A 44,035-nucleotide genomic window follows, 5' to 3' on the forward strand; every position below is an offset into this window, starting at 1 on the left:
GCCAAAGGCGGTCTCGGCCAGCAGTTCGTCGCCGCCGGGCTCGGTCTGGGCGGCGCACATGATGCCGATCAGCCGGGCGACCAGTTCCGGCGTGCGACGAACGCCGGCCTTGGCGTTGATGCGCCGCAGCGCGTCGCGGGCGGTCTCGCGGCCGACCCCGGCGTCGGCGGCGGCGACGTCCAGGTTGGGAGCGAACAGCAGCGCCTCGGCCAGCCGGGCCTCCAGCGCGGTGAGGTCCAGGGCGCGGGCGGCGCGGCGCGCCAGCTCGGACGAGCGCGAGGGGGCGCTGACCACCACCACCAGCCGCTCGGGCCCGCCCCGCAGCGCCGCGGCGGCGTCGGGGCCCAGGGGCCAGCGGGCGGCGGCGGCGGCGGCGCCCACCCAGGCCGTGAAGGCCGCGCCGGCGGCGCCCTCCACCAGGCTCACCACGGGACCTTCGCGCAGGGCGCGTTTCAAAAGGGGACGCAGGTCCGAGGATTCGGGGAACAGCGCGCGATAGGCCGGGTCGGCGAAACAGACCTCACCGCGGGCGTTCATCACCGCGACGGCCAGGGCGCGGCGGTCGGTGATCGCGCCGGCGATGGACGGCAGGGCGTCGGAGGCGGCGCTGAAGTCCTCGCGGGCGCGGCCGATATCGGCCAGCACCGCGTCCTCCACCTCGGACCAGGAATCGAGCAGCAGCTCGACCGGCGCTCCGCGAGGAGCGCTGGCCCGGAGCAGATCGGACAGTCGAACTGAGTTGATACTCATGCGCGCGAAGGGATTACGTCCTGGGGCGGCGCCCAGTTGCAAGCGCTGCCGGAGCGGTTTCCTGCAATCCCCGCGCCACGGGCGGCGCGACACCTTGACGCCGAAGCCAGGCGGTGACCGCCCCGGCGATCGCCCGGGCGCCCCGGGGGTCGGGGTGGCGGTCGTGGGGGATGTGGAACGCCGGGTCCACGGCCACCTGCAGATAGGGCAGCCGCCGGGCGTCGAGCAAACGCCGGCGCAGGGCCGCCTCCTCCGCCGTCTCGGGGGTAAGTTGGGGGACGAGGATCAGGGGAACCGCGCCGCGCGCCCGGGCCAGGTCGACGGCCGCGGCCAGCGTCTGGGCGGTCATGGCCTCGCCGTCGGCCAGCTCGCGCGCCGAGCGATAGGGGACGAGCCGGCTGGCCAGCTGGCGCAGGCGAAGGTCCGACGCCGACGGTCGCCACGCCAGGCCGGGGACCAGATGCGGCCGGTCGGTGTCGAGGTTGCGGTGATAGAGCGCCGGCATGAACAGGAAGACCACGGCCCTGGGCTGGCGGAACCGCGGAAGCTCGGCCTTGAGCCGCAGGTATTGCTGGTCGGTGGCGTAGCCGCCCACGGCGAGGTCCGCGCCCTGCAGGCCGGTGGCCGCCTGGACCTGGGCCGGGATCGACTCCGACCAGGTCAGGCCGTGGCCGGCCATGATCGACTCGCCCAGGAACAGGATACTGGGGGCGCCATAGTCCACCGCCTCGCCGGCGCGGCGGATGCGGTGGCCGGCGGCGTCGAAGGCGTAGTCCACGGCCCGCCCGCCGAGGACACCCTGCCCGGCGTGGTTGGGCACGTAGCTCCAGCCCAGATAGGGGTCGCGGCGGCGCAGCGGCTCGCGCTGGCCCGGCGCCTGGTGGGTGAGCCGCCAGGGCAGGTGTTCCAGGATCAGCTCGCTGGCGACCAGGGCCAGGACGATGGCGGCCGCGGTGGGGGCGAGGTCGGCGGCCAGGTCGCCGAACCGCTTGCGCGCCATCAGCCGTCCGAAGCGGGGCCGCACGACCAGCAGCAGGATCGCGGCCAGGCTCCCCGCCAGGGTGCGGACGATGGCGAGGGTGCGGAGCTGGTCGGCGCGGGGCTGGAAGAATTCCGGCAAGGTGTGGCGGTAGAGCCAGGCCCGGTCGGCGAGAACGGCGAAGGCGATCAGGGCGGCGGCCAGCGCCAGGGTAAGGGCCTGGGCGGCCAGGGCGCGGATCGCGGTGGGGTCGCGGACGCGGATCTGCACCTGGCCCCGGCCTATCCGACCGCGGCGGGGGCCGGCGTCGATTGAACCGCCCGCGCCGCGCGGGGCATCAACGGCGTGGGTGGAGCGAGGTCGCGGTCTTGGTGGTGTTCGAGATAGGCGGCCACGGCGAGCGCCAAGACGCGGGCGCCGCGGGCGTCCGGGTGACGGTTGTTCGGCAGGAGCCACGCCGCCGGCATCGGCGCCGTCACATAGGGCAGCCGCGCCGCGTCCAGGACCCGATGGCGAATGGCCCGCTCCTCATTGGTCTCCGGCCCGATCTGCGGCACCAGGATCAGTGGCACGGCGCCCCGGGCGCGGGCCAGGGCGACGATCCCGCCCAGGGCCTGCTGGGTGGCGGCCACGCCCGCGTCGATATCGCGGTCGGAGCGATAGGGCGCGACACGGCCGAAGATCTCCAGCAGCCGCGGCTGGCGCCTTGGCGGGGTCCAGACCAGGCCTCGGGTCAGGTGCGGCCGGTCTGTGTCCATGTTGCGGTGGAACAGGCCGGGCATGAAGATCGTCACCACGGCGACCGGCTGGCGGAATTTCGGCAGCTCGTGCCGGACCAGCAGATAGACCTGATCGGTGGCGTAGCCGCCGACCGCGATGTTCGCGGCCTGCACCCCGGTCATGGCCGCGACCTGGGCGGGGGCGGTCTCGTCATAGTTCAGCCCGTGGCCCTGGAGGATCGACTCGCCGGCGAAGACGATGGTTGGCGCGGCCAGGTCGACCGGCCGGTCGAGCCGGCGCACCCGGTAGCCGTGGACGTCGAAGTCGTAGCGCACGCGCCGGCCGCCGGTAACGCCGTAGCCGGTGCGGTCGGGCAGCTGACGCCAGCCGAAGGTAAGGTCGCGGACGCGGCGCGGCTCATACATCGGCGGCGACTGTTCGCGAGAGCGCCAGGTCATGGAGTCCAGGATCAGCTCGGCGGCGCCCACTGCCAGCACCGCGGCCAGCAGGCTGGGGCCCACGGCGACGGCGAGGCCGCGCAGGGACTTGCGCTCGACCAGACGACCCGCCCACGGGCGGACGACCAGGATCAGCAGCAGGCCCGCCGCGGCGGCGGTGACGCGGAGCGCCGCCAGCGCCTGCAGCTGGCCGGGACGGGGATGCAGGAACTCTGGCAGGATGTGATGTTCGAACCACGCCGGGGTGGCCAGGGCGGCGCCCAGCAGGCAGGCGGCGCCCGACGCGGCTATGATAGCCTCGGCGGCGAGACGACGAAGACGGAACGGCAACTGGCGCTTCCTCCATGCGGGTAGTAGCCCTGAGCCCTTGGTGAGGCGCAAGTTGATGCTGTCTGCACTGTCGGCGGTTCATTGGCTGATCTGGCGCGACCCCAGGCGGCGGGCGGAAAACCTGCTGCGGTTCGCCGAGGTGGAGGCCGACGGCGGCCGCGACCTGGTGCGGGCGGCCGAGGTCACCCGCGACCCGGTGCTGCGCAAACTGTTCCTGAAGCACGCCCTGGACGAGCAGCGCCACGCCGACCTGTTCCGCAGCCGGGGCCTGGCGCTGATCCGCACCCTGCCCCGCGACACCGCCTCGGGCATAGCAGCCAACTGGCTGACGCCCGGCGAGCGAGGGCTGGACGACCTGCGCGTCGAGGAGGAGGGTGACGCCGCGCTGCTGGCTTTCCTGCACCTGTCGGAGGCCTCGGCGGCGCGGGAGTTCGCCAACTACATCGCCGTGCTCGGCGCCGACCCGCCGACCCGAACGGTGTTCGAGAACGTGCTGCACGACGAGACCTTCCACATGACCTACACGCGGGCGCAGCTGGATCGGGTGGCGCCAAAGGGGGCCCGGCGGCGCATCTGGATGGCGCGGCTGCGACGGTTCTGGAAGGCCTACCTGCGGCTGGCCAGCGGGCTGGCCGGCCTGATCGGGGCTATCGTCCTGACCCTGCAGTACTTCATCGTCCTGCCGCTGTTCGCCTTCCACGCGCGGCGCGCGGCCGAGAAGGAGGCGGCGGGCTGGAGTGCGGTGGCGCCCGAGCGCAACGGCCGCCTGGACCGGCAGTACTAGCCATGAAGATCCTCGGGATCTCCGCGCACTACCACGACAGCGCCGCGGCCCTGGTGGTCGACGGCCTGCCGGTCGCGGCCGTCCAGGAAGAGCGGCTGTCGCGGCGCAAGAATGACGCCGCCTTCCCGCTGCAGGCCATCGAATGGTGCCTGGAGGCCGGCGGGATCGAGGCCGAGGACCTGGACGCGGTGGTGTTCTACGAGCGGCCGATGCTGAAGTTCGACCGCATCCTGACGACGGCGCTCAGGGCCTGGCCACAGGGCCGCGGCGCGTTCACCCATGCCATGAAGAATTCGCTGGGCGAGAAGATCTGGGTGCGCGGACTGATCCAGGCGCACCTGGGGGTCAGCCGCAAGAAGATCCTGTTCACCGAGCATCACCAGAGCCATGCGGCCGCCGCCTTCCTGACCGCGCCGACGACCGAGGCGGCGATCCTGACCACCGACGGGGTCGGCGAGTGGGCGACCCTGACCGTCGGGCGCGGCCGGCGGACGCCGGGCGGGGCGACCGCCATCGAACTGCTGCGCGAGGTGCGCTGGCCGCATTCGCTGGGGATGCTCTATTCGACCTTCACCGCCTACCTCGGCTTCGCGGTGAACGAGGGCGAGTACAAGGTGATGGGCTTGGCATCCTACGGCGCGCCGCGCTTCGCCGAGCAGGTGCGCAAGACCATCCGCCGGACCGCCGACGGGGCGTTCAGCCTGGATCTCGGGTATTTCGAGTTCCACACCACGGTGGCGCGATCCTATTCGCAGACGTTCGTGGATGCCTTCGGGCCGCCGCGCGCGGCGTGGGACCCCATCGACCTGACCACCGAGGCCGGGCAGCGCTATGCCGACATCGCCGCCAGCGTGCAGCTGGTGCTGGAGGAGGTGCTGATCGACCTGACCGCGGCGCTGCATCGCGAGACCGGGCTCAGCGACCTGTGCCTGGGCGGCGGGGTGGCGCTGAACGGCGTGGCCAACGCGCGGATCCTGCGGGAAAGCGGCTTCGAACGCCTGTTCGTGCCGCCGGCGCCGGGGGATGCGGGCTGCGCCCTGGGCGCGGCGCTCTATGCGGACCGGGTGCACTTCGGCAATCCGGACCGGGCCTTCCCGGACCACCCGTTCTGGGGGCCGAGCCTGGAGGCCGGCGAACTGGCGCGGATCGCCGACGAGGACGGGCTGGCGGTCGAGACGCTGGGCGAGGCCGAGCTGATCGCGCGCACCGCGGCCGACCTGGCGGCCGGCCGGATCCTCGGCTGGATGGACGGCGCCTCGGAGCTGGGGCCGCGCGCGCTGGGCCACCGCTCGATCCTGGCCGCGCCGCATTCGGCGCAGACCCGCGACCGGCTGAACCGCGACATCAAGTACCGCGAGGAGTTCCGCCCCTTCGCCCCGGTCGTGCCGGTCGAGCAGGCGGGCGCCTATTTCGAGCTTCCGCCCGGCGGCGCGGGCCTGGCGCGGTTCATGTCCGGGGTGTTCCCGGTGAAGCCGCAGTGGCGCTCGGCGCTGGCGGCGGTGACCCATGTGGACGGGACGGCGCGGCTGCAGGCGCTGCCGCGCGAGATGGCGCCCAGGCTCTACGACCTGCTGGTCGCCTACGGGACGCTGACCGGCGTGCCGGTGCTGCTGAACACCTCGTTCAACCTGGCCGGCGAGCCGATCGTCAACCGGGTGGTCGAGGGCTATTCCACCTTCCGGCGCTGCGGGATCGACGTGCTGGTGGCGGGTAGCGAGCGGGTGGCCAAGCGGGTGTGGACGCCGGCCGAGGCGGCCGGGATGGAGATCGAGGCATGAAGAAGCGCGGCCGCATCCAGCGCCAGTTGATCGTGTTCTCCAGCATGGCCGGATCGGCGTCGGACCTGGCGCGGGGCCTGTGGAAGGGCGGCGGCTCGCGGCGCTGGATCGCGCCGCTGGCGGTGTTCCTGTGCCTGACCGGGGCGATCCTGGTGCTGGCGGCCGGCGTGGAAGCCCTGGCCCCGTTCATCTACGCGATCTTCTAGGCTGTGCGCACGCCAGCGCCCCCTCCACCCTTCAGGTCCCCGTCCCCCGTTGGCGCCGGGGAGGAACCGGATCGGCGCTGTTCCTCACACGCTTGCGGGGGAGGGGGACCCCGAAGGGGCGGAGGGGGCGCTGCACGCCCCCAAGCCTTGCCTTGAATCTCTTCTCCGAGCTCATCGCCTGCCCGGCCTGTGGCGGCGCGCTGGACGGCGTCACGTGCCAGAGCTGTGGCGAGACCTACGCCGAAGACGCCGGCGTGCTGCGGCTGCGGGCCACGGCCGACGCGCGGACCGAGACGGTGCGGGCGTTCTACGAGGTCGCGCCGTTTCCCGGCTATCCGCCGCGCGACAGCCTGGCGTGGCTGCGAGCGCGGGCCGAGCGGAGCGCGTTCGCGCAGCTGCTGGACCGGGCGATCCCGGGGGATGCACGGATCGTCGAGGTGGGCTGCGGGACGGGGCAGATGAGCCTGTACCTGGCGCGCGCGGACCGGGTGGTGGTGGGCGCCGACCTGACGATGGCCTCGCTGCGGCTGGCCGAGGCGGCGCGACGGCGGTTCGAGCTGCCCCGGGCCCGGTTCATCGAGAGCGACCTGTTCCGCCCGGGCCTGCATGAGGGGGCGTTCGACGTGGTCTATTGCTCGGGCGTACTGCACCACACTCCGGACCCCCGCGCCGCCTTCGCCCGGGTGGCGCGGCTGGCCCGACCGGGCGGGATGATCGTGCTGGGGCTCTACAATTCGGTGGCGCGGATTCCGCTGCGGCTGCGGCGGGTGGCGGCGAAGCTCAGCGGCTATCGGTGGATCCCGTTCGACCCGGTGCTGCGCGACCGGGCCAGCGAGCCCGAGCGGCGCGAGGCCTGGCTGCGCGACCAGTACCGGCACCCGGAGGAGCACCGGCATACCGTCGGCGAAGTGCTGCGCTGGTTCCGCGCCAACGACGTGGCCTTCGTCCGCGCCTATCCCTCGGCCCAGGTGCACGGCGAGGAGCCGGACGACCTGTTCGCCGCCGAGCCCGACGCCTGGGCGCCGGAGCGCTGGCTGGCGCAGATCGGCTGGATGGGCAGCCTGGGCCACGAGGGCGGGCTGTTCGTGATGGTCGGCCGGCGCCGCGCCGCGGCGGATGAACCGAACCTGCCGACGGGGGTTCAGGAAGGGTTCAGCTCGGCTGCGCTCAGATGACGGCCGAAGGGACGTTCCCGGAAGGACCCCGATGAAACACCTGCTCCATGCCGCCGTCGCCCTGGCCACCCTCGCCGCGCCGATGGCCGCCTCCGCCCAGCCCGGCGACCGGCGCGACGACCGCCACGAACTGCGCCAGGACCAGCGCGAGCTGCACGACGACCGCCGCGACGCCGGCCGCCATGTGGACGGCCGCGAAGCCCGCGAGCTGGGCCGCGACCGCGCCGAGGTGCGCGGCGACCGGCGCGAGCTGCGCTATGACCGCGGCCGGGCCGAGACCTATCGCGACCGGGCCGAATGGCGGACCTTCCGCGGCGCGCGGCCGGGCTTCTGGTACGCGCCGGGCTACGGCTACTATCCGACCCATCGCGGCCAGGCATGGCGGCGCGGCGGCTATGTGCCCTCGGCCTACCGCGGCTACTATGTCCAGGACCCCTACTACTATGGCCTGGCGCAGGCGCCGCGCGGCTACCGCTGGGTCTATGCGGACGGTAATTTCGTGCTGATGGCCCTGGCCACCGGGCTGATCGCCAACGTCATCGTCCACGGCTACTAGGCCCGGTGGGACGGCGGTCGACATGGCGTCGGCCGCGGTCGTGCGCGTCGGCGAAGCGGCGTAATAGGGCCGCATGAACGACAGGGACGTCTATCTGAAGCTGGCTGAGATCGCGGACGAGCTGTTGCGGCTCTCCGAGGCGGCGGAGACCTATGTCGGCGAGACGGCGCTGCGCACCGCCGCCACCACGGTCGCCGGCACGGCCAAGGCGGTCTACGACCACGTGATGAGCGGCGAGGGCTCGCACTAGCGGAATCCGGCTGGCGCGCTAGCTTGGCCGGATGAAGCGCCTCGTCCTGCCCGCCCTCGCCGCCGTCCTCCTCGCCACAGCCGCGAACGCCGCGCCGGCCGATCTCGTGATCTGGGGCGGGCCGGTCTACACCGGGGCCAAGGCCGGCAAGGTGGAAGCCGTGGCGGTCTCCAGGGGGCGGATCGCCTATGCCGGGTCCCGGGCCGGGGCCAGGGCGCAGGTCGGGCCGAAGACCCAGGTCATCGACCTGAAGGGCGCGGCGCTCTTCCCCGGCTTCACCGACAGCCATGCGCACCTGCGCGGCATCGGGGAGCGGGAGCTGACCCTCAACCTGGAAGGCTCGAAATCGGCGGCGGAGGCCACGGCGCGGGTGAAGGCCTATCTGGCGGCGCACAAGCCGGACGGCACAGTGATCGGGCGTGGCTGGATCGAGACCGGGTGGCCCGAGGGCCGGTTCCTGGACCGCAGCGACATCGACCCGATCGCGCCGGACCAGCCGCTGCTGCTGGTCCGCGCCGACGGCCACGCCCTGATCGCCAACACCGCTGCGCTGAAGGCGGCCGGCATCGACGAGAACACCGCGGCGCCGTCCGGCGGCGCGATCCTGAAGGGCGCCGACGGCCGGCTGACCGGGATGCTGGTGGACAACGCCATGGCCCTGGTCCGGAAGCTGGAGCGACCGCCCACCGAGGCCGACCGGCGCGCCGCCTTCGCCGCGGCGTTCAAGGTCGAGACCGCCTACGGCTGGACCGGCGTCCACGCCATGAGCGTCGACTGGGCCGACGTGGGCCTGCTGGAAGAGCTGGACAAGGCCGGTCAGGCGCCGCTGCGGGTCTATAACGCCGTAGAGGCCGACCAGGCCGGGCCGCTGTTCGCCGGCGGGCCGCGAGCCACGGCCGACGGGCGGATCACCACCCGGGCGATCAAGCTCTATGAGGATGGCGCCCTGGGCTCCCGCGGCGCGGCGCTGTTCGCGCCCTACTCGGACTCGCCGGGCACGAGCGGTCTGGTGCGGACCCCGCCGGAGGTTATGCGCGCGGCGATGCGCCAGGCCAAGGCGGCCGGCATCCAGGTCGCCACCCACGCCATCGGCGACCGCGGCAACGCCAATGTGCTGGACCTGTACGCGACCGAGGGCGGCCCCGCGTTGCGCTGGCGGATCGAGCATTCGCAGATCCTGCGGGTGGCCGACATCCCGCGGTTCGCCAAGCTCGGGGTGATCGCCTCGATGCAGCCCAGCCACGCGATCGGCGACCTGCATTTCGCCCCCTCGCGCCTGGGCGAGAACCGGCTGGCCGGGGCCTATGCCTGGAACAGCCTGCTGAACTCCGGCGCCCTGGTGGTCGGCGGCACCGATGCGCCGGTGGAGCGCGGCGACCCGCTGATCGAGTTCTACGCCGCCGTGGCGCGCAAGGACCTGCAGGGCTTCTCCGCTCCCGACTGGCATCCGGAGCAGAAGCTGTCGCGGACGGAGGCGCTGAAGCTGTTCACCTCATCGGCGGCCTATGCGCGCTTCGCGGAGAACGACCTGGGGACCATCGAGGTCGGCAAGCGCGCGGACTTCTCGGCCTTCTCGGTCGACCTGATGACCGTCCCCGAGGCGGCGATCCCCAAGGCGCACGCCGTGCTGACGGTGGTGGACGGGACGGTGGTCTACCGGGCCGTCAGATAAAGAGGCTGGCGATCGAACCTGCCAGCGCCGTCACGGTCCCGGCGATCGACGCGACGGACTTCACCTCGTCGGCAAGGTTTGCGAGGAAGCTCTTGATGGTGAGCTTGTCGGGCGCTTCGCGGGCGGCCTCCGTCGCAATCCGCTCCACGAGGGCGTCGGCGGTGACCTTGTCCGGCAGAGCCGCGCCGTGAGCTCCGAGGGCGCTGAGGACCTGCTGTAGAGTCTCCAAAACCTCGTCGCGGCCCCGACGAAGAGTTTCCGGCTGAGTCTGAGGCTCGGAATCTTCAGCCCGACGAAGGCGTCGCTGACGTGGCGATAGAGGTCGGCCAGTTCGAAGGGCTGCGGTGTCTGACTGGCCAGACCCTGCTTGCCGCGCTCCAGGTCCATCGCGAACGACCACCCGCCCAGGTCGGATCCCGCGCCCACGAACGGCAGAAAGCCCGAATAGACCACCACGTTCTCGGCGCTGGCGACGGCCGGCGCGATCGCCTGACGGTGGAACGCCTCCCGAGTGAGCTTCCGGCGCATCACCCCGTCAAGGCTAAAGGCCTCGACAGCGGCTACGACGGTGGCGACGAGCCAGCCGGCGGCGATCCAGCCGATCGGCACAACCTCGAGGCCGCCCATGCCAAGCCTTGTGGCGACCAGGACCGCCACCATCGCCGAAGGCGCGCAGATCACCAGGTCGCGGACCATCTTCGACCGCTCGGCGCGCCGGCAGTGGCCGGTGACCAAGGCCACGTCCACGCCGACCTCGGGCGCCTTCGCCCTGAAGGTCTCGCGGCTGCGGGCCAGGACTGCTGACCGAAAGGTCCTGTCCGTATAGGCCGCGCCGCAAAGGTAACGGGTGGTCTCGTGCCCAAAGTGGCTCTGGAACGGGGTGAGGGTCGCATCGCCGGCCACCGTCGCATCGCCCTGGGTGTCGACCGCCACAACCATAAGACCACCCCGCCTCGTCGTTTCAATTCAAGATAGGCCCAGCGAACTAAAGGTAAAGCCAGAAAACACCGTTCGCCATTAGGGCCCAGGCGACGACTTGATGAGCGATAACTGCGGCCCCGATCACGCCCGGACACCGCCCGCCAGATGGCGATATCCTACGACGGCATGTGGAGTGCCTCGGCGAGGCCCGCGAGATAGCGGCGGAGGGCGAACGCCACGCCGCCCAGCGCCGCGGCCCACAGCACGCCCATCAAGGCCCTCGCCACGGCGCGGTGCCGCGGCGTCGGCTCGCGTTCGTGGGTCAGCGGCTCCAGGGCGGCGGGGCGGTACTCCGGGCTCAGCCTGACCCTCTCCTGGGCCGCCCACTGCACCTCGTCCCACACCTTCGGGCCCTTGCGGTCGTGATAGCCGGTGAGGAAGCCGACGAAGTCGAACTCCCAGGGTTGCTGCCGGCCGCCGGACTTGCGGTAGCGCCAGGGGGCGAAGGGCATGCGGTCCCTGAGCGCCGCCCCAAGTTCGGAGTCCGCGCTCCAGTTGAGCTTCAGGCCGGCGCGCAGCGCGCCCACCGCCACCCAGACCAGGGTCCCGCTGGACAGCCGCGACTCGGGGCCGCCGCCGCCCACCGCGCTGTGGTTGCCGGGGAACCAGCGCTGCTGGAACGGGCGGTCGTCGTAGGAGACGTAGTCGGGCAGCGCCGGGTCGGCGACCTGTCGACCGTGGGCCGCCGCCCAGGTGGCGTTGAGGTCGTCGACGTTGCGGACCACCGTCAGGTCGAAGCTCTTGCGGTCCTCGTCCAGGGCCGCGGCCTGGCGGATCGAGAACAGCAGCGAACTGGCGTCCGGGTCGTAGAAATCGAAGCGACGGTTCACCAGCCGCGACAGGATCGGGATGGTCGGCGGGATCCCCATCGAGCCCACCGTGTCCCAGAGGCCCAGGTACATCAGCCGGTAGATGCCCAGCGGCGGCGGGTCGGGCGGCAGCCACTCGAACCCGGTCTTCGACCTGCGCGGCTTGAACTCCAGCGCCCGATCGGCCCAGGCCCGGGCGCCTTGCCAGTCCTCCTCGCCGGTGGCGATGGGCCGGCCGGTCTCCGGGTCGTGATGGCTGTACTGGGCGCGGAAATCGCGGAGCCTCGCCGGCGCCGCGGCCTTGTCCCGATAGATCGCCATGGCCTTGGGGATCAGGTGGAAACAGTCGCGCCGCAGGATGCCGCACTTGCGGATCAGGCCGCAGAGGCTGCGCGCCGTATAGGCGCCGCGGCTGAAGCCGAACACGAAGACCTCGTCACCGGGCTCATAGTTGAGGACCAGGAAGCGGTAGGCGCTCTCGATCTTGTCGTCGAGGCCGCTGCCCATCAGCCCGCCAAGCAGGCTGACCATCTGGTCCACGAACGGCGACACGCCGGTCGCGACGCCCACGCCGGTGTCGTAGAACACCACCTGCCGGCGGCCGTCCCAGCCGCGCGGCTCCACGCACTTGGCCAGCCGCGCCACATTGGTCAGGTGCGGCATGCGGGTGTCGTTCCAGGTCCCGTCGCAGAACACGGCCAAGCGCTTGCGATCGCGCGCCGTATCCGTCTTCGCAGCCGTCTTTGCCTTGGTCGGCACGAGCGCCCCGCCGCGTCCAGGGGTCACACTCTAGGTTGCCGCCCCGGCCCGTCAACACCGAGGCGGGCGGGCGCTACCTCGTATACTTCGCCAGCCAGTTGGCCAGGTCCTGAGGCGTCATGTGGCGGGCGTCGGCCAGATCGGCGACCTGGGCCTTGCTGACCAGCTGCCTGCCGGTCTGCGGATCGACGATCAGCACCGCGGGCACGCCCTCCAGGCGCTCGGTGATGCCGTAGCGCGCGGGCACCTGCAGGTTCTTGTCCATCCGGCCGACATCGACGCTGACCATCTCGTAGTGGCGGGCCATGAACGCCTTCATCTCCGGCAGCTCCAGGGTGGCCGCCAGGATCCGGCAGTCGCCGCACCAGTTGCCGCCCATGTCGATGAGCACCAGCTTGTGGGTGGCCTTGGCGCGGGCGATCGCCCGGTCGACCGCGGCGCTGGCGTCGGCCTTCTCGTCGTAGGGATAGGGCAGCGGGGTCTTCAGCTGGGCATAGTCGCCGATGCTGACCTTGGGCGGCGGCGCCGCGAAGGCGGGCGCCGCAGCCAGCCCGGCGAGGGCGGCGGCGGCCAGGACGGCGGTCAGCGGACGGGTCATCGGGGCAGCTCCCAGCTTGCAGGGAGGATTTGGGGTGGGCGGCGGTCGCGTCAAGGGCGCAGCGCGGGAACCGGCCGCGCCGGCCGGGGTTGGAGGCGTCCCACCGCATTAAAAGGACATCCCATGAGCGACAAGACCCACTCCCAGGCCGACGTGGCCCACAAGCTCTGGAAGGCCATCGAGCACCACAGGACCGGCATGCTGGGCGTCAGCGGCGACAGCCACCACTTCCAGCCGATGACCGCCTTCGGCGAACCTGAGACCCACAGGATCTGGTTCTTCACCTCGAAGGACAGCGACCTTGCCGAGTCGGCGGGCGGCGGCGCCGAGGCGATGTTCCACTTCCAGAGCCGCGAGGTCTATGCCTGCATCGACGGGCGTCTCAGCGTGGATCACGACCGCGCCCGTATCGACAAATACTGGAACGCCTCGGTGGCGGCCTGGTATCCGGGCGGCAAGGACGACCCGAACCTCACCCTGCTGCGGCTGGACAGCGCCGACGCCGCGGTCTGGCTCGTGGACGGCGGGCTGGTGAAGTACGTCCTTGAGGTCGCCAAGGCCAACGCCAGCAAGACGATCCCAGATGTGGGCGAACGCCGTGACCTGAACTTCCAGTAGGCGGCGCTGGCGAGGCGGAATCGCGGCGCCAGTAGATGTGGCGTCGCGATTCATTCTCAAAGGTTGATTCGATCCGATTCGGACCCTCAAGGATCGCTTAGCTATAGTTGGACCGAATATTCCGCGATGCCTGAAGGTCATAAGCCGCTCCCGAGTTAATCCGCCACATCAGGATTACAAGCAAATTCGCGATTCACTTGGCGCGAGTGTCGAGTACTCGACAGTTTTCTGCGGTCGACGTCGCTAACTTGAAACCTAAGCCGTGGAGCGGCGTTTCAAGTCCCCGATGCAAAGGCCTGTCCCCGCGTTGCAAAACAGCCTGCTGGAAGCGCTCCCGGCTGAGGACTATGCGCAATTCGCCGCCCATCTCACCCAGGTCGAACTGGAGCGCGGGCGGCTGCTCTACGATCCCGGCGACCCCATCGAGCAGATCTATTTCCCGCATGACGGGGTGATCTCGCTGATGACCCTGATGAAAAACGGCGCGGCGATCGAGAGCACCACCATCGGGCCAGAGGGGGCGCTGGGGCTGATGGCCGCGGTGGCGCCGCGCCAGTCGCTGAGTCGCGCCATCGTCCAGACGCCGCTCCGCGCCGCGCGGATCGGGGCCGAGCGGCTGCACAAGGCGTGGGAGAACAGCCCGCGCCTGCGCGACCTGGTCGATCGCCACACCGAGGCGCTGTACGGCCACGCGATCCAGTCGGTGGCCTGCAACGCCCTGCATTCGGTCGAGGCGCGGTTCTGCCGCTGGCTGCTGACCTGCCACGACCGCATCTCCACCGACACCGTGGCGCTGACCCAGGAGTTCCTGGCCGACATGCTGGGCGTGCAGCGGACCACGGTGACCGCGGTCGCCCGCTCGCTGCAGGAAAAGGGCGTGATCCGCTATCGCCGCGGCGTGGTCGACATCGTCGACCGCCGGGCGCTGGAGACGCTCACGTGCGAGTGCTACGGCGTGATCCGCGGCACCTACAGGCGCCTGCTGGGGACCTGATCCTCCGTTCCGCGACGACGAGCCGAGCAGAGGGAGCGAACACCGTTCGTCGCTCGGCCGTTGCGCGGGATCGAATTTCCCCGTTTGTTGGGCGCCGGCGGCGGTTTCCAGTCGGGACCGCGCACATTGCTGATCGAGAAGAGACCGATGATTTCCGAAACGCGCAAAATCCTGCTGTCGGCCGGAGCGGCTGCGGCGCTCGCCTTCGCCGGCGCGGCCCAGGCGCAGCCGGCCAGGTCCGCCCCGGCCGCCGTCCCGTTCGCCGCCGCGACGCCGGGCGGCGGCGCGGCCGTATCGCTGGTCTCGCCCAAGTACGGGACCTGGGGCTTCGACATGAGCGGCATGGATCGCAGCGTAAAACCCGGCGACGACTTCTTCAGATACGCCAATGGCAAGTGGGCCGAGCGCACCGAGATTCCCGCCGACCGGACCCGCTATGGCAATTTCGACAAGCTGGCGGTGCTGTCCGAGGATCGCCAGCATGCGATCCTGGAGGACGCGGCGGCCGGCAAGCTGACGGACCTCGACGCAGCCAAGCTCGCCGCCGGCTACAAGGCCTATATGGACGAGGCCCTGGCCGACAAGCTGGGGGCCAAGCCGATCGCGCCGGAGCTGGCGCAGATCCGCAAGGTGAAGACCAAGGACGACTTCACCGCCCTGATGGGCAAGGCCAACGAAACCGGTTACGCCTCGATCTTCCCGGTGGGGATCGACGTCGACTCCAAGGCGACCACCCGATACGCGGTGACGGCGGGCAACGGCGGGCTGGGCCTGCCCGACCGCGACTACTACCTGAAGCCGGAGTTCGCGGAGAAGAAGACCAGGTACCTGGCCTATGTGCAGCAGATGCTGACCCTGGCGGGCTGGCCGAAGCCGGCGGAGAACGCCAAGGCCATCGTCGACTTCGAGAGCAAGCTGGCCGAGGCCAGCTGGACCCGCGTCGAGCGGCGCGACCGCGACAAGACCTACAACCCGATGAGCCTGGCCGAGCTGAACGCCTTCACGCCGGGCTTCGACTGGAACCGCTACCTGGCGACCACCGAGCTGCCGAAGCTGGACCGGATCGTGGTGAGCACCAACACCGCCTTCCCGAAGGTGGCGGCGATCTACCGGGAAACCTCGCTCGACACGCTCAAGGCCTGGCAGGCCTTCCACCTGGCCGACAGCGCCGCGCCCTATCTGTCCAAGCCCTTCGTCGACGCCCACTTCGCCTTCCGCAGCCATGAGCTCAGCGGCCAGCCGGAGCAGAAGCCGCGCTGGAAGCGGGCCGTGGCCTTCATGGACGACACGATCGGGGAGTCGGTGGGCCGGGTCTATGTGGCCCGCTACTTCCCGCCGGAATCGAAGGCCAAGATGGACGCCCTGGTGAGCGACATCCGCGTGGCCCTGAAGGCCCGGATCGAGAACCTCGACTGGATGAGCCCGGAAACCAAGGGCCGCGCGCTGGAGAAGCTGGCCAAGTTCACCGTCAAGATCGGCTACACCGACCACTGGCGCGACTATGCCAAGCTGGATCTGAAGGCCAACGACCTCTACGGCGACGCCATGCGGGCCAGCGCCTTCGAGTGGCGTCGCCAGGTGGCGCAGCTGAGCGGCCCGGTGGACAAGACCGAGTGGGGCATGACCCCGCAGACCGTCAACGCCTACTACAACCCGCCCAACAACGAGATCGTGTTCCCGGCGGCGATCCTGCAGGCGCCGTTCTTCGATCCCGACGCGGACCCGGCGATCAACTACGGCGGTATCGGCGGGGTGATCGGCCACGAGATCAGCCACGGCTTCGACGACCAGGGCCGCAAGTCCGACGGCGACGGCACGCTGCGCGACTGGTGGACCGCCGCGGACACCGCCAAGTTCAACGTCCAGCGCGACCGGCTGGGCGTCCAGTACTCGGCCTTCGAGCCCCTGCCCGGCCTGCATGTGCAGGGCGCGCTGACCATGGGCGAGAACATCGGCGACATGGGCGGCTCGTCGCTCGGCCTGGACGCCTATCACGCCTCGCTGAAGGGCCAGCCGGCCCCGGTGATCGACGGCCTGACCGGCGACCAGCGGGTGTTCCTGGGCTGGGCCCAGGTGTGGCGAGAGCGGATCCGCGACGAGCAGCTGAAACAGCGCCTGGCCACCGACCCGCACTCGCCGGCCGTCTACCGGGTCAACGGCGTCGTCCGCAACAACCCGGGCTGGTACCAGGCCTTCGACATCCAGCCCGGCGACAAGATGTATGTGGCCCCGGACCAGCGCGTGAAGATCTGGTGAGGCGGGCTTTTCCCTCCCCTTCACGGGGAGGGACAGACCGCGAAGCGGTCAGGGTGGGGAAGTCACGTCCAGGCTCTGAGCTTGACCGCGGGCTCCCCACCCCGCTCGCCTTCGGCGAGTCGGCCCTCCCCATGAAGGGGAGGGAAAGCGTGCTCAGCTGACGATCCGGGCGGCCGTGAACGCCAGCCCGCACAGCAGCCCCGTCTGGCACAGCAGCGCCGCCAGAGGGCGCCAGCCCATGGACTGCAGGCCCTTGATCGAGGTCTTGGCGCCCACCGCCACCACGCCGGCGCCGATCAGCAGGTTCGAGGCGAAGGTGGCGGCCGGCAGGATGGTGGCGGGTACCAGCCCCAGGGTGCGGGCCGTGGCCAGGGCGAAGAAGCCGATCACGAAGCCCGGCAGCAGCATGGCGCGACTGGGGCCCGTCCCCTCGCCACGCGACCCGGCCACCGCGAAAGCCACCGAGGCGACCACCAGGGCCAGCAGCGACACCCGCACCAGCTTCACGGTGACCGCCAGGTCGCCCACATGTGGCGAGACCGACTGGCCGGCGCCGGCCACCTGGGCGACGTCGTGGATCGAGGCGCCGAGGAACAGCGCGGTGGCGTCCGGCGGGAGGTGCGCGACCCGCGCCAGCACCGGATAGGCCAGCATCGCCAGGGTCGAGAGCGTGGCGACCACGGCTACCACATAGCCGGTCTGGCGTTCCGTCTCCTCGCCCTTGGGCAGGATGGAGGCCACCGCCATGGCTGCCGAGGCGCCGCAGATCGCCGTGGCGCTGGCCGACAGCATGGCGAAGCCGCGCGGCAGGCCGAACAGCCGGCCGATGCCGGACCCCAGCGCCAGGGTCAGGGCCACGCAGCCCAGCACCAGGGCCAGGGTCTGCACGCCCAGGCCGGCGATGTCACCGAGCGCGATGCGCAGGCCCAGCAAGGCGACGCCGACCCGCAGCAGCGGCCGCTCGGCGATCTTCAGACCTGGCGTCAGGTCGAAGCGGCCGGCCAGCGGCGCGGCGATCAGGAAGCCGCCCACCAGGGCGAAGGGCGCCACCGGCTGGCCCAGGGCCTTGGCGGCCAGGGTGGCGGCCAGGGTCAGCAGGCCGGCGACCAGCAGGCCGGGGACGAGCGCGGCCCGGCCCGTCCGCGCCGCCCTGGGCGCGGTGCGATGGGTGATCATCCGTTCGTGCAGCTCGCGGATCCGCCGGCTGCCCGACGCCTGGAAGGCAAACGGGAACAGGCCGTGCAGCAGGCAGGCCACCGCGCCGGCCGCCATGGTGGCGGCATAGCCCCAGGCCGAGCCCAGGTGTTCGAGATAGCTCTCGCCCACCGTCTCCGGATGCTGCTTGAACGCCTTGATCATGCCGCCCGACCCCAGTCCTCAGGAACCAGGGATCAGGATGGCTGGCTGGGCCGGAATATCCTGGTCAGAGTTCGCCGCAACCGCGCCATCCGGGAGAACATGGCGCCCGCATTCCCCCAATCGGGAGAAGCTGGTTTCCACCCTGCGTTCAGCATTCCTGCCGAGGCGTTAACCGGCGGGGGTTTGACTCGGGTAGCGAAGGGCCTAGCCTCGCCAGATCGTTCTAGGAGTTGGACATGCGCAGGCTCATCCCCGTCCTCCCCGTGGGCGTCATCGCGCTTGGCGTGTTGGCCCTGGCCACCCCCGCCCTGGCGCTGACCGTCACCGCCGCGCCCAACCGCGATCAGGCCGCACACCTGCAGCAGCAGCGCGGCAGCACGGCCAACGTGGACCTGCGCGACACCCTGGCCGGCGGTGGGCGGCCCCAGGCGGGGGCGGACCTGACCAGTCGGCAGGGGTCCAATGACCAGACCCAGACCTTCAGCTTCGGGAACGTCACCACCACCGTGACCACCAGCCGCCAGGACTATCGCCAGGATTTCGACACCCCGCGCAGCCGCCTCGACCTGCTGCCGCCCCAATACACCCAGCGCCGGCGGTAGAGCACCACAGCTTGAAGTGGATACCGGTTCAAGCGCCCGTCGTGCTCTAGACATTTGTTTTCGAGCCTTTTTGTCCGGTTCAAATGATTCCGTTTGAACCGGAAAGGATCTAGCGCGCGGCGCCGACCCGCCCACCCCCGGCGCGGCCGCCGCCCATCACGATCTGGCCGGTCCTCCTGCCGGCGGACCCAATCCAGCATTCCGATCACCCGATCGCAGCCGGCAGCCACAGCGGATCGCCGGCAATGCAACGGCGACATGAACCCCCAAACGGCCCCAAGTGCGACCGAATGGTCCTGAGGTTGGACCTTGACGCGCTGAAGGACTGGAGCGGCCGGTGGGAATCGAACCCACGACATTCAGCTTGGGAAGCTGACGTTCTACCTCTGAACTACGGCCGCAGTCCTCTGGACATTAAGCCGGATGGTCGGGCGGGCCATGAAGCGCCGGGGGCGTTTGCAGTCCGTCTTACAGCCGGCGATCCAGCGGCGTCCCCAGTAGCCGCCTGCCCGGTCGCGCGCAAGGGTCGGACGAGGCGGCGGCAGCGCCCAGCCCGAGGATCGAGCGAATACCAGCGGCAAATGCGCGCGCGTCGTCTAGTCACGCTTCGGATTGTGCCGTAATGAATCGTATCACGGCGAGCTGGGGCGCGCCGAGTTCCTTCTGACCTTCGATGACGTACTGCCTATGGAATGAGCCGCAGAAAACGTTGGCTGCGGCAAATTATCCACAAATGTCATACAATTGTATCGTTAACGCGGGCCGCTAGTCTCTGCCACACTCTCGTCATAGTTGCCTATACAGAGACGAATTGGGCGTCTCTTACGGTTAATCGGGCTGAAACCATCTTTTCGTAGGATGGGCTCTGATCTCGGAAACCTGAGTTCTTCGAAAACGGGGTCCCGAGCGGCCGCGCACGGGAAAATACAAGGGGAAATTGCGTGGCGACTATCAACGTGAGCAGCACCGCTATGCTGGCCAGCGCCCTCAAGGGCGCGGATGCGGGCGATGTCATCAAGCTGGCGACCGGGACCTATACAGGCCTCAGCATCGGCAACCTCTCCTACGGGTCGGGGATCACGATCACCTCGGCGGACGCGTCGAAGCCGGCGATCATCACCGACTTCACCCTGGCGAACATGCAGGGCGTGACCTTCAGCCGCGTCGAGATGGCGACCCTGAGCCACCCCGACCTGATCGCCATCGATGCCGGCTACTTCGCGTTCAAGGTCTACAAGGGCAGCAGCGACATCACCTTCGACCATGTGAACTTCCACGGGTCGGACGACGGCAACGCGGCCAACGACGTGATGGGCCTGCAGATTCGCGACAGCGACAACATCACCGTCACCAACTCCGAGTTCCACGACCTGGCGCGGGCATTGGCGGTCGGCCAGACCGACAACATCAGGATCGCCGGCAACAACGTCCACGACCTGCGTTCCGACGGCTTTGACTTCGCCGAGGTCGGCCACATCTCCATCACCGGCAACACCTTCGAGACCTTCAACCCCAACCCGACCGACCACCCGGACGCGATCCAGTTCTGGACGTCCGGCACCACCACCGCCTCGCATGACATCCTCATCTCGGGCAACGTGATCCTGAAGGGGGACGGCGACTACACCCAGGGGATCTTCCTGCGCGACCAGGTCGGCACCCTGCACTACGAGCGGGTGACGATCGCCGACAACCTGATCGTCGGCACCGGCTACAGCGGCATCCGCGTCCAGGGCGCCAACGGGATCACCATCAGCCGGAACGAGCTGGTCTCCTTCGACGGCGACAACAAGACCTACATGCTGATCCAGGACTCCGACAAGGTGGTGTCGACCGGCAACAAAGGCGCCCAGATCGGCTACGACAACTCCACCCACGTCACCGAGGTTGGCACCGTCGCCACCACGGCCATCACCGACCACGGCGCGGCGGCGGAGCAGAACTGGCTGAACACCCACGCCATGTCCGCCGACCAGCGGGCGTTGCTGCAGGCCGCGGCGGACGCCGCCAAGGCGATCTACGTCGCGCCGCCGGAAGTGGCCCACGCCGGCAACGAGTCGCTGGTCGGCAACGCGGACGGCAATGTGATCAACGCCTATGGCGGCAACGACACCCTGGCCGGCCTGGGCGGCGCGGACACCCTGGTCGGCGGCACCGGCAACGACGTCTACATCATCGACAACGGCTCCGACCTGATCGTCGAAAAGCCCGGCGAGGGCATCGACACCGTCATCGCCCGCGGCGAGCACTTCCTCGAGCCCAATGTCGAGAACCTGATCATCGAGACCGACGACGACAAGGGCTGGCGCGGCTGGGGCAACGAGCTCAACAACCGCATCACCGGCAACGCCGGGGCCAATGCGCTCGACGGCGGGGCCGGCAACGACACCATCGACGGCGGCGCGGGCAACGACACCATCACCGGCGGTCCGGGCAACGACCGCCTCACGGGCGGCGCCGGCGACGACGTGTTCCGGTTCGCGCCGGGCGGCGGCAGGGACACCATCACCGATCTCGGCGCGAGCTCCAGCACGCATCTCGCCAGCGACGGCAGCATCGACGCCGGCGTCGATCCGGGCAGCGACGGCAGCATCGATCCCGGCCCCGATCTTGGCAGCATTTTCAGCTTCGACCCCGGCGGCTTCGACCCTGGCAGCCTCCTCGGCGGCGTCGCCGGCAGTGGCCTGGTCCCCGACCCCGGCCTCGACGCGGGCGCCAGCGGCGGCTCCGGTCGCGAGCTGCTGGATATCTCGGCCTATATCAAGGCCGGGTTCGCCCCGAAGGTCACGGAGGTCAACCATCACGCGGTGATTTCCTTCAGCAACGGCGACAGCATCGCCATCCTGAACCTGCATGCGAGCGCGTTCGGCGACGTCTCGAAAATCGGCTGGCTGTTCTGACCCTCAGAGCGCGCGCGTTGACCTGATCGCCTGCGGACCCCACCATGGCCGCCTGATCAGAAGGAGGCCCCCCATGGCAGACGGCGAGACGCTCGACCGGGCGAAGTTCCACACCATGGTCGACAGCACCGCGGAGGACTGGGCGGCCATCGGCCGGGCCGGCGCACCGCACCGCGGCGAGCATGTGGACCGCATCCTGGCGCACCTGAAGCTGCTGGACGGCGACGACGGCGGGTTCGCGGTGGACCGGCTGGAGCACTCGCTGCAGACCGCCAGCCGGGCGCACCGGGCCGGGCAGGACGAGGAATATGTGGTCTGCGCCCTGTTGCACGACCTGGGCGACATCCTGCTGCCGGCCAGTCACGCGGAACTGGGGGCGGCGATCCTGAAGCCCTATGTCTCGGCGCGGAACCACTGGATGGTCGAGCACCATGGCATCTTCCAGGGCTACTATTTCTTCCACCACATCGGCCTGGACCGCGACATGCGCGAGGAATTCCGTGGCCATCCGGACTTCGAATACACCGCCCAGTTCTGCCATCTCTACGACCAGAACTCGTTCGACCCGGCCTATGAGTCGATGCCGCTGGACGCCTTCGTTCCGATGATGCGGCGGGTGATGGGGACGCCGGTGCGCTCGATCTACAAGCGGCCAGCGGCTTAAAAGGTCTCGTCCACGAACACCTGCTCGATCGTCAGGCCGAACAGGCGCGCGATGCGGAAGGCCAGCGGCAGGCTCGGATCGTACTTGCCGGTCTCCAGCGCGTTGACGCTCTGGCGTGAGACGCTGAGCCGTTCGGCGAGGTCGGCCTGGCTCCAGTCGCGTTCGGCGCGCAGCACCTTCAGGCGGTTCTTCATCGGCGACGGAGCCACCAGCCGGCGCCGACCAGCGCGAAACCCATGACCTGCGTGGCGGCCAAGCCCAGGGCGCCAAGGCAGATGAGGTCCACCCGGCTCCAGGCGCCATGCAGCACCAGGTCGAGCCAGGGCGCGCCCGTCACGACGTAGACCAGCAGGGCGAGCATGGTCAGCACGGTCGCCCCGCCGCCGCCCCAGTACCAGGCGAACCGCTCGGCGCTGCGACCCACCTCGTCCAGGCGGCTGCGCAGCAGGAGACTCGCGCCAATTCCGCCGCCCGCCACCACCGCCATCCCCACCATGGCCGCCAGCGGATGGCCCAGGAACAGCAGGCCCTTGATCACGGCCCAGCCGATGAAGGCCAGAATCGCCGCGCCGACCATATAGGACGCGCCGCCGAGCACGCCTTTGGCTGCCGTCATGTCGACCTCCCTTGTCTTAATGACAAGGAAACACGACATGGATCTTATGTCAAGGAAACCTTACTCCCAGACCTGGAAGTGCTTCGACAGCTTGAGGCCCTGGCGCTGGTAATGCGACCCGAGGTCGCCGTAGAGTCGCGTCGGCTTTTCGGTGAGCGGTTCGTAGACCAGCCGGGCCACGGTCTGGCCGTCTTCCAGGATGAACGGGGTCTCGTGGCTGCGGACCTCCAGCACGCCCTTGGAGCCCTTGCCGTGCGCCTCGTCGGTGCCGAACCCCGGGTCGAAGAAGCCGGCGTAGTGGACGCGGAACTCGCCGACCGACGGGTCGATGGGGGTCATCTCGGCGGCCTCCATCACCGGGATCTCCACCGCGCCCTTGGAGGCCAGGATATAGAACTCGCCGGGGTCCAGCAGCAGCTGGCCGCCCCGCGGGTACAGCGGCTCCCAGAAGTCGTGCGGGTCGTGGCCGTCCTCGTGGTCCAGATCGACGACCCCGGCGTGGCGGCGGCCGCGGAAGCCCGCGATATCGCCGGTCAGGTCGACGCCGACGCTCTCGACGCGCAGGCGGGGCGGCTGGCCGGCCTTGAGGCGCAGCTGGTTGAGCCGCGTGCCGGAGCGGACCAGGACCGAGAAGGTCTGCGGCGCGATCTCCATGTAGATCGGGCCCTCATAGCCCTCGACCACGTCATCGAAGGCGTGGCCGTAGTCCGACAACAGGCGCACGAAGACATCGACCCGGCCGGTGGAGCTCTTGGGGTTGGCGCGGGCCGACACGCCGGCCGGCAGCTTCAGTCGCTCCTGCAGCTCGGCGATGTAGACGCAGCCGCGCTCCAGCACGGCGCCCCGGGTGAGGTCTAGCTCATGCATGGCCACCTCGGCGATCCGCGCCCGCACGGCGCCGTGGCGCGGCAGAAACGAGGCCCGCACCCGCCAGCAGCGGCCGGCCAGCCGCAGGTCCAGGCTGGCCGGCTGGACCTGGTCGTCCTCGAACGGCGTGGCGGCCGCGATCGCGCCCTCGCGGATCAGGGCTTCGATGGACTGGCAGGGCAGGATGCCCGGGACGTTGAAGTCGCGCATGGGCGGCGGACAGTTACCTCAGAACGGTCGCGTGGCAAGAGAAGGGGGACCGCAGAAAACACTGAATGCGCAGAAACCCGGCCGAGCCGGCCCCAACGGGTCGCGAGCCTCAGGTCCGTCCTTCTGCGAATTCTGCGTTTTCTGCGGTCTCATATTCCGGAGCCGCTTCGCCACAAGCGGACCTTGACGGCCTGCGCTCCGACGTTCATCCCGCAGGCCGTTTCCAAAGGAGGCCAGCATGGCGGAAGATCCGCGCGATTGGGAGATCGAGACCCAGGCGGTGCGCGGCGGCCTCGCCCGGACGCCCTACGGCGAGATTTCCGAGGCCTTGTTCCTCACCCAGAGCTTCGCCTACGAGAGCGCCCAGGCCGCCGACGACCGGTTCGCGGGCAATGCGCCCGGGTTCATCTATCAACGGTTCGGGAACCCGACCACGCAGATGTTCGAGGACCGGCTGGCGCTGCTGGAAGGCGCCGAGCAGTGCAAGGCCACCGCGTCGGGCATGGCGGCGATCCAGCTGTCGCTGGCCGGCCTGCTGCGGGCCGGCGACCACCTGGTGGCGGGCCGCGCCCTGTTCGGGTCCTGCCGCTGGATCGTTTCCGAATGGCTGCCGCGGTTCGGGGTGGAGACCACCTATGTGGACGCCACCGACCTGGAGGCGTGGAAGAGCGCGGGGCGGGCCAACACCAAGGTCTTCCTGGTGGAGAGCCCGGCCAACCCGCTGCTGGAGGTGACCGCCATCGGCGCCGTCGCCGACATCGCGCATGCGGCCGGCGCCAAGCTGGTGGTGGACAACGTCTTCGCCACCCCGATCTTCCAGAAGCCGCTGGTGCTGGGCGCGGACATCGTCGTCTATTCCGCCACCAAGCACATCGACGGCCAGGGCCGGGTGCTGGGCGGCGCGATCCTGGGCGCCGGCGAGCTTATGACCAGCGCCTACAAGGACATGCACCGCCACACCGGCCCGGCGCTGTCGCCGTTCAACGCCTGGGTGCTGCTGAAGGGGCTGGAGACCCTGGAACTGCGCGTGCGCCGCCAGACCGAGACCGCCGGCAAGCTGGCGAACTTCATCGCCGGCCACGGCAAGGTGCGCGCCACCCGCTATCCGGGCCGGCCCGACCACCCGCAGGCGGCGATCATCGCCAATCAGATGACCGGCGGCGGCAACGTCGTGGCCTTCGACCTCGGCGACCGGGCCGCGGCCTGGAAATTCCTCGACACCCTGGAGATCGTCGACATCTCCAACAACCTGGGCGACGCCAAGTCGATGGCCACCCACCCCTGCACGACGACCCACCGGTCGATGCCGGAGGCCGAGCGGCTGGAGATCGGCCTGACCGAGGGCTGGGTGCGGATGAGCGTGGGACTTGAAGGCGCCGGCGATCTCACGCGAGATGTCAGCCGGGCCCTGGACGCGGCCTGAGCCGGCCGGGGGAACGATGATGCGGGGTCTGGGGATCGTAGCGGCCCTGCTGCTGGCCGCCGCGAGCGCACCTGCCCAGACGCCGGCGCCTGTCGACCCGCCGCCGCCGGCCAGCCTGGCGGCGAAGGATGTCCTGGCCTGGACCGAGGCGCACCTGGACGCCGACAGCTGGCGCGTGCTGGGGATCAATCCCTATGGCCTGTTCTTCGCCTCGCCGCAGGGGGTGACCCTGCGCCACGACCGGTTGGCGGAGGCCGACCTGCGCCACGAACTGTTCGCGCCGGTGGACATGGGCGGCGGCCAGATGCGCTCTGACCTGGAGCACTGGCTGGTGGACTGCGAGGGCAAGCGCCACGCCATGCTGAAGATGACGCTCTATGCGCGCAACAACCTGAAGGAGGAATTCGCCTTCCGGCAGACCGAGACGCCCAACTGGCTGGAGGCCGACCCGGCCGACGAATCCGCCCGCGCCATCGCCGCCATCTGCGAAGCGGTCAAGGCCGGCCAGCGCCCGGACAAACCGCCGGGCCGTCCCGCCGGCCCGTCGCCCCACCGGTAGAGGTCCCGCCGCCTTCTCCTCACCCCTAGCCCGTAGGGTGAGGAGAAGGCGGCGGCTGGCTCAAGCCTCGGCCGCTTCCAGCTCCGCCGGCTCCATGGCGTAGACCTTCGAGCAGAACTCGCAGGTGACGCGGATCTTGCCGTCGTCCTCGACCATGTCGGCGCGCTCGGCCGGCTCGAAGGACTTCAGCACGGTGACGATGCGGGCTTCGTTGCAGCGGCAGAAGGGGGTCAGCGGCTTGGAGTTGAAGACCCGCACGCCATCCTCGTGAAACAGCCGGAACAGCAGCTCGTTGCTGGAGAGGTCCGGGTCGGACAGCTCGTCCTCGCCCACCGTCTCGAACAGCGCCTGGGTGCGGACCCAGGCCTCCAGGGTGGAGCCGCGGGCGTCGTCCTCGGCCACGTACTGGATCAGGATCCCGCCGGCCCGCCAGGCGCCGTCCAGATGGCCGACCGCCAGGCGCACGCGGGTCGGGGTCTGTTCGGACTGGGCGAAATACTGCTCGGCGCACAGGGCCAGGGTCTCGCCCTGGATATCGGTGACCCCCTGGTAGCGGTCCATGTCCGTCCCCTGGTCGACGGTCATCATGAACACGCCCTCGCCCAGCAGCGACCGGGCGCCGGGCCGCAGGAAGCCGCTGGACGCCGTGGCCACCGCCTCGGCGTCGAACCGGCAGTAGCCGCGCAGGCCGCCGGAGGTGTCGTAGTCGGCGATGACGTAGCGCACGGCGCCCGCGCCGCGGGCCTCGACGATCAGCCGGCCCTGGAACTTCAGGTTGGAGCCGACCAGGGCGGCCAGCGCGCAAGCCTCGCCCAGCAGGTTGGCGACCGCTTCCGGATAGTCGTGGGCCTGCAGGATCTTGTCGATCGTCGGCCCCAGGCGCGCCACGCGGCCACGCACGGGCTCGCCTTCGATCTGGAAGCCGCCGACCAGGTCATCGGGTAGGGAAGTCTCGGACATGGGGCGCAATATAGGTCGCGGCTGGAGAGTTGCGAGGGTGGCGAGGCGTCTCAGGGGGCGTTCAGATCGCCCCGAAGCACCAGGCCAGGATCGACTTCTGGGCGTGGATGCGGTTCTCCGCCTCGTCCCAGATCAGGCTCTGCGGGCCGTCTATGACCGCGTCTGTCACCTCCTCGCCGCGGTGGGCGGGCAGGCAGTGGAGGAAGACCGCGTCGCGGGCCGCCTCGGCCATCAGCGCCTCGTCGACCTGGTAGGCCTCCAGCGCCTCGAGGCGCTCGTCGTGATCGGTGTCGCCCATCGAGACCCAGGTGTCGGTGATCACGCAGTCGGCGCCGCGGACCGCCTCACGCGGGTCGTGGGTGGTCATGATCTGGCCCTGCTCGCCGGCCGCGCGGGCCAGGTCCATCATGTCCGGATGGAAGACCGCCGGGGTGGCGATATTGAGCTTGAACCCCAGCTTCGGCGCGGCGTGGATGAAGCTGGAGCAGACGTTGTTGCCGTCGCCGACCCAGGCGAAGGTCTTGCCCGCCACCGGGCCGCGGTGCTCCTCGAAGGTCTGCAGGTCGGCCAGGATCTGGCAGGGGTGGCCCTTGTCCGACAGCCCGTTGATCACCGGCACCGTGGCCGACATCGCCAGCCGTTCCACGTCCTCATGCACATTGGCGCGGATCATGATGGCGTCGACCATGCGCGAGAGCACGCGGGCGGTATCCTCGATCGGCTCGCCGCGGCCCAGCTGCATATCGACAGCGTTGGAAATGATCACGTCGCCGCCCAGCTGGCGCATGGCGGCGTCGAACGAGAAGCGGGTCCGGGTGGAGTTCTTCTCGAAAATCATCGCCAGGGTGCGGCCACGCGCCGGCTGGTCCTCGTCGGGCTTGCCCTTGGGCCAGCCGGCGCGCGCGGCCTTGCGGGCCTTGGCGTCCTCCAGCATGACGCGCAGGTCGGCGCCCTGGAGCTTCCACAGGTCGAGGAAGTGGCGCGGCGCAGGCAGGCTCACGCCGCCCCCACCCTCTCGTTGGCCACCGTGGCCTGGGCCGCCTCGCACGCCCGCTCCAGCAGCCCCATGGCCTCGCGCGCCTCGTCCAGGGTGAGGTTGAGCGGCGGCAGCAGGCGCACGCAGTTGTCGCCGCCGCCGGCGATCAGCAGGTGCTGGTCGCGGGCGTGCTGCATGAACTCGCGGTTGGGCGTGGCCAGCTTGACGCCGATCAGCATGCCCTTGCCGCGGATGTCGACCACCACGTCCGGGAAGCGATCCTTCAGGCCGGTCAGCTGCTGGTTGAAGTAGCCGGCGACTTCGCGGACGTGGGCCAGCAGCTCCGGCTTCACCAGTTCTTCCACCGAGGCGACGCCCACCGCCATGGCCAGCGGGTTGCCGCCGTAGGTGGAGCCGTGCGAGCCCGGGGTCATGCCGCTGGCCGCCTCGATGGTGGCCAGGCAAGCGCCGACCGGGAAGCCGCCGCCCAGGGCCTTGGCCACCGCCATGATGTCCGGCGGAGCGTCGGCCCATTCATAGGCGAACAGCTTGCCGGTCCGGCCCAGGCCGCACTGGATCTCGTCGTAGATCAGCAGGGTTCCGGTCTGGTCGCACAGCTGGCGGATGGCGCGCAGGTCGGCGTCGGGCCACGAGCGGGCGCCGCCCTCGCCCTGGACCGGCTCCAGGATGATCGCCGCCGTGGTCGAACCCACGAGCGCGCGCAGCGCTTCGACATCCCCGAACTGGGCATGCACGAAGCCCGGCATCGGCGGGCCGAAGCCCTCCAGGTAGCTGGTGTTCCCCGAGGCGTTCACCGCCGCCAGCGTCCGGCCGTGGAACGAGCCGTCGAAGCCGATGATGTCGATCCGCTCCGGCGCGCCCTTGGCCCAGTGATACTTGCGCGCGGTCTTGATGGCGCACTCGATCGCTTCGGCGCCGGAATTGGTGAAGAAGCACACATCGGCGAACGTATGGGCCGTCAGCAGGCCTGCCAGGGTCTCCTGGTTCGGAATGCAGAAGATGTTCGAGGTATGCCAGAGCTTCTCGGCCTGATCCTTCACGGCCTGGACAAGCTTGGGGTGGCTGTGGCCCAGGGCGGTCACCGCGATGCCGGCCATGCAGTCCAGGTAGGCCTCGCCGTCGGTGGTGTAGAGACGCGCGCCCTCGCCTCGCTCGAACGCCAGCGGGGCGCGCGCGTAGACGCCCATGATGTGGTCGCTGGGGACGGGCGGCGCGGACGTCTCGGCCACTGGGAAGGCCCTCCAAAACGGAAGCGTCCCCGCGGCGCGAGCAGCGGGGACCGGAAGGCCTGGCGTTTTCGTCGCCAAGCCCTTGCATGTCAATGTTTTGCAGCAGGCAAGCCGCTCCTCCCCCGCCCCGAAGCGGACGGGGGAGGCGCGTTCGCTGGCTAGAAGTCCACCGTCGCGCCGACGAACAGGAAGCGGCCCAGGGCGTCGTAGACCTGCGGGAAGGTGTTGCCGTTGCAGACGGCGGCCGCGCAGTTGGACGAGCCGTTCAGCGGCGGGTCCCGGTCGAAGAGGTTGTTCACCCCGGCCCGGAAGGCGACGTTCTTGGTCTTCCAGTTCAGCGACAGATCGAAGTAGTCACGGGTGGCGAGCGCCCGGTCGGTCGCATACTGCAGGCCGGTGTTGTTCAGCTGTGGGTCCTTGTCGTAGGCGTCCAGCCGCACCCGGCTGAAGTGGCGCCACTGCAGGCCGACGCCGAAGTCATGGAACCAGTCGCCGTAGGCGAACGGCGTGGCCCAGTTGACCCGCAGCTTGTGTCGCCAGGTCGGATTCGGCGAGCTCAGGCCGCCCGCCACTGAGCAGATGGTCCCATAGAGGCCGGCGCAGTCGAACGAGGGGTCGCCCGGCAGCGACTGGACCTTCAGTTCCTTCAGGTAGGTGCCGATGAAGTTGATCGTCAGGCTGCCCATGTTCTCGATGCCGTATCGGTCCAGGTCGAAACGGTAGTTGCTATTGATGTCGATACCGCGGGTGCGCAGCGCGCCGGTGTTGATGGTCGTGTCGCGCACGAACCCCTGCGACGACAGCCACAGCGAGCCCGCGGCGTCGCGGTTGACCTTGCTACAGAAGAACGGGTCCGAGGTCTGCACGCAGCGGTTGATGATCACGTCGCCGCCGACCGGGGCGATGAACTTCTTCACCTTGATGTCGAAGTAGTCGATCGAGAGGTTGAAGCCCGGCAGGAAGGTTGGGGTGAACACCGCGCCCAGGGTCAAGGTGTTGCTGGTTTCCGGCCGGAGGTTCGGGTTGCCGCCCGTCAGGCCATTGTACTGGTTGGCCGGGTTCTTCTCGATAGCCAGCACCTGGGCGGTGGTCAGGTTGAACAGCGAGGCGCACTTGGCGACCAGCGGGTTGGCCGCCGCCAGGCCGGCGCAAGGATCCTGGGTGCCGTCGAGCAGCACGCTGGCCGGGGTGAACAGCTCCAGGATGTTGGGGGCCCGGACCGCGCGGTTGAAGCCGCCGCGCAGGCGGACCCCTTCGACCGGCTCCCAGTCGCCGCCGAACTTGTAGGTGCTGGTGGTGCCGATCGAGGAATAGTCCGAGTAGCGGTAGCCGACCTCGAGCTGCAGCCGGTGGAAGAAGGGCTGGTCGTCGACCAGGGGGATGCGCGCCTCGGCGAACTCTTCATAGACGTCGAAGGCGCCATTGACCGGCGGCACGGCCCCGGCCCCGCCGTTCAGCAGGCCCGCGGACGCCACGAAGTCGGTGGCGAAGTCCAGGTTCTCGCGGCGGTACTCGGCGCCGATGGCGACGCCGACGCCATCCTTGGCCCAGGGGCTCTTGACGCCGTAGTCGCCGAGCGCGCCGGAGAGGGAGACGTTGGCCACACGTTCAGCGGTGTTGCCAACGGCGAAGCTGGGCGTCTGCAGGAAGTCGAGGGCCGCCTTGGTCACCCCGCCGTTCTTCCAGATGTTGTAGGGCACGCAGGCCGGGTTGGTCCCGTTAAGGGCGGCCAGGCAGGCCGGCTGGCCGGCGGCGTCGCGCCCGACCAGCAGCGACTGCTGAATCAGCGCGGTCTGGAAGAAGCCGCCGTTGATGCCCTTGAAGCCGACCGTGCCGTACTGGAGGAAGGCGTCGTAGCTCCAGTTCTCGTTCAGGTGGCCGCGCAGGCCGATCACATAGCGATAGTCGGTGTGCCGGAAGTCGGTGGTGCGCCCGCCGCCTTCGACATTGCGCCGCGAGATGATCAGGGTCCGGTTGGCGGGCGTGCCGGCGTCCGCGCCGCACAGCGTGGTGAGCTGCTGGGCCGAGGCCAGGGCGTTGTTGCAGTTGATCGTGAAGTTGCCGGCAAAGATGCCGCCCGGCGCGATCTGGGCGACCGAGCGATCGTCCATGAACATCAGGTCGGTATAGACCTCGGCCCAGGGCGCCACCTCGTAGTGGGCGAATGCGCCCAGGCCGTAGCGGTCGTCCGGACGCAGGTAGAAGTTGGTCGGCCCGAAATTGTAGAGGTCGCGCGCCGCCACCCGCGGCCGGAACTGCTGATTGGGCGAGGTGATGTCGACCACGAAGCTGCCGAAGCGGGCCGGGACCGAGGTGCCAGACCCGCCGCAGCCGGCGGCCAGGAAGGTGTCGCCGGAATTCAGGGTGCAGGCCGAGTAGTCACGGTTGCCCTCGAGGACGGCGTTGTTCTGGCGGTAGGTGGCGTATGCGGTGATGTTGCCCTTGCCGTCGGCGCTGTTGGTTCCGATCACCAGGGTCACCTGGGTCCCGTCGCCGTCGCGGACGTTGTGCTTCGGCAGGGCGTAGAACTGCGGGCTGGCGGACCGCGCCTGCTGTTGGCGCACCACGTCGGCGACCGGGTTGCCGTTGTCGTGCTGGTAGGTCGAGTAGGTGGCGTCCAGCCGCACGCCCTCGAAGTTCTTGGTCATGATGAAGTTGACCACCCCGGCCACGGCGTCGGCGCCGTACACCGCCGAGGCGCCGCCGGTCAGCACATCGACGCGCTCGACCAGCGATGTCGGGATGAAATTCACGTCCGCGCCCGGGGAGGCCGGGTCGCCCGGCACCAGGCGTCGGCCGTCGATCAGCACCAGGGTGCGCGACACGCCCAGGCCGCGCAGGTTGAGGGTGGCGGTGCCGGTGGCGCCGTTGGAGATCGAGGAGCCCTGGGCGGCGAAAGCCTGGGGCAGGCTATTGATCAGGTCTTCGACCCGGGTGACCCCGGTGGCCTTGATCTCGGCGGCAGTGACCGCGGTGACCGGGCTGACGCTTTGCAGGTTCGGCGAGGGGATGCGCGTGCCGGTGACGACGACCTCGGTGACCTCGTCGCCCGCCGGCGCCGCCGCGGCCGCGAAGGCTGGTGTGGCGAGGCCGGCCACCGCGAAGATCATCGATGACGCCAGCAGGCGCGCTCGTACGGTATGCTTGTTCACGATCAAAATCCCTCCGCGGCCAGGCGCCCGATGGACGCCGCCGCTCCCCACTTGCAGGTTTCGGCCCCGAGGCGGGGCCAAGTGATCGCGAGTTATGTTTGGGTGACAAAAGGGGTCAATCGACCCCCAGGCAACGGGCGATGCCTGGAGAGCAACATTCTGAATTGACTGATGAAATATTGCCTTTTTTGACGGAATCCGGGCCGTCGCGGCGGGGTTTTCCTAGCGCTGTGTTACGTGCGCAACAGGCCGGCCGGGATCCGGCCGGTTGATCGCCGCCGTCGTCAGGGCCAGGTCGAAATAGCGGCGCAGGCGCGTGAGCGCCTGGGGCTTCACCGCGGCCTGCCGCTGGCGCAGGTCTATGAGGCCGGCGGCGGCCAGGACGCTCAGGTGATGGCTGACATTGACCCGCGGGATCGCCATCCGCCGCGCCAGGTCGCCGGCCGAGGCCGGGCTGGACACCAGGCGCTCCATCAGCCGGCGGCGGATCGGGTCGGCCAGGGCCCGGAACAGGTCCGCCGGCGCCTCGGACGCCGCGCTGAGCCAGGCTTCGTGCGGGTGGTCCATCAGGCGATGCGCGAGCGCGGCGCGACGGGCGCGATGGTGTCGAGCGCGTGCAGGCGGCGCGAGACGGCGAACCGCTCCCGCAGCCAGCCCTCGCCCACCGAGGCCTCGAACCACAGGCGGTCGAAGTAGGTCCGCAGCTGCGGCAGCGGATCGACGACCGCGACCAGCAGGCCGTCCTCCTCGCGCACGAGGCCGGCGTCCTTCAGCACCCGGACGTGGTGGGAGACCGCCGGGCGGGTGACCGGCACGGCTGCGGCCAAGCCGGAAATCCGCGACGGGCGCGCCAGGATACGCTCATAGAGGTCGCGCCGGGTGGGGTCGCCCAGGGCGTCGAGGGCGGCGCCGATGCCGTCGGTCATCGCTGGCCTCCCGCCACGCGCAGCGGCTTCATCAAGGACGCGATCTGCGGCGGCGGCGGGGCCGGCGCGGCGCGCAGCTGGCTGAGGAAGCGCCGCAGCGCCGGGTTGTCGTGATCGTTGCGCCAGGCCGCGATCAGCCGCAGCGCCGGGGCGCCCGGCAGCGGCGAGAAGGCGACCCCGGCGCGGGTGGCCAACGCCACGCTCTGCGGCACCACCGCATGGCCGGCGCCGGCCGCGACCAGGCCCAGCACCCCGTCATGGGACGTCATCTGGACCCGGACCCCGGCGCGGGCCCCGCCACGCTCGGTGACCAGGCGCTGGATGCGGGCCCAGTCGTCGCCGGCCGCGCAGAGCACCGGCGCGTGGCCCAGCGGCTCGTCCGGGTGCTCCAGCGAGCGGGCCAGCAGCCAGGGCTCGGACCACAGGGACAGGCGATCCAGGCCCGGCGGGGCGTCGTCGCCATCGATGAGGATGGCGTCCAGTTCACGGTCGAGGACGGCGGCCACCAGCTCGACGGCGGAGCCGGCGCGCAGCTCCAGCTCTACGTCGAAGGCCGAGCGGCGATACGCGCGCAGCATGGCCTCGGCCGGGCCGGCGGTGAGCGGCCAGACGTGGCCCAGGCGTAGACGCCCGACCTCGCCCCGACCGGCCGCCCCGGCGCGCACGGCGGCCTTGGTGAGCAGCTCCAGGGCGCGCTCGACCTCGCCAAGGAAGCGCTCGCCGGCCCCGGTGGGCCTCGCGCCGCCCGAGGAGCGCTGGAACAGGGACACGCCCAGCGCGTCTTCCAGCGCCAGCACCCGGCGGGACAGGACCGAGGGGTTCACGCCGAGCGCCTCGGAGGCGCGGCGGAAGCCCAGGTGCTCGCGTACCATCAGCGCGGAGCGCAGGGCCGCGATGTCCTGGGCGGCCGAGGCCTCGGCGCTGCGCTTCATCGGGTCTTCGCCGTGCGACGGACGTCGGCGGCGGCGGCAAGGGCCGCGGTCACCATCGGTGAGCGCAGGTCACGCGCCGGCAGGGCGGCGAACGACGGCGCGGCGGTGGCGGTCATTCGGCGGTTTCTCCTTTGACCGCAACAGGTTGACGGCCTTGAAGCGGGGCGCTGATGCTGCTGGCCGACCGGCATCGTAACGGCCTCCTTGACAGCCTACGTTCGCGGTCGATTGTGAGGCTCCGGAGTGTTCGTCGCCATAAGCAAGACGACGGCGGAGTGTGGCGAAATGATTGAAAATCAAATGGCTGATAGGAAAATCGGCGGCGCCCGCGACTCCATCGATGAGAAGCTGATCTCGCTGTTGTGCCGCAACGCGCGCATGACGCTGACGGCGCTGGCCCAGGAACTGGCCCTGTCGCGGACGGCGGTCCAGGCGCGGATGGCCCGCCTGGAGCGCGACAAGGTCATCGTCGGCTACCGGGCCGTCCTCGGGCGCGACGCGGGCGCAGACGACGGCCTGAGGGCCGTGCTGTCGGTCACCTTCAGTCAGCGACCCTGCTCTCCGGTCGTCGAGAAATTCCGCCACTGGCCCGAGATCACCCATTACTACTCGGTGACCGGACCGCATGACGCCTATGTGGTGGTCAGGGTGGGCAATGCGCAGGCGCTCTCGCAGTTCGTGGACAGGCTCAGCGCCATCGCTGGCGTGGGCTCGGTCCGGTCCGCCGTCGTCCTCAAGGCGGATTTCGGAGAGACTAGGTCTTGATCTTGTAGCCGGTGCGGAACATCCACAGGCACACCCAGCCCAGCGCGACGACCAGTACCGCGGTCATCGCCGCCCCGATCGCCAGCGAGCTTTCCGCGCGGCCGATGAAGCCGTAGCGGAAGCCGTCGATCAGGTAGAAGAACGGGTTGAACTTGCTGAAGCTGCGGAACGGCTCCGGCAGCTTCTCCACCAGGTAGAAGGTGCCCGACAGGAAGGTCATCGGCATGATCACGAAGTTGGTGACCGCCGCCATATGGTCGAACTTCTCGGCCCAGAGCCCGGCCATGATGCCGATGAAGCCCATGATCAGCGCCGCGCCGACCCCGAAATAGATCACCGCCCAGGGCGCGGCGACCGGCAGCCGGGCGAACGGCAGGATGGCGACCAGGCTGACCAGCCCCACGACGATCCCGCGGGTGGCCGCGCCGGCCCCGAAGCCGATGACATGCTCCACCGGCGATAGCGGCGGGGTCATGAAATCGCCCATCAATCCGTTGAACTTGGCCTGCAGCAGGGATGACGACGAGTTGGCGAAGGCGTTGCCGAGGATTTGCATCATGATCAGGCCGGGGGCCACGAAGGTCCCATAGGCGACGCCGTGGACCTCGCGGCCGCCGCCGACCGCCACCACGAACACCAGCATGTACAGCAGCGCCGTCATCACCGGGGCGGCCAGCGTCTGCATGCCCACCTTCCAGAACCGCTGGATTTCCCGGATGTAGAGGGTCCGGAGGCCCAGCCAGTTGACCCCGTCGTACTCGCGCGGCTGCGGCGGGATGACGGCGTCAAGAGTGGGCATGTCTCGCATGGGCGAGATGTGCGCCGTGCGCGCCCGCAGTTCAAGTGTGCGGCAAAGGTGCGACTTCCCGACGCAACATGTAGTTCCTGTGGAGAACCCGCATGGCGCCTATTGTGGGTCTTAGCCGTTTGTTTACTACTGATGGTGGTTGGTGAGCGCTGACTTAACCCGGCGCCACAAGATGTTGATCCAGGCGCCGCTCGGGGGCGCGCCGGATCACTGGGGAGGCGAGATCATGGGCTGGACCGACGAACGGGTCGAACTCCTGAAGAGGCTCTGGCAGGACGGCCTTTCGGCCAGTCAGATCGCCAAACAGCTGGGCGGGGTCACCCGAAACGCGGTCATCGGCAAGGTCCACCGGCTGGGCCTGTCGGGACGCGCCACGCCCTCGAAACCGCAGCGCACGGTGTTCAAGGCGCCGCGCCCGGCGCGTCCGGTGGCGGCCTCGCCCTCGGCCCCGCGGCGGATCGCCGAGCCGGTGTCGGCCCATCCGGCCCCGACCCCGGTGCGCTACGTCGACGAGCGGCCAGGCACGGCCACGGTGCTGACCCTGGGCGCCCACATGTGCAAGTGGCCGATCGGCGACCCCTCGCTGGACAATTTCACCTTCTGCGGCCGGCGATCGGAAGAGGGGGGCGGCCCCTACTGTCACGAACATGCCTCTGTGGCCTACCAACCGGCCCAGTCCAAGAAGAAGTCCGGCGCCGTAGAGCTCGCCCGCAGCCTGCGCCGCTACATCTGAGATCCGCTCGCCAGAGCGGCCCGACTATCCGTTGGGGATGGGGGGCGCGTCCGAAACCGAGGTGGCGACTGCTACTTGAGGGCTCGGACGCGCCCCTTTCTTTTGGGCCGCGCGGAGGTGTTAGTTTGCCCCGATGACCGACGCCGCTGCCCCGACCCCAGAGCCCCTCGGCGAGACCGGCAACGCCCGGCCCTACTCCGTCTCGGAGCTGGCGTTCGCGTTGAAGCGGACGCTGGAGGACGCCTATGGCTTCGTGCGGCTGCGGGGCGAGCTGAGCAAGGTCACCCACCATTCCAACGGCCACGTCTATCTGACGCTCAAGGACGAGCGGGCGGCGATCGACGGGGTGGTCTGGAAGGGCAGCGTGCGCGGCCTGTCGGTGCGGCCCGAACAGGGGCTTGAGGTGATCGTCACCGGCAAGATCACCGCCTATCCGCAAGGCAGCCGCTATCAGATCGTCATCGAGACCATGGAGGCGGCCGGGATCGGCGCCCTCCTGGCACAGCTGGAACGGCTGAAGGCCCGGCTGGCCGGCGAGGGGCTGTTCGAGGCCTCGCGCAAGCAGGCCCTGCCGTCGATGCCCGAAGTGGTGGGGGTGATCACCAGCCCGACCGGGGCGGTGATCCGCGACATCCTGCACCGCATCCGCGACCGCTGGCCGTGCCGGGTAATCGTCTGGCCGGTGGTGGTGCAGGGCGACGCGGCGGCGGCCCAGGTGGCCGCGGCGATCCGCGGGTTCAACGCGCTGGACGGCGCGGGGGTCGTGCCGCGGCCCGACGTGCTGATCGTGGCGCGCGGCGGCGGTTCGGTGGAGGACCTCTGGCCGTTCAACGACGAAGCCCTGGCGCGCACGGTGGCGGAGAGCGCGATCCCGCTGATCAGCGCCGTAGGGCATGAGACCGACACCACCCTGATCGACTTCGTCTCCGACCGCCGCGCGCCCACCCCCACCGCGGCGGCCGAGATGGCGACGCCGGTGCTGGCGGAGCTCAAGGCCCTGGTCTCGGACCTCTCCGGGCGGATGCACCGCGGCGGCGGGCGGGTCGTGGACGACCGCCGCGGGCGGATCGAGGCTGCGGACCGGGCGCTGAAGCGCGTGCCGGACCTGGTGCGGCTGGCCGAGCAGCGCTTCGACATCGTCTCCGGAAAGCTGGGCGCGGGACTGGCGAAGAACGCCGCCGTCCACGAACGCGACCTGGTGCGGGTAGCCTCGCGGCTGTCGCCGCTGCTGCTGCAGCGGCCGCAGGCGGTGCAGAAGGACCGGCTGGATGGCCTGGTGGTGCGCCTGGCGCCGTCGATGCGACGGCGGCTGGAGCGGCTGTCCGAGCGGCTCGAGGGGCTGTCGAAGCTCTATGTCTCGGTGGACCCGGAACGCCCGTTGCAGCGCGGCTTCGCCCGGGTGACCCGGGCCGACGGGGCGATCGTCCACGCGGGCGCGGCGCTGGCTGGCGGCGAGGCAGTCAGCATCAAGTTCGGCGACAAGGTCACCCGCCAGGCGGTGATCGACGGCGCTGGGACCCCCGCGCCATCCCCGCCCATCGCCCCGAAACCCGCCCGAGCCAGGGGAAAAGCGGAAGGCTCACCGCAAGGCGACCTGTTCTGACGCGGCCCGGCGCGCTAAATAGGCGGCCATGAACGCCCACGACAGGACCTTCGGCGCCAACGACCTCGCCAAGCTGCACTACGGCGACGGGGAATATGCCGTGCTGCGCCCGGGCCGCTACGTCGTCTGCGCCGTCAGCGGCCAGAAGGTTCCGGTGGAACAGCTGCGGTACTGGAGCGCCGAACTCCAGGAAGCCTACGCCGGCCCCGCCGAGGCGCTGAAGCGCTGGCAGGAGACGCATCCCTGACCCTTTCCCTCCCCTTCCTGGCCCTTAAGGGGAGGAACAGACTGCGAAGCAGTCAGGGTGGGCAAGTTAGGGCCGAAGCGCTGCGTCGGAGATGATCGCAATTTGCCCACCCCACTCGACTTCGTCGAGTCGGCCCTCCCCATGAAGGGGAGGGAAGGCTACGCTACGTCGTAAATCCGAGGGGAAACGCCGATGATCCGCACCATGATGGCTGTGTTGGCCGCTCTGACGCTGGCGACCGCCGCCCACGCCGCGCCGCAGGATCGGTACGCGACCAACAACGGCGTGAAGATCCACTACGTGGTCGACGGCCAAGGGCCGCTGGTGGTGCTGCTGCACGGTTTCCCCGACTATTCGGCCACCTGGAAGCCGCTGACCGCCGAGCTCAACAAGGCCGGCTACCGCACCGCCGCCCTCGACCTGCGCGGCTACAACCTTTCCGACAAGCCGCAGGGCGAGGCCGCCTACGCCATGCCCAACCTGATCGGCGACGTGGCCGCGGTGATCGCCGCCGAGGGCCAGAAGACCACCATCCTGATCGGCCACGACTGGGGGGCGGCGATCGCCTGGCAGGTGGTGCTGAACCGCCCGGACCTGGTCAACAAGCTGGTGATCATGAGCGTGCCCCACCCCGCTGGCATGGCCCGCGAGCTGGCCACCAACAAGGCGCAGCAGGAGGGCTCGAACTATGCGCGCAACTTCCAGAAGCCCGGCTCGGAGACGATGCTGACCGCCGAGGGCCTGGCCGGCTGGGTCAAGGATCCGGCCGAGAAGCCCGGCTATGTCGAGGCCTTCAAGCGCTCCGACTTCGCCGCGATGATGAACTACTATCGGGCCAACTATCCCAAGGGCGTCGGCGACGCCGCTGCCCCGCCGCCGACCTTCCCGCAGATCAAGGTCCCGGTGCTGGTGATCCACGGCATGAAGGACACCGCCCTGAACGCCGCCGGCCATTCCGGCGTCTGGAACCAGGTCGACGCCGACACCACCCTGCTGATGGTCCCGGGCGCCGGCCACTTCGTGCAGCACGACGCCCAGGACCTGGTCGACCGCACGGTGCGCGACTGGCTGAATCAACGCCGCTAGGCCGCGGCCGCTTCCGGGATCATCCGCGTCAGCTTCTCGGCGAACGCCCGCAGTCCCACCTCAGACGGCCCCAGCGGCCCGCTGACGTAGCCGGACGAGGCCATGCCGTCCTGCACCCGCTTGATCAGCACGGTGTCCTCGGCGTTGACCTGGCGGTTGATCCGCCAGTTGAGGTAGCGCGCCGCCCTCGCCTCGCGCCGGGCGTCGGGGCGGACGTAGGCGATCTCGCGGATCAGGGTCTCAGTTGCCGAGATCGGGATGAACTGCATGAAGTCGATCTGGTCGGGATAGACGTCGAAGGCGATGTTGGGCCACAGCTTGTAGTAGTTCCACCGCCGCCGCGCCCGGCCCTCCAGGTGGTCGAAGGCGGGCAGCAGGGCCTGGTAGCCGCGCTCGGACCAGTTGGCGGACGGCGCCTCGCCGACGTCGCCCCACATCTTGTCGACCCACGGCATGGCCTCGATGCCGTAGCTGGCGCCGAACAGCCGGGTCAGGCCCGGATGCGCCACCGGGATGTGCAGGGTGTCGGAATAGTTGTCGGAGATGTTCTTCCAGTTCACCGGTCGCGGCCGCAGCGTCACCCGCCCCTGCGGCTGCAGGTCGGCCGGACAGTGCGGCGCCAGCTCGGCGGTGTAGGGCGCCATCATCTCCGCCACGCTGGGCAGGCCGGGCGCGAAGCGGACGAAGACGAAGCCCAGATAGACCTCCTGCTCCACCGGCTTCAGGCCGTGGGCGTCCAGGTCCAGGTCCTCGAACCCCTGCCACGGCGGCACGCGCACCAGCCGCCCGTCCAGGCCGTAGCTCCAGGCGTGATAGGGGCACACCAGCCGGTGGCCGCAGTTGCCGTGGGTCCCGTCCGCCAGCCGCGAGGCCCGGTGCCGGCAGGCGTTGTGGAAGCTGCGCACCTCACCGTCGTCGCCGCGCAGGGTCACCACCTGCTCGCCCAGGAAGTCGAGCGTCTGGTAGTCGCCGGCCCGCGGCACATCGTTCAGGTGGCAGACCGGCTGCCACGCCGTGCGGAAGATGGTCTCCCGCTCCCGCGCGAAGAACGCCGGGTCGGTGTACATCCAGGCGGGAAGGCTTTGCGCCGGCGTGGTCATGCGCGTTCCATAGCCGGCCTTGCAAAGGCGGCCAAACGCGACGCCAAATGCGCCCAATCAAGAGACGGCATTGGGGGAAACGATGGCCGCGCACGACGCCTCAAGGATCACGCGCCGCCGTTTGCTGGCCGGCGCCGTCGGGACCAGCGCCGCCGCGTTCGCCGCCGCAGCGCTCGGCGCGCCACGACGGCTGGCGCCCAGCGACCGGGTCAACGTGGCGGTGATCGGGGCCGGCGGCCAGGGCGCCGCCAACATGACCAAGCTCGTCGACCAGAACATCGTGGCGACCTGCGACGTCGACTACGACCACGTCGCCCGCTCCCTGCTCGACCGACACTTCCAGATGCTGCCCGGCCGCCAGCCGGTGAAGGACGCCTACGACAAGGCCACGCGCTATTCGGACTATCGCAAGATGTTCGACGCCGAGAAGGGCCTCGACGCCGTCCTGATCGCCACGCCCGACCACCACCACGCCGTCGCCGCGCGCATGGCCATTGAGCGCGGCCTGCACGTCTATGTGCAGAAGCCGCTGACCTACACCGTCGAGGAGGGCCGCCGGCTGCTGGCCCTGTCCAAGGCAAATCCGCAGCTGGTCACGCAGATGGGTTGCCAGGGTCACTCCGGCGACGACGGCCGGCGCGTGGTCGAGCTGATCCGCGGCGGCCTGATCGGCCCCGTGCGCGAGGTCCACGTCTGGACCAACCGCCCCGTCTGGCCGCAGGGCGTCGCCCGGCCCGCGCCGCAGCCCGCCCCCGACGGCTTTGACTGGCCGACCTGGCTCGGCCCGGCCAACGTCGACTGGGGCTACAATCCCGACTACGCCCACTTCAACTGGCGCGGCTGGGTGCCGTTCGGGTCGGGCGCGCTCGGCGACATGGGCGCGCATCTGATCGACTTCCCGGTCTGGGCGCTGCAGCCGGGCCTGCCGACCCGGATCGAGACCCGCCACTCCCGCTGGGCGGGCAACGCCAGTCTCTGGGAGAGCAAGCGCCCGGCCGAGCTCACCAGCTTCCCGCTCGCCAGCATCACCCGCTACGAGTTCGGCAAGGCAAAAGGCGGCGCTATCCACTTGACCTGGTACGACGGCGGCGTCCTGCCGCCCACACCGCCGGGCTTCCCGGCCGGACTGCAGATGAACCCGGACGGCGGCGTCCTGTTCGTCGGCGCGCATGGGATGCTGATGCACGAGACCTACGGCGAGAAGCCCACCCTCATCGGCGAAGGCCTGGACGAAAAGGCCAAGCGGATCCCGCAGTCCCTGCCGCGCATCAAGGACGGCCTCGGCGGGCACGAGCAGAACTGGATCCGCGCCATCCGCGGCGAGGAGGCGATCTCGTGCCCCTTCGACTACGCCGTGCCGCTCAACGAGACGATGATCCTGGGCATCGTCGCCCTGAAGGCCGACCAGCCCATCGACTACGATGGCGCGTCCGGCCGGGTCACCAACGCCGCGGACGCCAACCAGTACCTCGGCCGCCAGTACCGCAAGGGATGGGAACTGTGATGCGAACCCGGACATGGCTTTCGGCCGCCGCCGCCGGCCTGCTGCTATTCGGCGCGGCCTACGCCGTCGCCCAGGCCCCGAAGCCGCAGGACACCGAGCAGTGGACGCCCGTCCCGCCCATCGTCACCCCCGGCCCGCCACCGTCCGAGACGTCCGCCGCCCCGCCCTCCGACGCCCTGGTGCTGTTCGACGGCAAAGGCCTCGACCAGTGGGTCGCCACCCGGGACAAGTCGCCCGCCGCCTGGACCGTCGCGGACGGCATCCTCACCGTGAGTAAGGCGGCCGGCAACATCGAGACCCGGCGGAGCTTCCGCAACTACCAGCTCCATCTGGAATGGCGCGTGCCCACCGACGTCACCGGCTCCGGCCAGGCACGCGGCAACTCCGGCGTCTTCCTGGCCTCCACCGGCCCCGGCGACGCCGGCTACGAGCTGCAGATCCTCGATTCCTACCGGAACGAGACCTACGTCAACGGCCAGGCCGGCAGCGTCTACAAGCAGCACCCGCCGCTGGTGAACGCCAGCCGCAGGCCCGGCGAATGGCAGGCCTACGACGTCATCTGGACGGCCCCGGTCTTCGCCGCCGACGGGGCGCTCAAGTCCCCCGCGCGGGTTACCGTCCTCCACAACGGCATCCTGATCCAGAACGACGCCGTCCTGGCGGGCGAGACCCTCTACATCGGCAAGCCGGTCTACCGCCCCTATACGTCCGCCCCGATCAAGCTGCAGGCGCACGGCGACCCGAGCCCACCGCTGAGCTTCCGGAACATCTGGGTGCGGGAACTGGCCGGGCCGTAGGGGTCGGCGCCAGGCGCGGGGCCCCCGCCGCGGAGGGCGCGGCCAGATGTCTCAGGGGTCCCGCCGCGGCCAGTCCGCACGCGACTTGAGCCGGGTGAGGCGCGGTTCGAACCGCGGCAACACTGTATCGGGCCGCCAGGTCGGCGGTCGCGCGGCCCGGTGGCCCGTTCTCATCGGCAAGACGATTTGTCGCAATTCTTCGCAGTCATTGGCCAAATGCGATAGATTTGGAACTGTAATAGGTGATTTGACCTAAGTATATTACGCAATCTAGGCGCGAATCTGCATCATAATGTCGCTATTTATTGGCGCGACAATTTGCCACAAATATCATAATATTGATCTAGAACATCGTTTACGGCCATGAAACCACGCCTATTTGCCCCGCGATAAGCTCTAATACCTAGGTTCCACGTCAAGCAGCGCGCCTAGCGGAGGTGCGCCAAAGACAAGGAACTTGGCGTGGCGATTATCAATGTGAGCAGCACCGCTTTGCTGACCAGCGCCCTAAAGGCCGCGGTCGCCGGCGACACGATCAACCTGGCCAGCGGCGCCTACTCCGGCCTCAATATCGGCAACCTCTCCTACGGCTCGGGGATCACGATCACCTCGGCGGATGCGTCGCAGCCGGCGATCATCACCGATTTCACCCTCACCAACATGAAGGGGATGACGTTCAGCCACGTCGAGATGGCGACCCTGGATCATCCGGACCTGATCGCCAGCGAGTCGAGCTTCTTCGCCTTCAAGGTCAGCAAGGGCAGCAGCGACATCACCTTCGACCACGTCAACTTCCACGGGTCGGTGGATGGCAACGCGGCCAACGACGTGATGGGCCTGCAGATCCGCGACAGCAGCAACATCTCGGTCACCAACTCCGAGTTCCACGACCTGGAACGGGCCATGGCGGTCGGCACCACCGACAACGTCAAGATCACCGGCAACAACGTCCACGACCTGCGTTCCGACGGCTTCGACCTCGCCGCGGTCGGCAACGTCACCATCGCCGGCAACACCTTCCGCAATTTCACGCCCAATGCCGGCGACCATCCCGACGCGATCCAGTTCTGGACCTCCGGCACCATCACCGCCTCGCATGACATCACCATCTCAGGCAACGTGATCACCCGGGGCACCGGCGAGTACACGCAAGGCATCTTCCTGCGCGACCAGATCGGCACGCTGCACTACGAGAAGGTGACGATCTCCGACAACCTGATCGTCGGCACCGGCTACAGCGGCATCCGCGTCCAGGGCGCCAACGGCATCACCATCAGCAAGAACGAGCTGGTCTCCTTCGACGGCGACAACAAGACCTACATG

Annotated in this window: 42 protein-coding genes and 1 tRNA gene; 23 read left to right on the plus strand and 20 right to left on the minus strand. The window is 69.7% G+C overall.

Annotation, left to right across the window (positions count from 1 at the left end):
• The 3 genes from Q0R13_RS10180 to Q0R13_RS10190 all read right to left on the minus strand — a co-directional run.
• Window positions 1-750 (minus strand): hypothetical protein (locus Q0R13_RS10180; protein WP_293903315.1); only part of this gene is annotated, 750 nt, incomplete at its 3' end.
• Between the two features lie 13 nt (window positions 751-763).
• Entirely contained in the window at window positions 764-1,999 is a 1,236-nt protein-coding gene (locus tag Q0R13_RS10185; RefSeq protein ID WP_293903318.1) for a hypothetical protein, read from the minus strand.
• Between the two features lie 11 nt (window positions 2,000-2,010).
• Window positions 2,011-3,237 carry a hypothetical protein gene (locus Q0R13_RS10190; RefSeq protein ID WP_293903321.1) on the minus strand — a complete coding sequence of 409 codons (1,227 nt, stop codon included), beginning with the start codon at window positions 3,235-3,237 and terminating at the stop codon, window positions 2,011-2,013.
• Window positions 3,238-3,292: 55 nt separating this feature from the next.
• Here Q0R13_RS10190 and Q0R13_RS10195 point away from each other — a divergent pair, with 55 nt between their 5' ends.
• The 7 genes from Q0R13_RS10195 to Q0R13_RS10225 all read left to right on the plus strand — a co-directional run bounded on the left by Q0R13_RS10195 (window position 3,293) and on the right by Q0R13_RS10225 (window position 9,658).
• Window positions 3,293-4,021 carry a ferritin-like domain-containing protein gene (locus Q0R13_RS10195; protein WP_293903324.1) on the plus strand — a complete coding sequence of 243 codons (729 nt, stop codon included), beginning with the start codon at window positions 3,293-3,295 and terminating at the stop codon, window positions 4,019-4,021.
• 2 nt (window positions 4,022-4,023) lie between these two features.
• Window positions 4,024-5,799: a carbamoyltransferase N-terminal domain-containing protein gene (locus Q0R13_RS10200; RefSeq protein WP_293903327.1), complete on the plus strand. Its 1,776-nt coding sequence runs from the start codon at window positions 4,024-4,026 to the stop codon at window positions 5,797-5,799.
• The gene (locus Q0R13_RS10205) at window positions 5,796-6,005 is read left to right on the plus strand and encodes a DUF5989 family protein (protein WP_293903330.1); all 210 of its coding nucleotides are present in this window, start codon (window positions 5,796-5,798) and stop codon (window positions 6,003-6,005) included. The genes Q0R13_RS10200 and Q0R13_RS10205 overlap by 4 nt, the downstream gene beginning before the upstream one ends.
• Window positions 6,006-6,157: 152 nt before the next feature.
• Entirely contained in the window at window positions 6,158-7,180 is a 1,023-nt protein-coding gene (locus tag Q0R13_RS10210; RefSeq protein ID WP_293903333.1) for a bifunctional 2-polyprenyl-6-hydroxyphenol methylase/3-demethylubiquinol 3-O-methyltransferase UbiG, read from the plus strand.
• Between the two features lie 31 nt (window positions 7,181-7,211).
• Window positions 7,212-7,736, plus strand: coding sequence for an RcnB family protein (locus Q0R13_RS10215; protein WP_293903336.1), 525 nt, complete (start codon window positions 7,212-7,214; stop codon window positions 7,734-7,736).
• 73 nt (window positions 7,737-7,809) lie between these two features.
• On the plus strand, window positions 7,810-7,986 hold the full coding sequence (locus Q0R13_RS10220) for a hypothetical protein (RefSeq protein ID WP_293903339.1): 177 nt from the start codon (window positions 7,810-7,812) through the stop codon (window positions 7,984-7,986).
• Between the two features lie 31 nt (window positions 7,987-8,017).
• Entirely contained in the window at window positions 8,018-9,658 is a 1,641-nt protein-coding gene (locus Q0R13_RS10225; protein WP_293903342.1) for an amidohydrolase, read from the plus strand.
• A 60-nt stretch (window positions 9,659-9,718) separates the two neighbouring features.
• Here the strand turns inward: Q0R13_RS10225 and Q0R13_RS10230 are convergent, their stop codons facing one another.
• The 3 genes from Q0R13_RS10230 to Q0R13_RS10240 form a co-directional block, all read right to left on the minus strand.
• The gene (locus tag Q0R13_RS10230) at window positions 9,719-10,597 is read right to left on the minus strand and encodes a hypothetical protein (RefSeq protein ID WP_293903345.1); all 879 of its coding nucleotides are present in this window, start codon (window positions 10,595-10,597) and stop codon (window positions 9,719-9,721) included.
• 158 nt (window positions 10,598-10,755) lie between these two features.
• Window positions 10,756-12,207 (minus strand): DUF2235 domain-containing protein, encoded by a 1,452-nt coding sequence (locus Q0R13_RS10235; protein WP_293903348.1) that lies wholly within the window; start codon window positions 12,205-12,207, stop codon window positions 10,756-10,758.
• A 73-nt stretch (window positions 12,208-12,280) separates the two neighbouring features.
• On the minus strand, window positions 12,281-12,805 hold the full coding sequence (locus Q0R13_RS10240; RefSeq protein WP_293903351.1) for a thioredoxin family protein: 525 nt from the start codon (window positions 12,803-12,805) through the stop codon (window positions 12,281-12,283).
• Between the two features lie 123 nt (window positions 12,806-12,928).
• Here Q0R13_RS10240 and Q0R13_RS10245 point away from each other — a divergent pair, with 123 nt between their 5' ends.
• From Q0R13_RS10245 to Q0R13_RS10255, 3 genes are all read left to right on the plus strand, one after another.
• Entirely contained in the window at window positions 12,929-13,423 is a 495-nt protein-coding gene (locus tag Q0R13_RS10245) for a pyridoxamine 5'-phosphate oxidase family protein (protein ID WP_293903354.1), read from the plus strand.
• A gap of 286 nt (window positions 13,424-13,709) precedes the next feature.
• Window positions 13,710-14,417, plus strand: coding sequence for a Crp/Fnr family transcriptional regulator (locus Q0R13_RS10250; protein WP_293903357.1), 708 nt, complete (start codon window positions 13,710-13,712; stop codon window positions 14,415-14,417).
• Window positions 14,418-14,564: 147 nt separating this feature from the next.
• Complete coding sequence (locus tag Q0R13_RS10255) at window positions 14,565-16,673, plus strand: M13-type metalloendopeptidase (protein WP_293903361.1); 2,109 nt, start codon at window positions 14,565-14,567, stop codon at window positions 16,671-16,673.
• Between the two features lie 153 nt (window positions 16,674-16,826).
• Here the strand turns inward: Q0R13_RS10255 and Q0R13_RS10260 are convergent, their stop codons facing one another.
• Entirely contained in the window at window positions 16,827-18,032 is a 1,206-nt protein-coding gene (locus Q0R13_RS10260; RefSeq protein ID WP_293903364.1) for a putative sulfate exporter family transporter, read from the minus strand.
• A 236-nt stretch (window positions 18,033-18,268) separates the two neighbouring features.
• Between Q0R13_RS10260 and Q0R13_RS10265 the strand changes: the two genes are divergently transcribed.
• Window positions 18,269-18,634: a hypothetical protein gene (locus Q0R13_RS10265; RefSeq protein ID WP_293903367.1), complete on the plus strand. Its 366-nt coding sequence runs from the start codon at window positions 18,269-18,271 to the stop codon at window positions 18,632-18,634.
• Between the two features lie 326 nt (window positions 18,635-18,960).
• Here Q0R13_RS10265 and Q0R13_RS10270 read toward each other — a convergent pair.
• Window positions 18,961-19,035, minus strand: a tRNA-Gly gene (locus Q0R13_RS10270).
• Window positions 19,036-19,590: 555 nt separating this feature from the next.
• Here Q0R13_RS10270 and Q0R13_RS10275 point away from each other — a divergent pair.
• Window positions 19,591-21,534, plus strand: a complete 1,944-nt coding sequence (locus tag Q0R13_RS10275) for a right-handed parallel beta-helix repeat-containing protein (RefSeq protein ID WP_293903370.1) — start codon at window positions 19,591-19,593, stop codon at window positions 21,532-21,534.
• A 73-nt stretch (window positions 21,535-21,607) separates the two neighbouring features.
• On the plus strand, window positions 21,608-22,198 hold the full coding sequence (locus tag Q0R13_RS10280) for an HD domain-containing protein (RefSeq protein WP_293903373.1): 591 nt from the start codon (window positions 21,608-21,610) through the stop codon (window positions 22,196-22,198).
• On the opposite strand, the gene Q0R13_RS10285 is transcribed toward Q0R13_RS10280, so the two are convergent.
• Genes Q0R13_RS10285 through Q0R13_RS10295 form a run of 3 tightly spaced genes read right to left on the minus strand, consistent with a single transcriptional unit; the run spans window position 22,195 to window position 23,891 of the window.
• On the minus strand, window positions 22,195-22,392 hold the full coding sequence (locus Q0R13_RS10285) for a helix-turn-helix transcriptional regulator (protein WP_293903375.1): 198 nt from the start codon (window positions 22,390-22,392) through the stop codon (window positions 22,195-22,197). The two genes, Q0R13_RS10280 and Q0R13_RS10285, sit on opposite strands and share 4 nt — an antisense overlap.
• A complete protein-coding gene (locus Q0R13_RS10290) occupies window positions 22,389-22,814 on the minus strand; it encodes a hypothetical protein (RefSeq protein ID WP_293903378.1) in 426 nt (141 codons plus the stop codon). Before Q0R13_RS10290 ends, Q0R13_RS10285 begins: the two co-directional genes overlap by 4 nt.
• 60 nt (window positions 22,815-22,874) lie before the next feature.
• On the minus strand, window positions 22,875-23,891 hold the full coding sequence (locus Q0R13_RS10295; protein ID WP_293903381.1) for a 2'-deoxycytidine 5'-triphosphate deaminase: 1,017 nt from the start codon (window positions 23,889-23,891) through the stop codon (window positions 22,875-22,877).
• A 238-nt stretch (window positions 23,892-24,129) separates the two neighbouring features.
• On the opposite strand from Q0R13_RS10295, the gene metZ reads away from it, so the two are divergent.
• The gene (metZ, locus tag Q0R13_RS10300) at window positions 24,130-25,314 is read left to right on the plus strand and encodes an O-succinylhomoserine sulfhydrylase (RefSeq protein ID WP_293903384.1); all 1,185 of its coding nucleotides are present in this window, start codon (window positions 24,130-24,132) and stop codon (window positions 25,312-25,314) included.
• 16 nt (window positions 25,315-25,330) lie between these two features.
• A complete protein-coding gene (locus Q0R13_RS10305) occupies window positions 25,331-25,873 on the plus strand; it encodes a surface-adhesin E family protein (protein ID WP_293903387.1) in 543 nt (180 codons plus the stop codon).
• 60 nt (window positions 25,874-25,933) lie between these two features.
• Here the strand turns inward: Q0R13_RS10305 and Q0R13_RS10310 are convergent, their stop codons facing one another.
• The 7 genes from Q0R13_RS10310 to Q0R13_RS10340 form a co-directional block, all read right to left on the minus strand.
• Window positions 25,934-26,833 (minus strand): Hsp33 family molecular chaperone, encoded by a 900-nt coding sequence (locus tag Q0R13_RS10310; protein WP_293903390.1) that lies wholly within the window; start codon window positions 26,831-26,833, stop codon window positions 25,934-25,936.
• Between the two features lie 61 nt (window positions 26,834-26,894).
• Window positions 26,895-27,827 (minus strand): ornithine carbamoyltransferase, encoded by a 933-nt coding sequence (gene argF, locus Q0R13_RS10315; RefSeq protein WP_293903432.1) that lies wholly within the window; start codon window positions 27,825-27,827, stop codon window positions 26,895-26,897.
• Window positions 27,828-27,829: 2 nt separating this feature from the next.
• Window positions 27,830-29,017 carry an aspartate aminotransferase family protein gene (locus Q0R13_RS10320; protein ID WP_293903435.1) on the minus strand — a complete coding sequence of 396 codons (1,188 nt, stop codon included), beginning with the start codon at window positions 29,015-29,017 and terminating at the stop codon, window positions 27,830-27,832.
• 200 nt (window positions 29,018-29,217) lie between these two features.
• The gene (locus tag Q0R13_RS10325; RefSeq protein WP_293903393.1) at window positions 29,218-32,211 is read right to left on the minus strand and encodes a TonB-dependent receptor; all 2,994 of its coding nucleotides are present in this window, start codon (window positions 32,209-32,211) and stop codon (window positions 29,218-29,220) included.
• 222 nt (window positions 32,212-32,433) lie between these two features.
• On the minus strand, window positions 32,434-32,778 hold the full coding sequence (locus Q0R13_RS10330) for a metalloregulator ArsR/SmtB family transcription factor (protein WP_293903396.1): 345 nt from the start codon (window positions 32,776-32,778) through the stop codon (window positions 32,434-32,436).
• The gene (locus Q0R13_RS10335) at window positions 32,778-33,137 is read right to left on the minus strand and encodes a metalloregulator ArsR/SmtB family transcription factor (RefSeq protein WP_293903399.1); all 360 of its coding nucleotides are present in this window, start codon (window positions 33,135-33,137) and stop codon (window positions 32,778-32,780) included. The genes Q0R13_RS10330 and Q0R13_RS10335 overlap by 1 nt, the downstream gene beginning before the upstream one ends.
• Window positions 33,134-34,069: a LysR family transcriptional regulator gene (locus Q0R13_RS10340; protein ID WP_293903402.1), complete on the minus strand. Its 936-nt coding sequence runs from the start codon at window positions 34,067-34,069 to the stop codon at window positions 33,134-33,136. Before Q0R13_RS10340 ends, Q0R13_RS10335 begins: the two co-directional genes overlap by 4 nt.
• 300 nt (window positions 34,070-34,369) lie before the next feature.
• Between Q0R13_RS10340 and Q0R13_RS10345 the strand changes: the two genes are divergently transcribed.
• Window positions 34,370-34,834, plus strand: coding sequence for an Lrp/AsnC family transcriptional regulator (locus Q0R13_RS10345; RefSeq protein WP_293903404.1), 465 nt, complete (start codon window positions 34,370-34,372; stop codon window positions 34,832-34,834).
• Here Q0R13_RS10345 and Q0R13_RS10350 read toward each other — a convergent pair.
• Window positions 34,824-35,642: an ABC transporter permease gene (locus Q0R13_RS10350; protein WP_293903407.1), complete on the minus strand. Its 819-nt coding sequence runs from the start codon at window positions 35,640-35,642 to the stop codon at window positions 34,824-34,826. The genes Q0R13_RS10345 and Q0R13_RS10350 overlap by 11 nt on opposite strands.
• Before the next feature lie 226 nt (window positions 35,643-35,868).
• On the opposite strand from Q0R13_RS10350, the gene Q0R13_RS10355 reads away from it, so the two are divergent.
• The 4 genes from Q0R13_RS10355 (at window position 35,869) to Q0R13_RS10370 (ending at window position 39,311) form a co-directional block, all read left to right on the plus strand.
• Window positions 35,869-36,375: a GcrA family cell cycle regulator gene (locus tag Q0R13_RS10355; RefSeq protein ID WP_293903410.1), complete on the plus strand. Its 507-nt coding sequence runs from the start codon at window positions 35,869-35,871 to the stop codon at window positions 36,373-36,375.
• A 133-nt stretch (window positions 36,376-36,508) separates the two neighbouring features.
• Window positions 36,509-37,978, plus strand: coding sequence for an exodeoxyribonuclease VII large subunit (gene xseA, locus Q0R13_RS10360; RefSeq protein WP_293903413.1), 1,470 nt, complete (start codon window positions 36,509-36,511; stop codon window positions 37,976-37,978).
• A 28-nt stretch (window positions 37,979-38,006) separates the two neighbouring features.
• Window positions 38,007-38,225 (plus strand): DUF2093 domain-containing protein, encoded by a 219-nt coding sequence (locus Q0R13_RS10365; protein ID WP_293903416.1) that lies wholly within the window; start codon window positions 38,007-38,009, stop codon window positions 38,223-38,225.
• A gap of 192 nt (window positions 38,226-38,417) precedes the next feature.
• Window positions 38,418-39,311, plus strand: coding sequence for an alpha/beta hydrolase (locus Q0R13_RS10370; RefSeq protein ID WP_293903418.1), 894 nt, complete (start codon window positions 38,418-38,420; stop codon window positions 39,309-39,311).
• On the opposite strand, the gene Q0R13_RS10375 is transcribed toward Q0R13_RS10370, so the two are convergent.
• Window positions 39,308-40,411: an aromatic ring-hydroxylating dioxygenase subunit alpha gene (locus Q0R13_RS10375; RefSeq protein WP_293903421.1), complete on the minus strand. Its 1,104-nt coding sequence runs from the start codon at window positions 40,409-40,411 to the stop codon at window positions 39,308-39,310. The two genes, Q0R13_RS10370 and Q0R13_RS10375, sit on opposite strands and share 4 nt — an antisense overlap.
• An 82-nt stretch (window positions 40,412-40,493) precedes the next feature.
• Here Q0R13_RS10375 and Q0R13_RS10380 point away from each other — a divergent pair, with 82 nt between their 5' ends.
• From Q0R13_RS10380 to Q0R13_RS10390, 3 genes are all read left to right on the plus strand, one after another.
• Window positions 40,494-41,915, plus strand: coding sequence for a Gfo/Idh/MocA family oxidoreductase (locus Q0R13_RS10380; protein WP_293903423.1), 1,422 nt, complete (start codon window positions 40,494-40,496; stop codon window positions 41,913-41,915).
• Window positions 41,915-42,712: a DUF1080 domain-containing protein gene (locus Q0R13_RS10385; RefSeq protein WP_293903426.1), complete on the plus strand. Its 798-nt coding sequence runs from the start codon at window positions 41,915-41,917 to the stop codon at window positions 42,710-42,712. The genes Q0R13_RS10380 and Q0R13_RS10385 overlap by 1 nt, the downstream gene beginning before the upstream one ends.
• 462 nt (window positions 42,713-43,174) lie before the next feature.
• Window positions 43,175-44,035: right-handed parallel beta-helix repeat-containing protein (locus Q0R13_RS10390; protein ID WP_293903429.1), on the plus strand; the 861-nt coding region annotated here is incomplete at its 3' end.

Source organism: Phenylobacterium sp. (genome assembly GCF_025351295.1).
Classification (GTDB): Bacteria; Pseudomonadota; Alphaproteobacteria; order Caulobacterales; family Caulobacteraceae; genus Phenylobacterium.

Coding starts and splice junctions, on each gene's coding strand:
- Q0R13_RS10195 (WP_293903324.1), top strand. CDS start 3,293: ATGCTGTCTGCACTGTCGGCGGTTCATTGGCTGATCTGGCGCGACCCC.
- Q0R13_RS10200 (WP_293903327.1), top strand. CDS start 4,024: ATGAAGATCCTCGGGATCTCCGCGCACTACCACGACAGCGCCGCGGCC.
- Q0R13_RS10205 (WP_293903330.1), top strand. CDS start 5,796: ATGAAGAAGCGCGGCCGCATCCAGCGCCAGTTGATCGTGTTCTCCAGC.
- Q0R13_RS10215 (WP_293903336.1), top strand. CDS start 7,212: ATGAAACACCTGCTCCATGCCGCCGTCGCCCTGGCCACCCTCGCCGCG.
- Q0R13_RS10220 (WP_293903339.1), top strand. CDS start 7,810: ATGAACGACAGGGACGTCTATCTGAAGCTGGCTGAGATCGCGGACGAG.
- Q0R13_RS10225 (WP_293903342.1), top strand. CDS start 8,018: ATGAAGCGCCTCGTCCTGCCCGCCCTCGCCGCCGTCCTCCTCGCCACA.
- Q0R13_RS10230 (WP_293903345.1), bottom strand. CDS start 10,597: ATGGTTGTGGCGGTCGACACCCAGGGCGATGCGACGGTGGCCGGCGAT.
- Q0R13_RS10240 (WP_293903351.1), bottom strand. CDS start 12,805: ATGACCCGTCCGCTGACCGCCGTCCTGGCCGCCGCCGCCCTCGCCGGG.
- Q0R13_RS10245 (WP_293903354.1), top strand. CDS start 12,929: ATGAGCGACAAGACCCACTCCCAGGCCGACGTGGCCCACAAGCTCTGG.
- Q0R13_RS10250 (WP_293903357.1), top strand. CDS start 13,710: ATGCAAAGGCCTGTCCCCGCGTTGCAAAACAGCCTGCTGGAAGCGCTC.
- Q0R13_RS10255 (WP_293903361.1), top strand. CDS start 14,565: ATGATTTCCGAAACGCGCAAAATCCTGCTGTCGGCCGGAGCGGCTGCG.
- Q0R13_RS10260 (WP_293903364.1), bottom strand. CDS start 18,032: ATGATCAAGGCGTTCAAGCAGCATCCGGAGACGGTGGGCGAGAGCTAT.
- Q0R13_RS10265 (WP_293903367.1), top strand. CDS start 18,269: ATGCGCAGGCTCATCCCCGTCCTCCCCGTGGGCGTCATCGCGCTTGGC.
- Q0R13_RS10280 (WP_293903373.1), top strand. CDS start 21,608: ATGGCAGACGGCGAGACGCTCGACCGGGCGAAGTTCCACACCATGGTC.
- Q0R13_RS10285 (WP_293903375.1), bottom strand. CDS start 22,392: ATGAAGAACCGCCTGAAGGTGCTGCGCGCCGAACGCGACTGGAGCCAG.
- Q0R13_RS10290 (WP_293903378.1), bottom strand. CDS start 22,814: ATGACGGCAGCCAAAGGCGTGCTCGGCGGCGCGTCCTATATGGTCGGC.
- Q0R13_RS10295 (WP_293903381.1), bottom strand. CDS start 23,891: ATGCGCGACTTCAACGTCCCGGGCATCCTGCCCTGCCAGTCCATCGAA.
- metZ (WP_293903384.1), top strand. CDS start 24,130: ATGGCGGAAGATCCGCGCGATTGGGAGATCGAGACCCAGGCGGTGCGC.
- Q0R13_RS10305 (WP_293903387.1), top strand. CDS start 25,331: ATGATGCGGGGTCTGGGGATCGTAGCGGCCCTGCTGCTGGCCGCCGCG.
- Q0R13_RS10310 (WP_293903390.1), bottom strand. CDS start 26,833: ATGTCCGAGACTTCCCTACCCGATGACCTGGTCGGCGGCTTCCAGATC.
- Q0R13_RS10320 (WP_293903435.1), bottom strand. CDS start 29,017: ATGGGCGTCTACGCGCGCGCCCCGCTGGCGTTCGAGCGAGGCGAGGGC.
- Q0R13_RS10330 (WP_293903396.1), bottom strand. CDS start 32,778: ATGGACCACCCGCACGAAGCCTGGCTCAGCGCGGCGTCCGAGGCGCCG.
- Q0R13_RS10335 (WP_293903399.1), bottom strand. CDS start 33,137: ATGACCGACGGCATCGGCGCCGCCCTCGACGCCCTGGGCGACCCCACC.
- Q0R13_RS10340 (WP_293903402.1), bottom strand. CDS start 34,069: ATGAAGCGCAGCGCCGAGGCCTCGGCCGCCCAGGACATCGCGGCCCTG.
- Q0R13_RS10345 (WP_293903404.1), top strand. CDS start 34,370: ATGGCTGATAGGAAAATCGGCGGCGCCCGCGACTCCATCGATGAGAAG.
- Q0R13_RS10350 (WP_293903407.1), bottom strand. CDS start 35,642: ATGCGAGACATGCCCACTCTTGACGCCGTCATCCCGCCGCAGCCGCGC.
- Q0R13_RS10355 (WP_293903410.1), top strand. CDS start 35,869: ATGGGCTGGACCGACGAACGGGTCGAACTCCTGAAGAGGCTCTGGCAG.
- xseA (WP_293903413.1), top strand. CDS start 36,509: ATGACCGACGCCGCTGCCCCGACCCCAGAGCCCCTCGGCGAGACCGGC.
- Q0R13_RS10365 (WP_293903416.1), top strand. CDS start 38,007: ATGAACGCCCACGACAGGACCTTCGGCGCCAACGACCTCGCCAAGCTG.
- Q0R13_RS10370 (WP_293903418.1), top strand. CDS start 38,418: ATGATCCGCACCATGATGGCTGTGTTGGCCGCTCTGACGCTGGCGACC.
- Q0R13_RS10375 (WP_293903421.1), bottom strand. CDS start 40,411: ATGACCACGCCGGCGCAAAGCCTTCCCGCCTGGATGTACACCGACCCG.
- Q0R13_RS10380 (WP_293903423.1), top strand. CDS start 40,494: ATGGCCGCGCACGACGCCTCAAGGATCACGCGCCGCCGTTTGCTGGCC.
- Q0R13_RS10385 (WP_293903426.1), top strand. CDS start 41,915: ATGCGAACCCGGACATGGCTTTCGGCCGCCGCCGCCGGCCTGCTGCTA.